Origin of the sequence: Albimonas donghaensis, from assembly GCF_900106695.1 — a bacterium.
In the GTDB taxonomy this organism is placed as follows: Bacteria; Pseudomonadota; Alphaproteobacteria; order Rhodobacterales; family Rhodobacteraceae; genus Albimonas; species Albimonas donghaensis.
Genome location: NZ_FNMZ01000012.1, coordinates 1 through 55,802, shown reverse-complemented (window position 1 = coordinate 55,802; position 55,802 = coordinate 1). Strand labels below are relative to the sequence as shown.

51 protein-coding genes, 1 pseudogene and 1 other annotated feature (1 of these 53 running past the window's edge) are annotated in these 55,802 nt (G+C 71.9%); of the genes and pseudogenes, 26 read left to right on the top strand and 26 right to left on the bottom strand.

What is annotated here, in order from left to right:
• A protein-coding gene (locus BLV24_RS20020; RefSeq protein ID WP_092685184.1) for a DMT family transporter crosses the window boundary here: on the top strand, nucleotides 1-750 show its 3' portion. It extends 258 nt beyond the left edge of the window; 750 of the gene's 1,008 nt are visible here — the last part of the coding sequence; the start codon falls outside the window, past its left edge; it ends in the stop codon at nucleotides 748-750.
• On the top strand, nucleotides 747-1,220 hold the full coding sequence (locus tag BLV24_RS20015; RefSeq protein WP_092685182.1) for a hypothetical protein: 474 nt from the start codon (nucleotides 747-749) through the stop codon (nucleotides 1,218-1,220). The genes BLV24_RS20020 and BLV24_RS20015 overlap by 4 nt, the downstream gene beginning before the upstream one ends.
• A 72-nt stretch (nucleotides 1,221-1,292) precedes the next feature.
• On the opposite strand, the gene BLV24_RS20010 is transcribed toward BLV24_RS20015, so the two are convergent.
• The 7 genes from BLV24_RS20010 to BLV24_RS19980 all read right to left on the bottom strand — a co-directional run bounded on the left by BLV24_RS20010 (nucleotide 1,293) and on the right by BLV24_RS19980 (nucleotide 9,795).
• Nucleotides 1,293-2,486: a YbfB/YjiJ family MFS transporter gene (locus BLV24_RS20010; RefSeq protein WP_092685180.1), complete on the bottom strand. Its 1,194-nt coding sequence runs from the start codon at nucleotides 2,484-2,486 to the stop codon at nucleotides 1,293-1,295.
• Nucleotides 2,487-2,775: 289 nt separating this feature from the next.
• On the bottom strand, nucleotides 2,776-4,437 hold the full coding sequence (locus BLV24_RS20005; RefSeq protein ID WP_092685178.1) for a thiamine pyrophosphate-dependent enzyme: 1,662 nt from the start codon (nucleotides 4,435-4,437) through the stop codon (nucleotides 2,776-2,778).
• A gap of 347 nt (nucleotides 4,438-4,784) precedes the next feature.
• The gene (locus BLV24_RS20000) at nucleotides 4,785-5,558 is read right to left on the bottom strand and encodes a class II aldolase/adducin family protein (RefSeq protein WP_092685176.1); all 774 of its coding nucleotides are present in this window, start codon (nucleotides 5,556-5,558) and stop codon (nucleotides 4,785-4,787) included.
• On the bottom strand, nucleotides 5,555-6,343 hold the full coding sequence (locus BLV24_RS19995) for a nitroreductase family protein (protein ID WP_092685174.1): 789 nt from the start codon (nucleotides 6,341-6,343) through the stop codon (nucleotides 5,555-5,557). The genes BLV24_RS20000 and BLV24_RS19995 overlap by 4 nt, the downstream gene beginning before the upstream one ends.
• Nucleotides 6,340-7,923 (bottom strand): zinc-binding metallopeptidase family protein, encoded by a 1,584-nt coding sequence (locus BLV24_RS19990; protein WP_092685172.1) that lies wholly within the window; start codon nucleotides 7,921-7,923, stop codon nucleotides 6,340-6,342. The genes BLV24_RS19995 and BLV24_RS19990 overlap by 4 nt, the downstream gene beginning before the upstream one ends.
• Nucleotides 7,924-7,925: 2 nt before the next feature.
• Nucleotides 7,926-8,930 (bottom strand): dimethylarginine dimethylaminohydrolase family protein, encoded by a 1,005-nt coding sequence (locus tag BLV24_RS19985; RefSeq protein ID WP_092685170.1) that lies wholly within the window; start codon nucleotides 8,928-8,930, stop codon nucleotides 7,926-7,928.
• Between the two features lie 229 nt (nucleotides 8,931-9,159).
• The gene (locus tag BLV24_RS19980) at nucleotides 9,160-9,795 is read right to left on the bottom strand and encodes a TetR/AcrR family transcriptional regulator (protein WP_092685168.1); all 636 of its coding nucleotides are present in this window, start codon (nucleotides 9,793-9,795) and stop codon (nucleotides 9,160-9,162) included.
• Nucleotides 9,796-10,071: 276 nt separating this feature from the next.
• Between BLV24_RS19980 and BLV24_RS19975 the strand changes: the two genes are divergently transcribed.
• The 4 genes from BLV24_RS19975 (at nucleotide 10,072) to BLV24_RS19960 (ending at nucleotide 13,674) form a co-directional block, all read left to right on the top strand.
• On the top strand, nucleotides 10,072-10,992 hold the full coding sequence (locus tag BLV24_RS19975) for a polysaccharide deacetylase family protein (protein ID WP_092685166.1): 921 nt from the start codon (nucleotides 10,072-10,074) through the stop codon (nucleotides 10,990-10,992).
• 119 nt (nucleotides 10,993-11,111) lie between these two features.
• Nucleotides 11,112-11,951, top strand: a complete 840-nt coding sequence (locus BLV24_RS19970) for an ABC transporter substrate-binding protein (RefSeq protein WP_092685164.1) — start codon at nucleotides 11,112-11,114, stop codon at nucleotides 11,949-11,951.
• Entirely contained in the window at nucleotides 11,948-12,859 is a 912-nt protein-coding gene (locus BLV24_RS19965; protein WP_218133484.1) for an amino acid ABC transporter permease, read from the top strand. Before BLV24_RS19970 ends, BLV24_RS19965 begins: the two co-directional genes overlap by 4 nt.
• Before the next feature lie 20 nt (nucleotides 12,860-12,879).
• Nucleotides 12,880-13,674 (top strand): amino acid ABC transporter ATP-binding protein, encoded by a 795-nt coding sequence (locus tag BLV24_RS19960; RefSeq protein WP_092685347.1) that lies wholly within the window; start codon nucleotides 12,880-12,882, stop codon nucleotides 13,672-13,674.
• A 427-nt stretch (nucleotides 13,675-14,101) separates the two neighbouring features.
• Here BLV24_RS19960 and BLV24_RS19955 read toward each other — a convergent pair whose 3' ends face one another.
• Nucleotides 14,102-14,668 (bottom strand): TetR/AcrR family transcriptional regulator, encoded by a 567-nt coding sequence (locus tag BLV24_RS19955; RefSeq protein ID WP_092685162.1) that lies wholly within the window; start codon nucleotides 14,666-14,668, stop codon nucleotides 14,102-14,104.
• 72 nt (nucleotides 14,669-14,740) lie between these two features.
• Here BLV24_RS19955 and BLV24_RS19950 point away from each other — a divergent pair, with 72 nt between their 5' ends.
• Nucleotides 14,741-15,148: a RidA family protein gene (locus tag BLV24_RS19950; protein ID WP_092685160.1), complete on the top strand. Its 408-nt coding sequence runs from the start codon at nucleotides 14,741-14,743 to the stop codon at nucleotides 15,146-15,148.
• Between the two features lie 58 nt (nucleotides 15,149-15,206).
• Here the strand turns inward: BLV24_RS19950 and BLV24_RS19945 are convergent, their stop codons facing one another.
• Nucleotides 15,207-16,199, bottom strand: a complete 993-nt coding sequence (locus tag BLV24_RS19945) for a hypothetical protein (RefSeq protein WP_092685158.1) — start codon at nucleotides 16,197-16,199, stop codon at nucleotides 15,207-15,209.
• 255 nt (nucleotides 16,200-16,454) lie between these two features.
• Nucleotides 16,455-17,771 carry a M20 family metallo-hydrolase gene (locus BLV24_RS19940; protein WP_092685156.1) on the bottom strand — a complete coding sequence of 439 codons (1,317 nt, stop codon included), beginning with the start codon at nucleotides 17,769-17,771 and terminating at the stop codon, nucleotides 16,455-16,457.
• Between the two features lie 177 nt (nucleotides 17,772-17,948).
• On the opposite strand from BLV24_RS19940, the gene BLV24_RS19935 reads away from it, so the two are divergent.
• Both BLV24_RS19935 and BLV24_RS19930 read left to right on the top strand, forming a co-directional pair.
• Nucleotides 17,949-19,448, top strand: a complete 1,500-nt coding sequence (locus BLV24_RS19935) for a flavin-containing monooxygenase (RefSeq protein ID WP_092685154.1) — start codon at nucleotides 17,949-17,951, stop codon at nucleotides 19,446-19,448.
• Between the two features lie 173 nt (nucleotides 19,449-19,621).
• Entirely contained in the window at nucleotides 19,622-19,801 is a 180-nt protein-coding gene (locus tag BLV24_RS19930; RefSeq protein ID WP_092685152.1) for a hypothetical protein, read from the top strand.
• Nucleotides 19,802-19,950: 149 nt separating this feature from the next.
• On the opposite strand, the gene putA is transcribed toward BLV24_RS19930, so the two are convergent.
• Nucleotides 19,951-23,712, bottom strand: a complete 3,762-nt coding sequence (gene putA / locus BLV24_RS19925) for a bifunctional proline dehydrogenase/L-glutamate gamma-semialdehyde dehydrogenase PutA (protein ID WP_092685150.1) — start codon at nucleotides 23,710-23,712, stop codon at nucleotides 19,951-19,953.
• Between the two features lie 170 nt (nucleotides 23,713-23,882).
• Here putA and BLV24_RS19920 point away from each other — a divergent pair, with 170 nt between their 5' ends.
• The 10 genes from BLV24_RS19920 to BLV24_RS19875 all read left to right on the top strand — a co-directional run bounded on the left by BLV24_RS19920 (nucleotide 23,883) and on the right by BLV24_RS19875 (nucleotide 34,468).
• A complete protein-coding gene (locus tag BLV24_RS19920) occupies nucleotides 23,883-24,353 on the top strand; it encodes an Lrp/AsnC family transcriptional regulator (RefSeq protein ID WP_092685148.1) in 471 nt (156 codons plus the stop codon).
• Between the two features lie 271 nt (nucleotides 24,354-24,624).
• Nucleotides 24,625-25,797, top strand: a complete 1,173-nt coding sequence (locus tag BLV24_RS19915) for an acyl-CoA dehydrogenase family protein (RefSeq protein ID WP_092685146.1) — start codon at nucleotides 24,625-24,627, stop codon at nucleotides 25,795-25,797.
• Between the two features lie 182 nt (nucleotides 25,798-25,979).
• Nucleotides 25,980-26,840, top strand: coding sequence for an enoyl-CoA hydratase (locus tag BLV24_RS19910; protein WP_245710678.1), 861 nt, complete (start codon nucleotides 25,980-25,982; stop codon nucleotides 26,838-26,840).
• A 116-nt stretch (nucleotides 26,841-26,956) separates the two neighbouring features.
• Nucleotides 26,957-28,642: a carboxylesterase/lipase family protein gene (locus BLV24_RS19905; protein ID WP_092685144.1), complete on the top strand. Its 1,686-nt coding sequence runs from the start codon at nucleotides 26,957-26,959 to the stop codon at nucleotides 28,640-28,642.
• 17 nt (nucleotides 28,643-28,659) lie between these two features.
• Nucleotides 28,660-29,469 carry an enoyl-CoA hydratase/isomerase family protein gene (locus BLV24_RS19900; protein WP_092685142.1) on the top strand — a complete coding sequence of 270 codons (810 nt, stop codon included), beginning with the start codon at nucleotides 28,660-28,662 and terminating at the stop codon, nucleotides 29,467-29,469.
• Nucleotides 29,470-29,769: 300 nt separating this feature from the next.
• Nucleotides 29,770-30,972 (top strand): acyl-CoA dehydrogenase family protein, encoded by a 1,203-nt coding sequence (locus BLV24_RS19895; protein WP_092685140.1) that lies wholly within the window; start codon nucleotides 29,770-29,772, stop codon nucleotides 30,970-30,972.
• 46 nt (nucleotides 30,973-31,018) lie between these two features.
• Entirely contained in the window at nucleotides 31,019-32,191 is a 1,173-nt protein-coding gene (locus tag BLV24_RS19890) for an acyl-CoA dehydrogenase family protein (RefSeq protein ID WP_092685138.1), read from the top strand.
• 47 nt (nucleotides 32,192-32,238) lie between these two features.
• On the top strand, nucleotides 32,239-33,075 hold the full coding sequence (locus tag BLV24_RS19885; protein ID WP_092685136.1) for an enoyl-CoA hydratase: 837 nt from the start codon (nucleotides 32,239-32,241) through the stop codon (nucleotides 33,073-33,075).
• A 47-nt stretch (nucleotides 33,076-33,122) separates the two neighbouring features.
• Entirely contained in the window at nucleotides 33,123-33,941 is an 819-nt protein-coding gene (locus BLV24_RS19880) for an enoyl-CoA hydratase-related protein (RefSeq protein WP_092685134.1), read from the top strand.
• A gap of 47 nt (nucleotides 33,942-33,988) precedes the next feature.
• Complete coding sequence (locus BLV24_RS19875; protein ID WP_176954852.1) at nucleotides 33,989-34,468, top strand: VOC family protein; 480 nt, start codon at nucleotides 33,989-33,991, stop codon at nucleotides 34,466-34,468.
• A gap of 28 nt (nucleotides 34,469-34,496) precedes the next feature.
• Here BLV24_RS19875 and BLV24_RS19870 read toward each other — a convergent pair whose 3' ends face one another.
• From BLV24_RS19870 to BLV24_RS19845, 6 genes are all read right to left on the bottom strand, one after another.
• Entirely contained in the window at nucleotides 34,497-34,652 is a 156-nt protein-coding gene (locus BLV24_RS19870; RefSeq protein WP_092685132.1) for a DUF3309 family protein, read from the bottom strand.
• Nucleotides 34,653-35,070: 418 nt separating this feature from the next.
• On the bottom strand, nucleotides 35,071-35,433 hold the full coding sequence (locus tag BLV24_RS19865) for an AtuA-related protein (RefSeq protein ID WP_092685130.1): 363 nt from the start codon (nucleotides 35,431-35,433) through the stop codon (nucleotides 35,071-35,073).
• 1 nt (nucleotide 35,434) lies between these two features.
• Complete coding sequence (locus BLV24_RS19860) at nucleotides 35,435-36,784, bottom strand: acyclic terpene utilization AtuA family protein (protein ID WP_092685340.1); 1,350 nt, start codon at nucleotides 36,782-36,784, stop codon at nucleotides 35,435-35,437.
• A gap of 234 nt (nucleotides 36,785-37,018) precedes the next feature.
• Complete coding sequence (locus BLV24_RS19855; RefSeq protein ID WP_092685128.1) at nucleotides 37,019-37,840, bottom strand: IclR family transcriptional regulator; 822 nt, start codon at nucleotides 37,838-37,840, stop codon at nucleotides 37,019-37,021.
• Nucleotides 37,837-38,682, bottom strand: coding sequence for an IclR family transcriptional regulator (locus BLV24_RS19850; protein ID WP_176954851.1), 846 nt, complete (start codon nucleotides 38,680-38,682; stop codon nucleotides 37,837-37,839). The genes BLV24_RS19855 and BLV24_RS19850 overlap by 4 nt, the downstream gene beginning before the upstream one ends.
• 196 nt (nucleotides 38,683-38,878) lie before the next feature.
• Nucleotides 38,879-39,826 (bottom strand): acetamidase/formamidase family protein, encoded by a 948-nt coding sequence (locus BLV24_RS19845; protein ID WP_092685124.1) that lies wholly within the window; start codon nucleotides 39,824-39,826, stop codon nucleotides 38,879-38,881.
• Nucleotides 39,827-39,958: 132 nt separating this feature from the next.
• On the opposite strand from BLV24_RS19845, the gene BLV24_RS19840 reads away from it, so the two are divergent.
• Entirely contained in the window at nucleotides 39,959-41,350 is a 1,392-nt protein-coding gene (locus tag BLV24_RS19840) for an amidase family protein (RefSeq protein WP_092685122.1), read from the top strand.
• A gap of 12 nt (nucleotides 41,351-41,362) precedes the next feature.
• Nucleotides 41,363-42,322, top strand: coding sequence for a Gfo/Idh/MocA family oxidoreductase (locus tag BLV24_RS22945; protein ID WP_092685120.1), 960 nt, complete (start codon nucleotides 41,363-41,365; stop codon nucleotides 42,320-42,322).
• 58 nt (nucleotides 42,323-42,380) lie between these two features.
• Here BLV24_RS22945 and BLV24_RS19830 read toward each other — a convergent pair whose 3' ends face one another.
• Together BLV24_RS19830 and BLV24_RS19825 are read right to left on the bottom strand one after the other, a co-directional pair.
• Complete coding sequence (locus BLV24_RS19830; protein WP_092685118.1) at nucleotides 42,381-43,136, bottom strand: CoA-transferase; 756 nt, start codon at nucleotides 43,134-43,136, stop codon at nucleotides 42,381-42,383.
• Nucleotides 43,133-43,966 carry a CoA transferase subunit A gene (locus tag BLV24_RS19825; protein ID WP_245710685.1) on the bottom strand — a complete coding sequence of 278 codons (834 nt, stop codon included), beginning with the start codon at nucleotides 43,964-43,966 and terminating at the stop codon, nucleotides 43,133-43,135. The genes BLV24_RS19830 and BLV24_RS19825 overlap by 4 nt, the downstream gene beginning before the upstream one ends.
• A 373-nt stretch (nucleotides 43,967-44,339) precedes the next feature.
• On the opposite strand from BLV24_RS19825, the gene BLV24_RS19820 reads away from it, so the two are divergent.
• Entirely contained in the window at nucleotides 44,340-46,253 is a 1,914-nt protein-coding gene (locus BLV24_RS19820; RefSeq protein WP_092685114.1) for a flavin-containing monooxygenase, read from the top strand.
• Between the two features lie 118 nt (nucleotides 46,254-46,371).
• A complete protein-coding gene (locus tag BLV24_RS19815; RefSeq protein ID WP_092685112.1) occupies nucleotides 46,372-47,070 on the top strand; it encodes a CDP-alcohol phosphatidyltransferase family protein in 699 nt (232 codons plus the stop codon).
• Nucleotides 47,071-47,095: 25 nt separating this feature from the next.
• Here BLV24_RS19815 and panC read toward each other — a convergent pair whose 3' ends face one another.
• The 5 genes from panC to BLV24_RS19795 form a co-directional block, all read right to left on the bottom strand.
• Nucleotides 47,096-47,953 carry a pantoate--beta-alanine ligase gene (panC, locus tag BLV24_RS19810; protein WP_092685110.1) on the bottom strand — a complete coding sequence of 286 codons (858 nt, stop codon included), beginning with the start codon at nucleotides 47,951-47,953 and terminating at the stop codon, nucleotides 47,096-47,098.
• Nucleotides 47,950-48,828, bottom strand: a complete 879-nt coding sequence (panB, locus tag BLV24_RS19805; protein WP_092685108.1) for a 3-methyl-2-oxobutanoate hydroxymethyltransferase — start codon at nucleotides 48,826-48,828, stop codon at nucleotides 47,950-47,952. The genes panC and panB overlap by 4 nt, the downstream gene beginning before the upstream one ends.
• A 189-nt stretch (nucleotides 48,829-49,017) precedes the next feature.
• Complete coding sequence (locus BLV24_RS22120; protein ID WP_176954850.1) at nucleotides 49,018-49,608, bottom strand: hypothetical protein; 591 nt, start codon at nucleotides 49,606-49,608, stop codon at nucleotides 49,018-49,020.
• Between the two features lie 72 nt (nucleotides 49,609-49,680).
• Complete coding sequence (locus BLV24_RS22115; RefSeq protein WP_245710677.1) at nucleotides 49,681-50,583, bottom strand: sugar phosphate isomerase/epimerase family protein; 903 nt, start codon at nucleotides 50,581-50,583, stop codon at nucleotides 49,681-49,683.
• On the bottom strand, nucleotides 50,555-50,923 hold the full coding sequence (locus tag BLV24_RS19795; RefSeq protein WP_092685106.1) for a hypothetical protein: 369 nt from the start codon (nucleotides 50,921-50,923) through the stop codon (nucleotides 50,555-50,557). Before BLV24_RS19795 ends, BLV24_RS22115 begins: the two co-directional genes overlap by 29 nt.
• Before the next feature lie 576 nt (nucleotides 50,924-51,499).
• Between BLV24_RS19795 and BLV24_RS21775 the strand changes: the two genes are divergently transcribed.
• Together BLV24_RS21775 and BLV24_RS19785 are read left to right on the top strand one after the other, a co-directional pair.
• Nucleotides 51,500-51,751: a hypothetical protein gene (locus tag BLV24_RS21775; protein ID WP_143040378.1), complete on the top strand. Its 252-nt coding sequence runs from the start codon at nucleotides 51,500-51,502 to the stop codon at nucleotides 51,749-51,751.
• 267 nt (nucleotides 51,752-52,018) lie between these two features.
• On the top strand, nucleotides 52,019-52,891 hold the full coding sequence (locus tag BLV24_RS19785) for a hypothetical protein (RefSeq protein ID WP_092685102.1): 873 nt from the start codon (nucleotides 52,019-52,021) through the stop codon (nucleotides 52,889-52,891).
• A gap of 263 nt (nucleotides 52,892-53,154) precedes the next feature.
• On the opposite strand, the gene BLV24_RS22940 is transcribed toward BLV24_RS19785, so the two are convergent.
• Complete coding sequence (locus tag BLV24_RS22940; RefSeq protein ID WP_281242953.1) at nucleotides 53,155-53,286, bottom strand: hypothetical protein; 132 nt, start codon at nucleotides 53,284-53,286, stop codon at nucleotides 53,155-53,157.
• Between the two features lie 210 nt (nucleotides 53,287-53,496).
• The gene (locus tag BLV24_RS19775; protein WP_092685098.1) at nucleotides 53,497-53,925 is read right to left on the bottom strand and encodes an FKBP-type peptidyl-prolyl cis-trans isomerase; all 429 of its coding nucleotides are present in this window, start codon (nucleotides 53,923-53,925) and stop codon (nucleotides 53,497-53,499) included.
• 512 nt (nucleotides 53,926-54,437) lie between these two features.
• On the opposite strand from BLV24_RS19775, the pseudogene BLV24_RS19770 reads away from it, so the two are divergent.
• A pseudogene (locus BLV24_RS19770) lies at nucleotides 54,438-55,633 on the top strand (IS3 family transposase).
• Nucleotides 54,719-54,835 (top strand) — a sequence feature (AL1L pseudoknot). It overlaps the preceding pseudogene by 117 nt.
• Nucleotides 55,634-55,802: the final 169 nt, after the last annotated feature.

The following is a 55,802-nucleotide window of genomic DNA, read 5'->3' as shown; positions in this document are numbered from 1 at the left end:
CTCGCGGCCTGGGGCTGCTTCTACCTCGCCCTGCGCGACATCCCGCTGGCGCAGGCGATCACGCTCTATTTCTTCTCGCCGATCCTGGTGGCGCTGATGGCCGGGCCGTTCCTGGGCGAGCGGGTCAGCCTCGGCCAATGGGCCGCCATCGCCGCGGGCTTCGGCGGCGTGGCGCTGGCCAGCGGGGCGGCGGCGTTCGAAATGTCCTCCGCCTCCGCCTTCGCCCTGCTCGCCGCCGCGCTCTGGGCCGGAACCATGCTGATGCTGCGCGCCTTTTCCGGGGAGGAAGGGGCGCTGGCGCAGGTGGTGGCGGCCAACGTGGTCTTCGTGCTCGCCACCGGGGCCTGCGCGCTGGTCTGGGGCTGGCAGGCGGATCTTTCGCAGACGCTCGGCATCGCGGCGGCCGGCGTGCTCGGCGGCGCCGGGCAATTCGCCATCTACGAGGCGGCGCGGCGCATCCCGGCCTCCACCCTGGCCGCGCTGGAATACGGCGCGCTGGTCTCGGGCTTCGGCCTCGGCTGGCTGATGTTCGACGAAATCCCCACCGCCGCCGTCTGGGGAGGCGCCGGGCTGGTGCTCGTCTCCGGCGTCGCGGTGGTGGGGCTGGAGCGGCTGCGCGCCCGCGCGGCGCCTCCTCTCCCGCTCGGCCCCTTCGCCCCCGCCGTGGCGCTGGCCGCCGAGGCGGAGGCGGAGGCGGACGCCTCCCTCAACCCAGAAACCAAACCCCACCGACAAGGAGATCCCCAATGACCCAGGCCATCCACGACACGGTCGCCAAATACATCTCGCTGACCCGCTACCCCTTCCCCGGTCAGCAGGACTGGCCCGAGGGCTATGTCGCCAAGTGCAACGCCGAGACCCCGGTGCGCGCCATCGAGGGGCCGGAGGGGACCTATTACCCCGACATCATCATCGTCTCCCCCTCCGACGAAGTGCGCGAGATCGGGGAGGTCGAGATGACCGTCGATCCCGCCCGCGTGCCCTGGCTGAAGGCCTGCTCGCTGGCCACCGACGACAACACGCCCACCAAGGTCCGCCACTTCTTCGTCTACGTCCCCGCGGGGCTGGAGGCGGAGGCCCAGGCGCTGCTGGAGGACAACGGCATCTCCTATGCCGGCGTGCGCGGCTTCACGGTGGACGGCGACTCGATCCGCGTGGTGCCCTTCGTGACCCGGGGCGACCAGTACGACCACCAGATCACCGAGCCCGGCACGGCCTGATCGCGCGGGCGGCGAGGGGACGCAGGGCGGGTTTCAACCCGCCTCCCCCCCTCGCCGCCCCTCCCTCGCCGGCTATGACAGCGGCTTTTGCAGCAGCGACACCCCGGCCCCCAGCGCCAGGATCGCGCCGGCCGAGGCGATGCCCGGCCCGATATCCCCGAACGCGTCGCCCAGCGCCCCCGCAGCCACCGGACCGATGGTCTGGCCGATGGCGAAGACCAGGGTGAACAGGCTCACCCCCGCGGTCCAGGCGGGCTCGGGCAGGTTGCGGCGGCTGAACGAGGTCACCGCCCCCGGCGCCATGAACACCGTCAGCCCGAACAGCAGCGCCGAAACCATGAGCCCGGCGAGCGAGCCGGTCAGCACCGGCAGCGCCGTTCCCAGCGTCATCACCCCCAGCACCATCGCCAGCGGCCGCCCCGAGGCGTGGCGCGCGAAGATCCCGCGCCAGGCGAAGGGCGAGACGGCGATGCCCACCCCGATCATCCCCCAGGTGGCGGCGACCAGCCCCGGGCCGCCATCGCGTGAGGCGATCAGGGCGACGATGAAGGTGACGTAGACGATGTATCCCAGTCCGAAGCAGCCATAGCCCGCGATCGCCGCCGCCATGGCGCGGATCGGCAGCCGGGCGCGCGCCGCCCGCGGGGCGCCGGGGGCGGCGCGGGGCGGGCGCAGGCTCTCGGACGCCCAGATGCACAGCGGCAGGAACGCCAGGCTCGCGCCCCCCAGCAGCAGCCAGGCCATGGGCCAGGCGCCGGGGCCGAGCCGCGCGAACAGGAACGGCAGGACCGCGCCGCTCAGCACCATGCCCAACCCACCGCCGAGCCCGAAATAAAGCGCGATGGCCATGGCGTTGCGCCGCGGGTCGTCGCGATGCATGGCGGCCGAAAGCGCCCCGCCCGCCACGAAGGCCGCGGCGCCGAACACCCCGGTCAGCACGCGCCAGGCGGTCTGGGCGGCGAAGTCCTCGGTCAGCCCGGTGGCGAGCAGGAAGCCCGCGCAGCCCGCCATGCCGACGCTGAACAGGCGCGAGGCCGGGACCCGCTGCGACAGGGCCAGCGTGACCAGCGCGCCGAAGACATAGCCGAAGGCGTTGGCGGCGTTGAGCCAGCCGGCCTCGGCATAGGTCCAGCCCAGGTCCTCGCGCATGGCGGGCAGGATCAGCCCGTAGGCGAAGCGGGCGAACCCGTTGGTCACGCAGACCCCCAGCGTCAGCCCCAGCAACGCCAGCCAGGCCGGCGCCCGAGGCGGGCGCGCGCCGCTCACGCCCGCGCCCGGCGGTCGCGGCCCGGCGGCGAAGGTCGCGACGGCGGGCCGGGGGAAAGGCGTCGGGGCATGGCGCGGGCTCCGTCCGGGGCGCGGCGCCGGAAGGGCGCCGCAGGGGCGCCCCGATCAACCCGGAGCACCGCCCCCCTGTCAATCGCCCGCATCGGTTGCGCCGCGCGCCTGGCGAAAAGGGCGCGCCCGACGAGGCGCGCCCTTTCATGGATCATGGATCATGGGGACCGGCCCGGCCCCGCCCCGCGAAGGAGCCGGCCGGCCTAGCCAGCCCGGCTCAGGCCGGTTCGAGCAGCGCCCAGGGGTCGGGCAGCACCGGCATGGTGACCTCGATGATCGTCGGGCCGGGGCGGGTGATGGCCCAGCGCAGGGCTTCCTCCAGCCCCTCGGGGCTGTCGACCCGGCGGGCCTCGGCGCCGAAGCTCTCGGCATAGGCGACGAAATCGGGGTTGCGCAGCTCGGTCGAGATCATCTTGCCGCCATGCAGGTTGGCCTGCATCCGGCGCACGTTGCCATAGGCCCCGTCGGCGAAGACCACGCCCACCGCGTTGATCCCGAACTGGACCGCCGTGGCGATCTCGTTGCCGGTGAACAGGAACCCGCCGTCCCCGCAGAGCCCCACCACCGGCGTGTCCGGCAGCGCCACCTTCACGCCCAGCGTGGTCGCGTAGCCGAAGCCCAGCGTGCCCTGGTAGCCCGGCGTGATCAGCCGGCGGGGCAGGTCCACGGGCAAGGCCCCGGTCGCGGCGTAGCCGATCTGGGTGTAGTCGCAGACCACCGCCGCGTCCTCGGGCAGCGCCGCGCGGATGGCGCGCAGGTAAGCCATCTGGGGGGCGAGCTTCTCCTCGAACTCCATGGCCTTGGCGGTCTTGAGCTCGGCCACATGGGCCTGGCGGGCCTCGACGCCCTCGGGCGCGGGTTCGGCCTGCACCGCGGCGACCAGCGCGGTCAGGGCGGCGCCGGCCTCGGCCTCGATGGCGAGCGTCGGGGCCTCGCCGCGGGCGAACTGGGCGGGGTCATGGTCGATGCGGATGATCTCGCGCCCCTCCACGCCCCAGCGCTTGCGCATGGAATGCAGGCGGGTGCCGACGGCGAGGATCACGTCCGCGTCGGCCCAGAGCTTGCGCCCCTCCCACATGCCGACCCCCCAGGGGTCGTCGGAGCGCATCACGCCGCGGCCCTGCAGGTGGCAGGCGACCGGCGCGCCCAGCCGGCGCGACAGCGCCACGAGCTGCTCGCGGCAGTCGAGCGCGCCCGAGCCGATCCAGATCAGCGGGGCCTTGGCGCCGGCCAGCATCCTGGCTGCGCGGGCGATCAGCTCCGGCTCTCCGGCGCTGGGGGCGGGGGCGACGGCGGCGGCGATCTCCACCCCTTCGGAGGCGCGGTTCTTCAGCACGTTGGCCGGAAGTTCCACCCCCGCGGGGGCCTTGCCCGAGGCCAGCGCCGCGAAGGCGCCGTCCATGACGCCGGCGACGGCGTCGGCCTCCATCGCGGCGCCGCTCCAGCGGGTCAGCCCGGCGATGATGGCGCCCTGGTCGGGAAGCTCGTGCAGCTCGCCCCCGCCCTGGCCGATGGCGCCGGTGACGATCTGGCCGACCACGGCCAGCACCGGCGCATGGGTGGCGTAGGCGGTGGACAGCGCCGCGCCGGTGTTCAGGAAGCCCGGCCCCGGCACCACCGCATAGGCGCCGACCTTCCCGGACGCCATCGCGTAGCCCAGCGCCATATAGGCCACCCCCTGCTCATGGCGCGAATGGATCACCCGCAGCCGGTCCTGGGCGCCGTGCAGCGCGTTGAACAGGTGGTCGAGCTGCACGCCCGGCAGCGCGAACAGCGTGTCGACGCCGTTGGCGATCAGCGCCTCGACGGCGATCTCGCCGCCCGTCGGGGGGTTGGCGCCGGCGGGCGCTTCGGGGGCGGTATTGGCTTGGGCGGTCATCTTCGGGATCTTCCCTCTGGTCTTCGAATGTCATGGCCCTGCGCGTGGAGCGGGGCGGGGCGCGCGGTTCCCTGCGTGCGAGGCGGGGCGGGGCGGGACGCGGCGGGGCGGGGCGGGGCGGGGCGGCCTGCCCCGCCCGCCCTGCGGATCGCGCCGGCCCGGGCCTCGCCCGGATCGGTCGGGGCCGGGCTTGCGAGACGTCCGACCCCGGACGCGCGGAACGCCCGCCGGGTCATTGCCATCGGCGGGCTTGCCCGAGCCGACCCGTCTTCGCAAGGCCGGATCGTCGCCGCCGATGCGCCGCGGACGCGCCGCCCGACCGGCCCGCGCCGGTCAGGCGGCGGCGATCAGGACCGGTAGTCCGGCTGCTCGCGGTCCAGCTTGCGCCTCAGCGCCTGCCAGGGCAGCCAGCCCTTGGCCGTGCCGGCGGAGAACTGCCTGGCGGTGCGCTCCACCACCTGGCCCGGCGGCATCGACAGCGCCACGCTCGTGGCCTGGGCCGAGACCTGGAGCCGGCAGGCCTGCTCCAGATAATACATGTAGTAAAAGGCCTCGGCCACGGTCCGGCCCACGGTCAGCAACCCGTGATTGCGCAGGATCAGCCCGCAGCCGTCGCCCAGATCGCGGACCAGCCGCTCGCGCTCCGACAGGTTGTCGTCGGCGGCGATGCCCTCGTATTCGTGGATGTTCACCCGGCCGTGGAACTCGATCGAGATCTGGTTGAGCGGCAGGAGCCCCCCCGCCTGCGCCGCCACCGTCATCCCCGCCTGGGTATGGGTGTGCATGACGCAGCCCGCATCCTCACGCTCCCGGTGGACGGCGGAGTGGATCACGAAGCCCGCCGGGTTGACCGGGAACGAGGTCTCCTGCGCGGGCTCCCCCTCCGCGTCCACCAGCACCAGCGAGGAAGCGGTGATCTCCTCGAACAGCAGGCCGTAGGGATTGACCAGGAACCGGTGCCCCTCGCCCGGGACCCGGACCGAGAGATGGGTGAACACCAGGTCGGTCATCCCGAAATGGGCGATCAGCCGGTAGGCGGCGGCGAGATCCTCGCGCAGCTCCTGCTCGGTCGCCACATGGTCGGGGGCGGGCCTGGGGGGGATCGAGGTCGGGGCGTTCATGCGAGGTCTCCGGGTCGCGGGGGGCCGGCGTCGGGGTCGCCGGAGAGCGGGTCGTCCCGCTCGGATCGATAGACATTCTCGGGCGCGTCGGGGTCAGCATGGCCCACGGCGATGCCGCAGACCAGCCGCCGGGAAGCCGGCGCGCCGAGATGGCGGGCGACGGCTTCGCCATGCATGGCCCAGTCGGCCTGCGGACAGGTCGCGAGACCGGCTTCCTCCAGCAACAGCAGGACCGATTGCAGGTAGATGCCGAGATCGAGCCATTGCCAGGGGTTCGCCTGCCGGTCGATCAGCAGGAACACGCCCAGCGGCGCGCCGAAAAAGCGGAAGTTCTCTTCGTTCCACGCCGCCCGGGCGGCGGCGTCGGACCGGTCGATGCCCAGCGCGCCGTAAAGCAGCTCGCCATTGCGGATCTTGCGGGCCCGGCCCTCGGGCGGGGGGCCGGCTGCGGGCAGGAAGGGCGGGTCCATGGGCTCGCCGCCCGGCAGCGCGGCGCGTTGGGCGGCGGTCATCGCCAGCAGCGCATCGAGGCGGGCGCCGGTGACGATCCGCGCCGACCAGGGCTGCATGTTGGAGCCCGAGGGCGCCCGCGCCGCCCGCCGCAACGCCCGCTCCGCCACCGCCGGGTCCACCGGATCGGGAAGAAAGGCGCGGACCGAGCGCCGTTGCGCAACGGCGGCGGCGACGGAGAGGCCGCGCCCCTCCGCCTCCGCCGCGCCGCCGGGATGGGCGCCGGCCCCGGTTCCGGCGCCTGTCCCGGGTCTCTCGAACCGGGTCGCGGTCATTCCGGCACGGTCCACTCGCGGCCGCGCGGGGTCTCCACGTATTCCGGCCAGCGATAGCCGATGGGCGCCTTGAAGTCGGAGGGCAGCAGCGGCGCCACCCATTCCGTCCCGCCCACGCCGCCGCCGGTGCGCTCTTCGAACTCGGCCCTGGCGCGGGCCAGCGCGTCGGCGTCGGTCAGCAGGTCGAGCACGGTGGTCGCGATCACCTCCGCCGCCTTCGACCACATCGGGTCGATGCAGGCCCGCATTCCGCCCATCGCGTGACGGGTCCAGTCCGGGTAGCGGTAGTTCCCCGCCGGCGGCTGCAAGGTCGGCTTGCCCACATAGAGCCGCACGGTCGGCGCGTGCCAGGTGTAGTCCACGTAATCGTCGGCCGCGTAGTTGAGCTGCCAGGCGGGAAGCTGCTCGCGGAACGCCTTCTCGGCCTCCCAGGGCGGGGTCAGTTCCTGGAGCTTGTCGACGAAGGGCTTCTCCATCGGCTCCAGCCCGAGGTTCTTCTGCATCTCGCGCGCGAAGGCCTTGGCCTCCTCGCCCCATTGGGGCGCGCCGAGCTTCTCGAAGTTGCGGAAGGTGATCTCGGCCATCGCCTTGTTGGGCAGACCGGCGCGGGTGCGCGCGACCCAGGCGGCCTCGACCGTGCAATGAGTCATGCCGGCGATCTGCTCGGCGTTGCGGTCGAGCACCGAGAACGCCGCGTCGCACATCGCGATGTTGGGGGCGCGGAGCGTGTACTGGATCTGGCCGATGGCCGGCGCCACGTTGTCGGCGGTGGCCTGCCCGGCGATGGGGATGAACTCGTTCATCGACCACGACCCGGCATGGGGCAGCATGGTCTCCTTCATCAGCTTGGAATTGGTGTACATCATGCACACCGCGTCCAGCGCGCCGGGCGCCCGCGCCGCGGCGTGGCCATGGGTGACGCCGCCGGCGTTGAGCCCGGACTGCCAGGTCTCCGGCTCCTCGCACTGGAAGGTGTAGATCCGGCTCCAGAGCGGGGCCGAGGTCGTCTCCCAGAAGCAGCCGTTGGTCAGCGCGGGGAAGGAATGCGGGTGGAAGCTGATCGCCGCGTCCAGCCCGTCATAGAACCCGTGGGCGGCGTGGATGGGTTTGGAGCCGCACATCTTCTCCGCCGGCTCGCCGAAGAAGACCAGCGTGCCGGTGACGCCCTTCGTCTCCATCGCCCGCTTGGCGGCGAGGAAGCCGGCGAAAGACCCGATGCCCAGCGCCGAATGCGGGTCGGTATGGCCCGCGGCGTGCTTGGACACGCCTTCGCGCGGCTTGCGGTAGGGCACGGCCTCCTGGCTCTGCCCCGGCACCGCGTCGTATTCGGCGTAGCCCGCGATCTTCGGCCCCGGCCCGTTGGTCCAGGTGGCGCGGAAGGCGGTGGGCATGCCGGCCGTGCCGCGCTCCACCGTGAAGCCCTCGGCCTCCAGCCGGTCCATGTACCAGGCGGAGGAGCGGTATTCCCGCCAGCTCGGCTCGTGCATGTCCCAGATGGTCATGTGGTCGTCCGACAGGGCGGCGTGGTTCGCCTCCAGCCAGGCCAGCGCCTCGGTCTGGGCTTCGGTCCAGTTGCTCATGATCAAACCTCGTCGCGGATCAGCGGCGAGGTCGAGCAGTGCAGCCCGCCGCCGCCCAGGATCACCTTGTCATAGGGAAGCTGGAGGATCTCGACGCCCGCCCGGGTCAGCTCGCGCTCGGTGCGGGTCGAGAGTCCGTCGGGCATGATCACCCGCCCCGGCCCGATGGCGAGGCTGTTGATGATCGAGCTGTCATCCTCCGGGCAGACTTCGATCAGTTTGATGCCCAGCTCGCCCAGCCGCTGGATGAACTCCCAGGGCAGCAGCGCGGAGTTGCACAGCGCGAGATCGGGGGCGAGCATCACGAAGACCCCGTCGATATGCAGCCGGTAGCCGGTCAGCCCGACGCGGATCAGCTCGACGCCCTGGGTGCGGAGCACCTCCTCCACCTGGCGCGCGCCTTCCTCGTTGACGCGGGACGACAGGCCGATGGCGACGGTTTTGGAGTTGAGCCAGCAGAACGACCCGCCCTCCATCACGCCGGTCCCCGAGATGGTGCGCAGGATCGGGCAGCCGATGCCGGCGAGCGTGCGGGTGACGGGCAGCTCCTCGCCCCGGCGGATCTTCGGGCCCAGCCGGGTGACGATGGCCCCGCCGCCGACGCCGATGACGGAATCGCGGGTGTAGCAGGTCTTCATCCGGCCCTCGGCGGCCTTGTCGACGAAGACGACCTCGACCCCCTCGGCGCGCAGCAGCGCCACATAGGCGTCGTGCTGGGCCTGCATGCCGGGCAGGTCCGGGGGCGTGTCGCCGCGCCAGTACCAGCCGGTCTGCTCATCGCCGAAGGCGTTGTTGTCCAGGCGCCGGGCGGTGTCGACCTGGTTCACCTCCTCCCCCGGACGATGCATCAGCACCACGCGGAGCCGGCCCACGTCGTTGGAGCAGCCCCAGTTGCGGCCCCACCAGCGCTCAAGCTGATCGGGCGCTTCGAAGGCCGGCTCGGGCTCGGACGGGAAGCGCTTGATCAGCTGGTTGTAGCGCCACTCGTTCTCCGTGATCGCGTTCAAGGGAGGCTCCTTCGATATCGACGGCGGAATGCCGGGATCGCCCGCGGGCCGCGACGCGCGGGCCTTTCGGCCGCGTCGGGGCGGAGGCGCGGGGCGGAGCCTAGCGCGGGCCGGCGCCGCGCCGCAACATCAAATTGGAGATGACTCCATGATTGGAGTGAGCGCCGGGACGGCCCCCGACTCCGGCCCCGACTCCAGCCCCGACCCCGGCCCGCGGCCCGCCCGACGCTCAGGCCGCGGCCTCCTCGGTCAGCAGTCCGGTCAGGATCAGCCGGACATGCGGCACGCCGGTGGCGAGCAGGTCCTCGATGGTGCCGCTCTGCGAGGCGACGAATCTTGAAAAGTCCTGGGTGGTGATGCCCACGATCAGGTTGGACAGCGCCATCACGTCCACGTCCGCGCGCAGCACGCCGCGGGCCTGGTAGGTGCGCAGCAGCCGCATGTAATGCCGCTTGATCAAGTTGTTGAGCCGCGCGCCGGTGCGGCTGGCCTTGCCCCCCGGCTCCAGGTGCTGGGCCGACAGGATCACCCGCCAGCTTTCCCGCGACAGGTGGCGCATGGCCTGCTCGGCCAGCAGACGCTCGAACCCCAGCACGCCGGCGAAGATGTCGTCGGGCAGGTCGCGCAGATAGGCCCGCCGTTCGGGCAGCGCCGCCTTCACATGGCGAAGCGCCAGTTCCATCAGCAGGTTCGGCTTGGTGGAGAAGTAGTTGTAGACCGTCGCCGGCGCCACCGAGGCGCTGTCGGCGATGGTCTCGATCCGCGTCGCCTCATAGCCGTGCTTGGTGAACAGCCGGTCCGCCGCGTCCAGCACCTGCTTCAGCCTGCGCTTCTTGTGTTTTTCCCTCAGGCCGCCTGCCGCCACCGATTCGCCTCCCTAGCGCTCGCCATTCGGGGCGATCCATAGCAGACGCCGCGCTCGCAGGGTAATTGTATGCGACTACAAAAATAGAGTTGACATTAGACTTGTCAGGTCCAGACAATGCCGCATCGCAGCATGACCGGCTGCGCGCCCAGTCCCGGGCCAGTCCCGGAGCCCCCCCGGACCGCACCGCGGACCGCCCTCGCACCGCCACGGAGGCCCTGCGCCGATGACCCTCGCCTTTTCCGCCCTCGGGACCATGCAAGTCGGGCGCCGGTCGTGCTGAGCCTGATCGACAATCCCCCGCCCTGGCCCAACGGCGCCAGATGCGCGGTCTGCTTCGCCTATGATTTCGATGCGGAGAGCCTGCTGCACCTCTACTACCCCTCGGCCGACGTCACCCGGCGCATGGGAGCCGCGGCCACGCTGCGCTACGGGGCCAGGGTGGCGATCCCGCGCATCGCGAAGATCTGGAAGCATTTCGGCATCCGGCAGACGGTCTTCGTCCCCGGCTGGTGCATCGAGCAGTATCCCGAGGCGATGGAGATCCTGATCTCCGGCGGCCACGAGATCGGCCATCACGGCTGGCTGCACGAGCGGGTCAACCAGTTCTCCCGCGAGGACGAGGAGAAGATCATGATCGCCGGCATAAGGGCGATCGAGAAGGCCACCGGCGCCCCGCCCGTGGGCTATCGCTGCCCGTCGGGCGCGTTTTCCGAGCACACGCTCGACCTGATGATCGAGCACGGGCTGCGCTACGACGCCTCGCTGGGCGGCCACGACATCCCCTATCTGCTGGAGCGGCCGGACGGGAAATCCATCGTCTGCCTGCCCCATGACAATTCGCTGGATGACTGGACCCAGTACGTGAACTTCAAGGCCGCGGACTGGTCCATGCCGGTGCAGTCCCCGGACCGGGCCATGGACGTGTTCCGCGCCGATTTCGACGCCGCCTGGAAGCATGGCGGCCTGTGGACCGCGGTCTGGCACCCGTTCGTCTCGGGCCGGCTGGCGCGCGCCGAGGCCCAGGTCGGCCTGATCGAGCACATGATGGAGAAAGGCGACGTCTGGTTCGCCACCTGCGCCGAGATCGCCGCCCATATCGACGGGCTGGTGGAGCGCGGCGAGTGGTCCCCGATGGTCGAGCGCCTGCCCATGTGGCCCGCGCCCGCCGAGCAGATCGCGCGCCCCAGCCGCTGAGCCGCGCGACGCCCCCCCCCGTTTCCAAACCCGGTCCGGGCGCCCCGCGGCGCCCGCGCCGACCCCCAGGGAACCGCGCCATCAAGGCGTGGCCCGCCAACAGGACAGAGGAGGCTTCGATGCCGAACTTCACCAAAGCCGCGGCCCTCGCCGTGGCGCTCGCCGCCGGGATGACCGGCGTCGCCGGGGCGCAGGAACTCCCCGCCGCCTACACGGAGGCCGGCGTCATCAAGTCGGCGCTCAACACCGGCTACGCGCCGCTGGAGATGATCGACCCGGCGACCAACGAGTTCATCGGCTTCGACATCGACCTCGCCGCCGCGATCGGTGAGAAGCTGGGCGTGACCATCGAATACTTCGACGGCTCGTTCGAGCAGATGACCCCCTCGCTCCAGTCGCGCCGCGTCGACTTCATCATGTCGGGCTTTTACGACACGCCCGCGCGCCGCGAGATCTTCGACTTCATCGACTATCTCAAGGCCGGCGCCCAGTTCTACGCCCCCACCGCCGAGGCCGACCTGACCGCCAACACCGATCTCTGCGGAAAGACCATCACCACCTCGCGCGGGACCTCCTACCCCAAGACCGTCGAGGCCTGGTCCGAGGCCAACTGCGTCGCCGCGGGCAAGGCGCCGATCGACATCATCGTGGACACCGACCGCGTGCAGCAGCTGACCAACCTGCGCACCGGCCGCGCCGTCGCCGCCGTGCAGGGGCTGGAGGCCGTGCCCGCGATCATCGACGCGCATCCGGGCGAGTTCCGCGCCCTGGGCGACCCGATCTCCTCGGCGCTGATGGGCATCGCCTTCAACAAGGATCAGCCCGAGCTGCGCGACGCCTTCTTCGCCGCGCTGACCGAGGTGATCGCGGACGGAACCTACGCGACCCTGATCGACAAGTGGAAGCTGGGTCTGAGCGCCTATCCGGACATCACCATCAACGAGGGCCCGCAGCCGTGAGCCTGACGTCCGGCGCGGCCGCCGCAATCGCCCCCAACCCGCACTCGGGCCCGGCGCGTCGCGAGGCCGCGCCGGAGGTCGATATCTCGAAGATGATCCAGGTGCGGCCCCGTCGATGGGGCCGCATGACCGCGGTGGCGCTGATCGTGCTGATCCTCGCCTGGCTGACCAAGGCCTTCGCGGAAGGCAACATCGCCTGGGACGTGACCGGCGACCACATGTTCTGGCCCACCATCCTCAAGGGGGTCTGGGGCACGATCTGGATGTCGATCGCCTGCATGATCATGGGCATCGTCATCGGCGTGGTCTGCGCGGTGATGCGCGGCTCGCCCAATCCGGTGCTGCGCTGGGTCGCCATCGGCTACCAGTGGTTCTTCCGCGGCACGCCGGTGGTGCTGCAATTGCTGATCTGGTTCAACCTGGCGCTGGTGTTTCCCTATATGGGCGTTCCCGGCATCGGCTCGGCCCGCACCGTCGACCTGATCACCCCCATCGTCGCCACCCTGCTGGGACTGGGCCTGAACCAGGGCGCCTACACGTCCGAGGTGGTGCGCGCGGGGCTGCTCTCGGTCGACCGCGGCCAGTTCGAGGCGGCGCAGGCCATCGGCATGGGCTACTGGACCTCGCTGCGCCGGATCATCCTGCCCCAGGCCATGCGCGTGGTGATCCCGCCGCTGGGCAACGAGTTCATCGGGCTGGTGAAGATGACGTCGCTGGCCTCGATCATCGGCTTTTCGGACCTGCTCCGGTCGGTGCAGGACGTCTATTATCTCAACGCCCGGGTCATCGAGCTGCTGATGGTCGCCGCCGCCTGGTATCTGGTGGTGGTCACGATCCTTTCCATCGGGCAGAGCGCGCTGGAACGCCGCTTCGGCCGCGGCTTCGCCTCGGGGGTGCGCACGGAATGAACGCCCGGGGAATGACCGCCATGACCGACGCCGCCGCGCCCGCCGCCGCCCCCATCGTCTCGGGCCGCAAAGTGGGAAAGCTGTTCGGGGATTTCCGGGCGCTGACCGACGTGTCCATCGACGTGGCCGAGGGGGAGGTGGTGTGCATCATCGGCCCCTCGGGCTCGGGCAAGACCACCTTCCTGCGCTGCATCAACCAGCTTGAGCGCATCGACAACGGCGCGCTCTGGCTGGACGGGGAGCTGGTGGGCTTCCGCCTGGAGGGGGAGCGGCTGCACCCCCTGCCCGACGGCGAGATCGCCCGCCAGCGGCGCAAGACCGGCATGGTCTTCCAGCGCTTCAACCTGTTCCCGCACATGACCGCCCTGCAGAACGTGTCCGAGGGCCCGGTGCAGGTGCTGGGCGAAAGCCGGGCCAAGGCGACCGAGCGCGCCCGCGCCCTGCTGACCCGCGTGGGGCTGGGGGACAAGACCGACAGCTTTCCCAAGGATCTCTCGGGCGGGCAGCAGCAGCGCACCGCCATCGCCCGCGCGCTGGCGATGAACCCCAAGGTGATGCTGTTCGACGAGCCGACCTCCGCCCTCGATCCCGAACTGGTGGGCGAGGTGCTGGCGGTGATGCGGGACCTGGCGCGCGAGGGGATGACCATGATCGTGGTCACCCATGAGCTCGGCTTCGCCCGCGAGGTCGCCGACCGCGTGGTGTTCATGGACCAGGGCCGCGTGGTCGAGACCGGCCCCGCCCATGCCCTGATGGACACCCCGCAGGAGAAGCGGACCCGCGATTTCCTGCGCTCGGTCACCCACAAGGACTGAGACGGCCGGCAGGACCGGGAGACAGGGGGAGGGGGGGCGAGCCGTCGCCCCCCCCCTTTCGCGTCCAGAACTTCCCGGCGCCGGTCAGCAGGAAACCGTCGCTCCCGAACCGGTTCGAGGCGTCGAGGCCGTGCATCCGCTCGCCCCGCCGCGTCAGCCGTCCCTGCGCCGCCGCAGGCGCCCGCACGAAGCAGACGCCCACGGATCCGGACCGGAACGCGCCCAGGCCCTTGGCGAAGCGGGACGAGACGAACCGGGTCGCGGCGGAGGCGCAGGGGTGCAGCGCGGCCAGCCCGGCCGGCGCCGCGCATCAGGCGAGGCGGTGCGGGGCGGGGTGGGGCGGGGGTGTCGCCGAGCCTGCGCCCGTCCCCTGCGTCCTGCCGAACGCCCGGAACTTCGCCCGCCGCCCGCTCCCGACGCGTGCGGATCAGAGCAGGGCGCGGAACACCGTCGCCATCTGCGCCGCATCGGGCCGAGGCCCCTGCCCGGTCGCATAGGCCAGCGCGATCCCGTCGATCAGGCCGGCGCAGGTCTCCACCGGCGCGTCCTCGCGCCCGCCGGAAATCAGCTTGAGGAAAAAGGCGATGGGACGGCGCGCGGCTTCGGTCAGCCGCGCGCCCAGGCCCTCGAACTCGGCGTGGCGGGCGGCGGCGAGCGTCAGCTCCATCCGCGCCAGGAACAGCGTGCGCGAGGCGTCGGCATAGCCGGCCAGCTCCTCACCCACATAGGCGATGGCGGCGTCCATGCCGGACTCCGCCACGCGCCGGGCGAACTCGGCCTGCATCGCGTCGCAATCCTCGGAGAGATGCCCCTCCAGCCGCGCGGCGGCGGCGAGGATCAGCCCGGTCTTGCGCGGGAAATGATAGCTGGTGGAGCCCTGCGGCAGCCCCGCCGCCCGGTCCACCGCCCGATGCGTGGTCCCCTCCAGCCCCAGCGTCGCGATCAGTCCGATCGCGGCGTCCAGGATCGCGTCCTTGCGGTCGGTCCTTGCCATCGCCTCTCCCACTACACATGTAGTGCTTTCCGAAACGCGCGACGTGTCGCGCTCGACATGCGAGAGGCATATATGCCCCAGACCATCACCCGTTTGAACCCTTCCACGCTGCCCGACCCCTCGGAGATGGGCTATTCCCAGATCTCGATCGTGGAACCGGGGCGCATGGCCTATGTCTCGGGCCAGGTCGCGTCGCGGCAGGGGGACGAGGCGCTGCCGGAGGATCTGGCCGCGCAATCCCGTCTCGCCGCCGCCAACGCCCGCGCCGCGCTGGACGCGCTGGGGGCGACGCCGGCGGATGTGGCGATGCTGCGCTGCTACGTGGTGGGGCTCACCTCCGAAACGCTGGAGCAGGTGTTCCCGCCGGTGCTGGAGATGCTGGACGGCGCCCGCCCCTCGGTCACCGGGATCGGGGTGGAAACGCTGGCGGCGGATACCCTCAAGGTCGAGCTCGAACTGATCGTGCGCCTGCCCGACTGAGCGGGCGCGGCGCCTCCCCCGAAACCACCGGGGGGGGCGCCGGACCGCACCGCTCAGGTCACGCCGGAACCGTGGGGGGCAGGATGGCCGGCATCCGCACCCGGCCCGCCTCGGTCACCTCATAGCCCCGCACCCCGGCGCAGGAGATGCCGGCGGCCTTGACCATCTCCCGCGCCGCGTCCTCGCGCCCCAGCGGGACGTAAAGCAGGAAATGCTTCGCGCCCTTGCCGTTGTCGGGATCGGTGTAATGCCCCTCGTAGACCGCGGTCTCCGACATGGCGCGCCAGGCGGGGATGCTGGCCTCGGAGACGTCGATCTCGACCATGCCGATCTTGCAGGGCCGTTCCGCGGCGTCGACCACCACCACCGAGGGCCACAGCGCCCCTCCCGGCCCGGGGATCGCACGGCGGGCGTGCAGGCGGGTGTTGGTGATCGGGTAGAGGTCCAGCCCCCATTGCGCCGTGCCCTCGCCCGGGAAGGGAAACCGCTCGGCCAGCAGGAAGCGCATCACCGCCTCGCGCTCATCCTCGCCCGGGGTCTCGACCACCGGGTCCTCCGCGACGGGCGGCGGGCTGTTGGGGCGGTGATCCTTGCCGTTGCCGATGGTGCGGTGGGGCAGCACATGCACCGAGCCGTCATCGTCCACCCGCACCCCGCGCAGGGCGTGGAAGGAGATGTCGTTCCCCTCCAGGATCGCCAGCGCCTCGTCCTCGCGGCCCTCAGGCACATAGACCAGCAGATGCCGCGCGCCGGTCTCCGTGGTGTCGTCGGCCGCCTCGGAGGCGGCCTTCCAGCGGGTCGCGATCCCGGGGCCGAAATCCATCTCGACCTCGCCGATCTCACGCGTCGCGTTCTCGCCGTCGACGATCATGATGTCGGGGAAATGGGGCCCGTCCGGGGTGTCGATGGACCGGCGCGGATGGGTCGCGGTGTTGACCCAGGTCCGGTAGTGCAGCGGCCAGGACGGGTGCGGCTGGTCCGGGAACGGGTAGCGGTTGGCGGCGATGAAGCGCACCGCCCGGTCATGCTGGTCCTGGGTGAGAGTGGTCACGCGCAAGGGCTCCTTGATGTCGGCGGGAGGTTCGGCGGGGAGGTTCAGGGGGGAAGTTCGGCGGGGAAGTTCGGCGGGGAAGTTCGGCGGGGAAGTTCGGCGGGGAAGTTCGACGGGTGGGGGTCGGGGAGCAGACCACCGCGCCCGGCCCTCACTGTCAATGGAGTCGACTTCAAATTTGGAGCAGGGTTCGCATTTGCCCATGGCGCGGGCGCCCTGCCCCGCCCGGCGCCTCCCGCGCGATCATCCCGCAGGTCAGGTCATCGCCAGTTCAAGCATCACGTCGGCCATCACCTGGGCGCCGGCGGCGGCATGGGCCGGGTCCACGTTCTCGGCCGGGTTGTGGCTGATCCCCGCTTCGCAGGGGATGAACAGCATCCCCGTCGGCCAGCGTCCGGGGAACCAGCGCGCATCATGCCCGCCGCCCGAGTCGATCCCCCGCCGCGCGTATCCCCGCCGGTCCGCCGCCCGCCCATAGGCCGCCTGCACCGAGGCCGAGAACCGCACCGGCGCATGCCAGCTCGTGTCCTCCACCCCCACGTCGCAGAGCTTCGCGAACCCGGCCGCCTCCGCCGCCACCAGGTCCCCGAGCCGGGTCAGCTCGTCCTGCGACGGGTGTCTCAGGTCCAGGATCATGTCCACACGCCCCGGCACGACCGAGACCGCATTGGGCGTCACCGTGAACCGCCCGAAGGTGAAGCGCAGCACGTCCGAGGGGTCGCGGCACAGATCCGCCAGCCCCCGGCAGACCTCGATCGCATCGACGAAGGCGTCCTTGCGCAGGCTCAGCGGCGCGCCGCCGGAATGGTCCTCCCGCCCGATCACCGAGATCGCGAGCCGCCGGTGCCCCTGCACCCGGTCGACCACGCCGATCAGCTCGCCGCCGGCCTCCAGCAGCGGCCCCTGCTCGATATGCGCCTCCAGCAGGGCGTGAAACGGCGTGCCCAGCGCCCGCGCGCCGGCCTCGGGCAGCGCCGCGCGCAGATCGGCCACGCCGTCGCCGAGGATCCCGCCGTCATCCCCCACCTTGGCCAGCGCCGCGTTCAGGCCGAGCAGACCCGCATAGACCTCCGAGCCCATGCAGCCGGGGCGAAAGCGCGAGCCCTCCTCGTTCACCCAGATCACGCATTCCAGGGGCCTGCGGGTGACGATCCCGCGATCCTCCGCCGTTTCCATGGCTTCCAGCGCGCAGAGCACGCCGTAGATGCCGTCGAAGCGTCCGCCCGTCGGCTGGCTGTCGCAATGCGAGCCGGAGACCACCGGGGCGGCGCCGGGGTCGGCGCCTTCGCGGCGCAGGAACATGTTGCCCACCGGGTCGAGCGCCACCGAAAAGCCCCGCGCCAGCGCCCAGTCCGCAAGCTGGCGATGGGCGGCGATGTCGTCCGCATCCAGCGCCAGGCGATGCACGCCGCCAACGGGTCGCGCGCCGATCTTCGCCATCGCCATGTGGCGATCCCACAGGCGGGCGGCGTCGATCTCCGGCAGGGCGTCGGCGGGAAGTTCGGGGATCTCGATCTCGGCGGCGGGGCGGGCATCGGGGAGGGCGTCGGGGAGGGCGTCGGGGTCGCGCATCGGGCGGGCTCCTGCGGTTGGGGGCGATGGGAACACCATGCGGGTTTCGCGCCAACCGAGGGCGACCTTGCGTCTCCCCAAACGACATTCTCTGGAGTATGCTGGCCCGGATCAACGAGACGCGACCGCCCCACGGGGCCGAGTCGCCCGCCCCGAGACTCCAGGGAGGAGCCCCGCATGAACGCCCCGCTCGAGAAGATCGACGCTTCCCAGGCCACCGCCCATTTCGACGTGCTGATCGTGGGCGCCGGCATCTCCGGCATCGACGCCGCCCATCACCTGGCCGAGACCCATCCCGAACGCTCCTTCGCCCTGCTGGAGCGGCAGGCGGCCTTCGGCGGCACCTGGCGCACGCATCGCTATCCCGGCATCCGGTCGGACAGCGACCTGCACACGTTCGGCTTCAAGTGGAAGCCCTGGACCGGCCCGACGCTGGCCACGGCGGAGGAGATCCTCGCCTATCTCGACGAGGCCATCGCGGAGGAGGGCCTCGCCCCCCGCATCCATTACGGGCACGAGGTGCTGTCGGCGGCGTGGGATTCCTCCGAAGCCCGCTGGACCCTGGTGATCCGCCGGCTGGAGGATGACGCCCAGATCGCGATGACCTGCAACTTCCTGTGGATGTGCCAGGGCTATTATCGCCACCAGCAGGGCTACACGCCCGAATGGCCGGGGATGGAGGATTTCGCCGGCGACATCGTGCATCCCCAGACCTGGCCCGAGGAGTTCGAAACCGAGGGCAAGCGGATCGTGGTCATCGGCTCCGGCGCCACGGCGGCGACGCTGGTGCCGGCGGTGGCGGGGAAATGCGCGCATGTCACCATGCTCCAGCGCTCGCCCACCTGGTTCTACCCGCGCCCCACCCGGGACGAGTTCGCGGAGGTGCTCAAGGGCCTCGACCTGCCGCAGGAACAGTATCACGACATCATGCGCCGCAAGATCCTCAAGGACGGCGCCACGACCATCCGGCGCAGCTTCTCCGAGCCGGAGGCGCTGGGGGCGGAGCTTCTGGCCGGGGTGCGCGCGCATCTGGGCGAGGATTTCGACGTCGAGACCCATTTCAAGCCGGATTACCGCCCCTGGCGGCAGCGGCTGGCCGTGGTGCCGGACGGGGACATGTTCAAGGCGATGAAGCGGGGCGAGGCCTCGGTGGTCACCGACCGCATCGCGCGGTTCGAGACGGGCGGGATCCGGCTGGAGTCGGGCGACCTGCTGGAGGCCGACATCATCGTCACCGCCACCGGCTTCGACCTCTGCGCCATGGGCGACATCGCCATGGCGGTGGACGGACGGGCGCTGGAGCTGTCGAAGACCTGGACCCATCGCGGGATCCTGTTCTCGGGCGTGCCGAACCTGGCCTGGACCTTCGGCTACCTGCGCACGTCCTGGACGATGCGGGCCAATCTGGTCTCTGAATTCGTGTGCCGGCTGCTGGGGCGGATGGACGAGGGCGGCGCGAGGATGGTCACGCCCGCGCTGCGCGAGCAGGACCGGCAGATGGAGCCGAAGCCCTTCATCACCGACGACAATTTCAACGCCGGCTACATCATGCGCGGGGTCGGGATCATGCCGATGCAGGGCGACGAGCTGCCCTGGGTGATGACGCAGGACTACACCATCGACAAGGACGAGATCCCGGGCGCCGATCTCGACGACGGCACGCTCGTCTACGCCTGAGCCCGCCCCCCCCTTGCGGGGGGCGCCGCGACCGCCGCCGCGCGGGCGTCGCGGCCCCGCCCGCGGCGCGGCCCGGCCGGGCGCCCGGCGGCGCCGGGGCGGGTCGCGGGCCGGAACGCAAGCAGGCGGGACGCGCGCCGGGCGGGGCCGCCCCGCCTGCAGCCGGCCCCGCGATGGTGGAGACCGCCAGCCGGCTGCGGACGCGCGAGGGGGCGCATATCGAGGCGGCGTTGCGCACGGCGGGCGGCCGGGTCTCCGGCGCCGGCGGGGCGGCGGAGCTGCCGGGGCTCAAGCCCATGACGCTGTGTTCCCGCATCCGCCGCCACGGCCTCGACCGCGGCCGCAACACCTGACCCCGGCGCCGCCTGAGCCGGGGGAGCCGCGCGACGGCCCGGACGAGGACCGCCGACGGGGCGCCCGCGCGGCGCGGCGACGGGGACGCCCGGCGGAACCGTCTCTCCGCTCGTGGGATCGGAGGCGACGCTGAGGCGGGCGCTCCCCCCTACCCGATCGCCATCAGGCTGGCATTGCCCCCGGCGGCGGCGGTGTTGATGGAGGTCGAGACCTCCTCCAGCACCCAGGCCGGGGCGATGGCGGAGGAGTCGGTCTCCAGCGCCGCGGTCGGAACCGTGTTGAGGGTCACGATGGCGCCCGGCAGCGCCGCCAGCGCCTCGGCCGCGGCGCGGATCGCAGCGGCGCCCGGCGCGTCCGGCGCGCGCTCGGCCAGCGCCGCGTCGCAGGGGCCGGCCTCGGCCGGAGCGGCGGCGAAGCCGACCCGCGCCGCGGCCTCCGCCGGCAGTCCGTCCAGCGCCGCGCGCAGCGCCGCACCCGCGCCGACCACGCAGACCGCGTTCCCGCCCGCCAGCCCGGCGCCGACCAGCCGCAGGAGCCCGGCCTCGCCCTGCGCCATCACCATCACCCGGCCGCGGGGATGCAGGGCGTAGAGGTTGCGCTCCCCCACCGGGCCCGGCAGCTCCACCTCCCGGCCCGGCGACAGCCGCCCGATATCCGCCCGCGCCAGCGCCGAGACCCGCGGCGCCCGCCCTTCCAGCCAGCTCGCATAGGCCAGCGCGGCGGGGTCGAGCCGCAGGGCCTGGGTCCGAACCCCCGCCGTCTCGCCCGAGCCCGCCCCCCCGGCGCCGCCGCCCTGCAGGAGGCGAGGCAGATACATCGGCCCGCCCGCCTTGGGCCCGGTGCCCGACAGGCCGCGCCCGCCGAAGGGCTGCACGCCGACCACCGCGCCGATGGTGTTGCGGTTCACGTAGACATTGCCGATGCGCACCCGCGACCGCACCTGCGCCACCATCCCGTCAAGCCGCGTGTGCAGGCCGAAGGTGAGCCCGTAGCCCAGCCCCTCCAGCCCCGCCAGCAGGTCGTTCAGCCCCGCCCGGCGGAAGCGCATGACATGCAGGACCGGGCCGAAGACCTCGGCGCCCATCTCCTCCAGGCCGCCGATCTCGATCAGCGCGGGGGGGACGTAGGACCCGTGCGCCGCGTCCCCCGAGGGCGCGATCCGCGTGACCGCGCGCCCCTGCCCGGCCATGCGCGCCACATGCGCCTCGATCCCGGCGCGGGCGTCTTCGGAGATCACCGGGCCGACATCGGTGCGCAGGAAATCGGCGCGCCCGACCCGCAGCTCCTCCATCGCGCCGCGCAGCATGCGCAGGGTGCGGTCCGCGGTCTCCTCCTGCAGGCACAGCACCCGAAGGGCCGAACAGCGCTGACCGGCGCTGTCGAAGGCCGAGGCCAGCACATCCGCCACCACCTGTTCGGGCAGCGCGGTGGAATCGACGATCATGGCGTTCTGCCCGCCGGTCTCCGCGATCAGCGGGATCGGGGCGCCGTCGGCCCCGAGCCGTCCCGCGAGGCCCCGCTGGATCAGCCGCGCCACTTCGGTCGAGCCGGTGAACATCACCGCCGCCACGCCCTCGCCCGCCGTCAGCGCCGCGCCCACACGCCCGTCGCCGGGCAGAAGCTGAAGCGCCGCGGGCGGGACGCCGGCCGCGTGCAGAAGGCGCACCGCCTCGGCGGCGACGAGGGGCGTTTCCTCGGCCGGCTTGGCGATGACGGGGTTGCCCGCGGCCAGCGCCGCGCAGACCTGCCCGGTGAAGATCGCCAGCGGGAAATTCCACGGGCTGATGCAGACCACCGGACCCAGCGGAGCGGTTCCGGGGCCGGCCTTGGCGCGGGCCTCGTCGGCGTAGAAGCGCAGGAAGTCGATGGCCTCGCGCACTTCGGCGATGCCGTTGGACATGGTCTTGCCGGCCTCGCGCGCCAGCAGACCCAGCAGCGAGGGCATGGCGGCCTGCATGGCGTCCGCCGCCCGATCCAGCGCCGCGGCGCGGGGCTCCGGGCCCTGCCCGGCCCAGTCGCCGGCGCCCTGCGCGGCGAGCGCCAGCGCGCGGGCGGCCTCCGCCTCCGTCGCCTCGATCACTTCGCCCACCACGTCGCGCCGGTCGCCCGGGTTTTCGCAGGCGCGGGGCGTTCCCTGCGGGGCGGCGCCATCGGCCAGCAGCGGGGCGGCGGTCCAGACACGGGCGCCCTCGGCCGCCAGCGCCTCCGACAGGTCCGCCAGCCGCGCCGGACAGGCGAGGTCCCAGCCCTCGGAATTCGCCCGCGCGCCCAGGATCGCGCCCGGCGCCGCGATCTTCTGATGCGGGGCGCCGGGGTCCGCCATCGCCCGCACGGTCTCCACCGGGTCGGCGGCCAGTTCCTCCAGCGGCACGTCCTCGTCGGTGATGCGGTTCACGAAGGAGGAGTTCGCCCCGTTCTCCAGCAGCCGCCGCACCAGGTAGGCGAGCAGCGTCTCATGGCTGCCCACCGGCGCGTAGATGCGGCAGGGCCGGTCCAGCTTCGCCGCCCCGACCACCTCGTCGTAAAGCGGCTCGCACATGCCGTGCAGGCCCTGGAATTCGTAGCTGTCCCGCGCCCGGTCCGTCCCCGCCATGTGCAGGATCGCGGCCAGCGTCTGGGCGTTATGCGTCGCGAATTGCGGATAGACCGCGTCCCCCGCCTCCAGCAGGCGCCGCGCGCAGGCGAGGTAGGAGACATCCGTATGCGCCTTGCGGGTGAAGACCGGGTAGTCCTCCAGCCCGTCGAGCTGCGCGCGCTTGATCTCCGCGTCCCAGTAGGCGCCCTTGACCAGCCGCACCATGATCCGCCGCCCCGACCGGCGCGCAAGGTCGATGATCCAGTCGATCACCTCAGGGCAGCGCCGCCCATAGGCCTGCACCACGAAGCCGAGCCCGTCCCAGCCGGCGAGGGCGGGGTCGAAGGCCAGCCGCTCCAGCAGGTCGAGCGACAGGTCCAGGCGGTCCGCCTCCTCCGCGTCGATGTTCAGGCCGATGTCATGCGCGGCCGCCCGCGCGGCCAGCGCGTGCAGGCGGGGGGCCAGCTCCGCCTCCACCCGCCCGGCCTGGGCGCGGAAATAGCGCGGATGCAGGGCCGAGAGCTTGATCGACACCCCCGGCCCCGCCACCGGCCCCTGCCCGCGCGCGGCCTTGCCGATGGCGTCGATGGCGGTCTCGTAGTCCTCCAGGTAGCGGGCGGCGTCGGCGGCGGTCATCGCGGCCTCGCCCAGCATGTCGTAGGAATGGCGGTAGCCGCGGGCCTCGGGGGCGCGGGCGCGCTTCAGCGCCTCCTGGATGGTCTGGCCGGCGACGAACCGCTCGCCCATCATCCGCATGGCGAGGTCGACGCCGGCGCGGATCACGGGTTCCCCGCAGCGCCCGATCAGGCGGGTGAGGCTGTCGGCCAGCCCGCCGTCATTGACGGTGGAGACGAGCCGCCCGGTGATCACCAGTCCCCAGGTGGCGGCGTTGACGAAGGCGGAGCGGCCGGGCCCCAGATGGGCGCGCCAGTCGCCCTCTGCGATCTTGTCCCGGATCAGGGCGTCGCGGGTGGCGGCGTCGGGGACGCGCAGCAGGGATTCGGCCAGGCACATCAGCGCCACGCCCTCCTGGCTCGACAGCGCGTATTCATGCACCAGCCCGTCGACGCCGGAGCCGCCGCCCTTGGCCCGCATCGCGCCCACCAGCTTCAGCGCGGTCGCCCGGATGGCGGGGGAGAGGGGGCCGGCGTCGGCCTCCGCCAGCAGCGCCGTGACGCAGGCGCGCTCGTCCCGCCGGGTGGCGGCGCGGATCGCCGCGCGCCGGGCCCCGGCGCCGGCGGTTTCCGCGAACGGATCGGGGGCGAGATCGGCCAGCATGGGCGGCTCGGGGGCGATGACGGTCTGCGAATGCGAGCGGGACGGATGCGCGGTCATGCCGGGTCTCCCATGGGTTCGGGCGAATGCGTCGGGGGCGGCGGGGCGGCGCGCGGCCGGCCCTTCGCCGTCGCGGGCAGGATAACATGACCGCCCCGGCGACCTGAGACTTGATTCCCGCCGCTGGGCAGGCGATCAGACTTCAATCAGGCCGAAAGGGAGGCGAAACGATGCCCGACAGCGACGCGGACAGGGAACTCGACCCCTTCGACCGGCGCATCGCCGAGACCCTGTCCGAAGAGGGCCGCCTGACCGTCACCGAGCTCGCCGCCCGCGTGGGCCTGTCGAAAACCCCCACCCAGACCCGCCTGAAACGGCTGCTGGATCGGGGCTACATCACCGGTTTCCGGGCGATGCTGGCGCCGGGGAAGTTCGGGCTCGACCATGTGGCCTTCGCCGAGGTGAAGCTGACCGACACGCGCGAGGCGGCGCTGGACGCGTTCAACGCCGCCGTGGCCCGCATCCGCGAAGTCGAGGAATGCCACATGATCGCCGGGCGTTTCGACTACCTGCTCAAGGTGCGGACGCGGGATATCGGGCGCTATCGGCGGGTGCTGGGGGAACGGATCTCCGCCCTGCCCCATGTCGCCAGCACCTCGACTTTCGTGGTCATGCAGTCGGTGAAGGACCGCGGGCTCTGAGCGCGGCCGGGGCCCCCAGCCGTCCCCCCGACCTCGGGAAACGGCGCCCCCGGGCGCTCACCGCGCCGTGCCGCGCGGGCGCCCGGACGAAACCCTCAGTCGGGCGGGCGCGCGGCTCCCGGTCTCCGCGCCCCGCGCCGCCGCCCGCCCCCTGATCGCCGCCCCGCCGGCCCCGAACCGCCCCGGACATTTGAAACTTCTCCGCAAACGCGTATTGCTTCGGGAAAACCCGCGCGAAACTCGGCGCGAAGGCCTTGGGGAGGATACCGGCATGACGAGCACCAACGGCGGGAGCGAGGATCTCCAGGCGATCCGCGAAGGCGTGGCCGCGGTCTGCGCGCGCTTCGGCGACGATTACTGGGGGCGCTGCGACGACGAAGCGACCTTCCCCCGCGACTTCCACCGCGCCATGGCCGAGGGCGGCTGGCTCGGCGTCACCATGCCCGAGGCCTATGGCGGCGCCGGTCTCGGCGTGCGCGCCGCGGGGACGGTGATGCACGAAGTGGCCCGCCATGGCGGCGGCATGGCCGCGGCCTCCTCGATCCATATCAACATGTTCGGCCCGCATCCGCTGGTGGTTCACGGCACCGAGGACCAGAAGTCCCGCTGGATCCCCCGCCTCGTCTCGGGCGAGGATCAGGTCTGCTTCGGCGTGACCGAGCCCGACGCCGGGCTCGACACCACCAACATCAAGACCTTCGCCACCAAGGTCGATGGCGGCTACTCGATCACCGGCCGCAAGATCTGGACCTCCACCGCCCAGGTGGCCAACAAGATCCTGATCCTCACCCGCACCACCAGGCGCGAGGACTGCAGGAAGCCGACCGAGGGCATCACCGTCTTCTACACAGACCTCGACCGCAGCAAGGTCGAGGTCAAGCGCATCCCCAAGCATGGCCGCGCGGCGGTGGATTCCAACCTCACTTATTACGACGAACTCTTCGTGCCCGACGACCATCGCATCGGCGAGGAAGGCCGCGGCTTTTATTACCTCCTCGACAGCCTCAACCCCGAGCGCATCCTGATCGCGCTGGAGGCCATCGGCATGGGCGAGGACGCGCTGGACCGCGCCGCCAGATACGCCCGTGAGCGCGTGGTCTTCGGCCGGCCCATCGGCCAGAACCAGGCCATCCAGCACCCGCTGGCGGAATGCTGGGCCAAGCTGGAGGCCGCCAGGCTGATGGCCGAGCGGGCCGCGGATCTCTACGATTCCGGCCAGCCCTGCGGGGCGGAGGCCAACGGCGCCAAGCTGCTCGGCGCGCGGGCGGGCTACGACGCCTGCCTTCAGGCCGTGATGACCCATGGCGGCATGGGCTACGCCAAGGAATACGTGGTCGAGCGCCTGCTGCGCGAAGTGATGATCAACCGCATCGCCCCGGTTTCGGAGCAGATGATCCTGTCCTTCATCGGAGAGCGCGTGCTGGGCCTGCCCAAGTCCTATTGACCCGAGGGCCGGCGGCGCGGGCGCATGATCCGCCCCGCGCCGCCGGCCCGCCCCGCCATCACGAACCTGCCGACCGTCAGGCGCCCGGCCATGGGGACTGGATTCCCGCGCGCGGCCTGTGGTCTGATCCTTTGCAACGGGTCCCGCGCGCCGCAGCCGGACCCCTCCGCCGGAGCCGCCGCATGACGTCCATGACCCTCCCCGCCGCGCTTTCCGCCCGGCTCGACGCCGCCATCCCCGCGCCCGAGGCCGACGGCTACGCCCCGCGCATCGTGGCGACGGTGGAGGACGGGATCGGCTGGATGACCTTCTCCAACCCCCGCCGCCGCAATGCGGTGACGCTGGGCATGTGGAAGCAGATCCCGCTGGTCTGCGAGGCCTTCGAGGCCGCCCCCGAAGTGCGCGTCGTGGCCCTGCGGGGCGAGGGCGAGGCCTCCTTCGTCTCGGGCGCCGACATCTCGGAATTCGACCGGGTGCGCTCCACGCCCGCGGATGTGGCCAGCTACGACGTGGCGGGCAAGGTGGCCGGCGCCGCGATCCTGGGCCTGAAGAAACCCACGGTGGCGGTGATCCGGACCTGGTGCATCGGCGGCGGGCTCGCCACCGCGCTGAACTGCGACCTGCGCTTCGCCGCCGAGAACACGCGCTTCGCCGTGCCCGCGGCCCGGCTGGGGCTGGGCTATCGCTATGCCGGCATCCGCACGCTGGTGGACATCGTCGGCGCCGCCGCGGCCCGCGAGATCTTCTTCACCGCCCGCCAGTACGACGCCGAGGAGGCGCTGCGCATGGGCCTGATCTCCCGCACCGCGCCGGTCGAGGGGTTCGAGGCGGCGGCGAAAGAGTATCTCGCCCAGATCGCCGGCAACGCGCCGCTGACCGTGGCCGCGGCCAAGATGGCGATCAACGTGGCGCTGGAGGACAAGGCCGAACGGGACCTGTCCGACGTCGAAGCCGCCGTCGCCGCCTGCTTCGCCTCCGAGGATTACGAGGAAGGCCGCCGCGCCTTCCGCGAAAAGCGCAAACCGCAGTTCAAGGGGCGCTGACGGGGGCGGCGCGCCGCCCCTTCCCCCCTCTCCCGGCCGCGGGGAGGGCGCGACATGACCAACAGACCGGAGGCCGGCCCCGCCGGACCGCCCGGCGCACAGGGAGGAACGGCGCGATGGCGCAGGATGGCGCGGGCCCAAGCCCAGGCGCGGGCGCGGGCGCGGGCGCGGGCGCGGGCGCGGACAATGCCGGCAAGCCCGCGGGCAGGAAGGCCGAGCCGCCGGTCTCCCCCGGCATGGTCCCTACCGGCACGATCGAGGCCGAGACCCCGCATGGCCGGGTCCTGGGCCAGGTGCGGGGCGAGGGGCTGGCCTTTCTCGGCCTGCCCTACGGGGCGGATACCGGCGGCGCCCGCCGCTTTCTGCCCCCCGCCCCGGTCGAGCCGTGGTCCGGCCTGCGCGACGCGACCCGGCTGGGCGACGCGGCGCCCCAGGCGATCCGGCCGCGGTCGCCGCTGTTCGATTATCTCGGGCTGCGGGGCGCGGTCTCCGAGGATTGCCTGAGGCTCAACGTCCACACGCCGGGCCTCGACGGCGAGCGGCCGGTGATGGTCTGGCTGCATGGCGGCGCCTTCGCCTTCGGGACCGGCAATTCGCCGGGCTATGACGGGGGCGCGCTGGCGGCGCGGGGCGACGTGGTGGTGGTCACCGTGAACCACCGGCTCAACGCCTTCGGATACCTGACGCCCGAAACCTGCGACCCGCGCTTCGCCGCCTCCGGCATGGCGGGGATGCTGGACCTCTGCCAGGCGCTGGAATGGGTGCGCGACGCCATCGCGGGCTTCGGCGGCGATCCGGACAACGTCACGATCTTCGGCCAGTCCGGCGGCGGCGCCAAGGTGGCGATCCTGATGGCGATGGAGCGGGCGAAGGGCCTGTTCCACCGGGCGATCATCCAGTCGCCCTCCTCCGGCTTCCGCGTGCAGGAACCCGAGGAGACCCGCCCCTACGCCGCCGACCTGGCCCGCGAACTGGGGCTGGCGCCCGGCGACATGGCGGGGCTGCAGGCCGCGCCGATGGAGGACGTGCTCGACGCCATGGGCCGGGTGCTGGCGGCCCGCGGCATGGCGGACCGTTTCCGGCCGACGCTCGACGGGATCAGCCTCGCCGCCCATCCGTTCCACCCCGAGGCGCCGGCGATCTCCGCCGACATCCCGGTGATGATCGGCTACGCGGAGCATGAGGCGACCTTCCACCTCGCCGCCGACCGCGCCCGGCGCGAGGGGATGACGGACGAGGACCTGCTCGCCCGCGTCGCCCGCTTCATGCAGGTGGACGAGGACGAGGCGGCGGGCGTCATCGCCGCCTACGCCCGCAACCATGCGGGGGCGTCGAACATCGACTTGCTGGCGGATATCGCCGGGGATCATCTCTACCGCCTGACCACCATCGAGGGCGGGCTGGCCAAGGCCCGGCAGGGGGGCGCGCCGGTCTGGCTCTACGCCTTCCGGTGGGAGAGCCCGGCGGCGGGCGGCATCCTGCGATCGCCCCACACCGCCGAGCTGCCTTTCGTCTTCGGGCGCACCGATCTGGCCGCGCGCTTCGCGGACGACGGCCCGCGGGCGCGGGCCTACGCGGAAACGACCATGGACACGTGGCTGCGCTTCGCCCGCCATGGCGACCCGAACGGCGGCGACCTGCCCCCCTGGACGCCGCTGAGCGGGGACGAACGCCCCGACACCATGGTCTTCTCCCCCGACGGCTGCGCCATGGTCCCCGATCCCGCCGGCGAGGACCGGGCCGAGATGACCCGCCATCGCCGGTTCCGCCCCGGCTCCGCCTTCAATTTCCTCCGCCTGTGACCGTCTCGAAGGACCCCATGCCCGAACCTGACTCCGCCGCGCCGGTTTCCGCCGAGCCCTCTCCCGCGCCCCACCCTGTTCCCGGCCCGCCGACCCTCGAGGTCTCGGGCCGCGTCGCCACCATCACCCTGCGGCGCCCCGACCGGGCCAACGTGCTGCAACCCGAGGACCTGGCCGCCCTCGACGACCATGTGCAGGCCGTGGACGCGATGCCCGAGGTGCTGGCGCTGGTGCTGCGGGCCGAGGGGCGGTTCTTCTGCTCGGGCTTCGACATCGGGGCGATCGGCAATGCCCGGCGGGTGGATTTCGGGGCCATGGTCGACCGGGTCGCCGCCGCGCGGCCCGTGACCATCGCCGCCATCCAGGGCGGCGTCTACGGCGGCGCCACGGACCTGGCGCTCGCCTGCGACTTCCGGGTGGGGGCGGAGGGGGTGGACATGTTCCTCCCCGCTTCCCGGCTCGGGCTGGTCTTCTACCGCGGCGGGCTGGAGCGTTATGTCCGCCGGCTGGGCCTGGACGCGGCCAAGCGGATCTTCCTGACCTGCGAGCGGCTCGACGCGGCCGAGATGAAGCGCATCGGCTTCCTCACCGACCTGGTTCCGGCGGAGGCGCTGGAGGCGCGGGTGGAAGCGCTGGCCGCCACGCTGGGCGCGCTGGCCCCGATCGCGGTGATCGCCATGAAGAAGCACCTCAACGCCATCGCCGACGGGGTTTTCGACGCGGAGGCCCACGCGGTCGATGCGGCCCTGGCCGGCGGCTCCGCCGACCTGCGCGAAGGTCAGCGCGCGTGGAAGGAAAAGCGCCCGCCCCGCTTCACCGGCGCCTGAGACGCCGGAGACGGCGCCGCCCGGCGCCCGGCCTCCCCGCGCCGCGGGCGGGCGGGCGCGGCCGGGGGAGAGACCTCGACGCGGCGCCTTCCCTCCCCCGCCCCCTCCCGCCTTCCCCTCCCCCCTCCCACTCCCCCCTCCCACTCCCCCCTCCCGCTCCCCCCTCCCGCTCCGGCGGTCCGCGCAAGTTGCGCGCCCGCCCGCGGGTCTAGGGTGGCGAGAGCCTTTCCGCGTCGCCGCTCGTCCACGAGCCGTCGCGCGCCCCCGTCCGTCCCGGCCCGCGCCAAGGGAGACCCGATCATGTTCATCAACGCCGCCGCCCCCCGCGACCCCAACCTGGAGAAATTCCGGATGGAGGTCCGCGAGTTCTGCCAGACCGAGATCGGGCCCGAGATGCGCCGCATCCTCGACCTCGGCCAGCATCTGCCCAAGGACATGCATGACGGCTGGCTCAAGGCGCTCGGCCGCAAGGGCTGGCTGACCGGCCATTGGGCCAAGGAGCATGGCGGGCTGGGCTGGACGCCCGAGGAGTCCGCCATCTTCCGCGATGAGACCGACGGCGCCGCCGCCCCCTGGCTCGCCCCCTTCGGCGTCACCATGGTCGGGCCGGTGATCTACACCTTCGGCACGCCCGAACAGAAAGCCCGCCACCTGCCCGGCATCCGGAAGAACGACGTCTGGTGGTGCCAGGGCTATTCGGAGCCGGGCTCGGGCTCGGACCTCGCCAGCCTCAAGACCCGCGCGGTGCGCGACGGCGACGACTACGTGGTGAACGGCCAGAAGATCTGGACCACGCTCGCCCATTGGGCCGACTGGATCTTCTGCCTGGTGCGCACCGACCCGGACGCGCCCAAGAAGCAGCAGGGCATCTCCTTCCTGCTGATCGACATGAAGACGCCCGGCATCACCGTGCGCCCGCTGATCACGCTCGACCTCGGCCATCACCTCAACGAGGTGTTCTTCGAGGACGTGCGCGTGCCGGCCGAGAACCTCATCGGCGAGGAGAACAAGGGCTGGGACTACGCCAAGTTCCTGCTGGCCCATGAGCGGGTCGGCGTGGCCGAAATCGGCAAGTTCGGCCGCTACCTCGCGCAGCTTCGCAAGCTGCTGGGCGAGACCCGCGAAGGCGGCCGCCCGCTGAGCGAGGACCCCGGCTTCCGCCGCCGGCTGGCGGAGCTGGAGATGAACCTCTCCACCCTCAAGGCCATGCATGCGGACGCGCTGGCGCAGGGGACGCCGGGGCTGATCTCGGCCGCGGCGCTCAAGATCCGCGGCTCGGAGCTTCAGCAGGCCATTCTCCAGACCATGACCGACGTGCTCGGCCGCCACGGGCTCGCCTATCAGGCCGACGCGCTGATGGCGGGCTGGAACGGCGAGCTGGTCGGACCGGAGGAAAGCGCCGGCATCCTGGCCGAACATCTGCATCGCCGGGCCGCGACCATCTACGGCGGGTCGTCCGAGATCCAGCGCAACATCATCGCCAAGGGCGCGCTGGGGCTCTGAGCCCCCGCCTGCGCGACCACGAGAGCGACCCGAGAGAGGAGAGACCATGCCCGCCTTTTCGTCCGAGGAGCGCCAGCTCCTGCATGACAGCGCCACCGAGTATTTCGCCGACCGCTACGGGCCGGAGCGCGCCCTGGCGCTGACCCGCGACGACGGCCCCGACGGGTTCGGCCGCGCCGAGTGGAAAAGCTACGCCGAACTGGGCTGGCTGGGGCTGATGCTGCCCGAGGACGCCGGCGGCTCCGAGGGCGGGCTGACCGAGGCCGCGATCCTCTTCGCCGCCGCCGGGGCGGAACTGGCGGCCGAGCCGCTGATCCCCTGCCTGGTGCTGGGCGCGGGCGCGGTGACGGGCCTGGGGACGGAGGCCCAGCAGGCCGCGCTGGAAGGCGTGGCCGAGGGCGAGAAGATCCTGGGCTTCCTGCATTACGAGCCCGGCTCGGGCTTCGCCCGCGACCATGTCGAGACCATCGCCCGCCCCACCGCGGACGGCTACGCGCTGACCGGGGACAAGGCGTTCTCGGCCGGCGCCCATGCCGCGGACCTGCTGGTGGTGTCGGCGCGCATCGGCGGGCCGGACGGGCCGGTGGGCCTGTTCCTCGTGCCCGGCGACGCGGGCGGGCTGCACCGCGTGCCCGCCCCGGCCCTGGACGGGCGGCGCGGCGCGGCGGCGACGCTCGACGGCGTGGCGGTGTCGGCCGACGCGCTGCTGGGCGGGACCACGGACGACCGGCTCGCCGCCATCGACCGGCTGCTGGACCGGGCCGCGCTGGCGGTCTGCGCCGACATGCTGGGGGCGATGACCAAGGCGTCCGAGATCACCACCGACTACCTCAAGACCCGCGAGCAGTTCGGCCAGAAGCTCTCGTCCTTCCAGGTGCTCCAGCATCGGCTGGTGGACATGCGCATCTGCTGCGAGGAGAGCCGCGCCGCCATCCACGCCGCCCTCACCGCCCAGGACGAGAACGCGCCCGACGCCGCCATCGCCGCCTGGCGCGCCAAGGCCGAGACCGCCCGCGCCGCCCGCTTCGTCGGCGGCCAGGGGGTGCAGCTTCACGGCGGCATGGGCATGACCGACGATCTCGGCATCGGCCACTACTACAAGCGCCTGTCGGTCAACGAGGCGCTTTTCGGCGACGCAGCCTGGCATATCGACCGGCTGGCGGCGCGGGAGGACGCGCGCGCCGCCCAGCCCGCGGCGCCGGAGATGGCGGGGGCCTGAGCGCCCCCCCTTTCCCCCCTCCCCCCTTCTCCGCCGAGGCCCGCCCCATGACCGAACAGACCATCCGCACCGACGCCCCCGCCGAGGGCGTCGCCCGCATCACGCTGGCCCGACCGGAGATGCGCAACGCCCAGAACCTCGCGATGCTCTACGCGCTGAACGACGCCTTCGACGCGGCGGCGCATGATCCGGGCGTGAAGGTCATCGTGCTGGCCGCCGACGGCCCGCATTTCTCCTCCGGCCACGACCTCGCCGCCGACCGGACCATGCCCGACGCGCCGACCGTCACCCCCTGGGGCGGCTTCGACGCGCCGGGCGCCGAAGGCCGGCAGGCGCGCGAGGAGGAATACTATCTCGGCTTCTGCCAGCGCTGGCGGGACCTTCCCAAGCCGACCATCGCGCAGGTCCACGGCAAGGCCATCGCCGGCGGGCTGATGCTGGCGGCGGTCTGCGACCTGATCGTGGCCTCCGAGGACGCCACCTTCTCCGACCCGACCGTGGCCTTCGGGGTCAACGGGGTGGAGTGGTTCTCCCACCCCTGGGATTTCGGGCTGCGCAAGGCCAAGGAGCTGCTGTTCACCGGCGGGATGCTGGGCGCGGCGGAGGCGCGCGCCATCGGCTTCGTCAACCATGTCGTGGCGCGAGACGAGCTGGAGGGCTTCACGCTGGGCCTGGCGAAGCGCATCGCCTCGCGCCCCGCGATGGGGCTGCGGCTGGCCAAGCAGTCGGTGAACGCCGCGCAGGACGCGCAGGGGTTCCGGACCGCCATGACCACCGCCATGGCGTTGCACCATGTGGGCCACTCCAACAACGTCGAGGTGCACGGCAAGATCGTGGACCCCGCCGGCATGGAGGTGATCCGCCGCGAGGCCAAGGGGGGCTGAGGCCCCCGCCTCTCCCCCTCCCCCCTGTCGCTCAAGGAACCTGCGCCATGTCCGACGACATCCTGCTGATCGATGCCCCCCGCCCCATGGTCCGCCGCCTGACCCTGAACCGGCCGGAAAAGCGCAACGCCATGTCCAACGCCCTGTGCGCCCGCCTGTTCAAGGCGCTGGAGGACGCGGACCTGGACCCGGACGTGCGGGTCACGGTGATCCGGGGCGCGGGGCCGTCCTTCTGCTCGGGCTACGACCTCTCGGCGGACCTGGAGGCCGACCGGCCCTATCACACCGCGCGGGGCCACCAGAGCTGGAGCCGGCATGTGGTGGAGGGCTGGTTCCGCATGTGGGATCTGGCCAAGCCCGTGGTGGCGCAGGTGCATGGCCATTGCCTGGCCGGCGGGTCGGAGCTGGCGACCGCCTGCGACGTGGTCTACGTGGCCGAGGACGCGCAGATCGGCTACCCGCCCACCCGGCTGATGAGCCCGCCGGACATGCAGTTTCATCCCTGGCTGATGGGCATGCGGCGGGCGATGGAGATGTATCTGACGGGCGACTCGATCTCCGGCGCCCAGGCCGCCGCCGACGGTTTCGCCACCCGCGCCTTCCCCGCCGACCGGCTGGAGGACGAGGTGCTGGATTTCGCCGAACGCGCCGCCAAGGTCCCCTCCGACCTCCAGCAGATCAACAAGCGCTCCGTCCATCGGGCGATGGAGATCATGGGGATGCGCGACGGGCTGCGGGCGGGGACGGAGATCCAGTCGCTCGCCTTCACCACCGATCCCAGCCGCGAATACCGCGAGCGGTTCAAGCGTGACGGCGGCAGCGTGAAGGGCCTGTTGACCGAGCGCGACAAGCCGTTCGAAGGTTGAGGGGTCGGACTCGATCGGGGGCCCGCCAAGGACAGGGAGACCACATCGTGACCATCGCCAGGAACACCGTTTGCCTGTGGTTTGATGGCGAGGCCGAAGCCGCAGCGCGCTTCTACGCCGAAACCTTCCCCGACAGCGCGGTGACCGCGGTGTTCCGGGCGCCGACGGACTTCCCCCAGGGCAAGGCGGGCGACGTGCTGACGGTGACGTTCACCGTGCTCGGCCTGCCCTGCCTCGGGCTCAACGGCGGGCCGGCCTTCCCGCAGACCGAGGCCTTCTCCTTCCAGGTCGCCACCGACGACCAGGCGGAAACCGACCGCTGCTGGAACGCCATCGTCGGCAATGGCGGGGCCGAAAGCGCCTGCGGATGGTGCAAGGACCGCTGGGGGCTGAACTGGCAGATCACCCCGCGCACCCTGACCGAGGCGCTGGCGGCGGGCGGCGACGAAGCCGCCCGCGCCTTCCAGGCGATGTTGACCATGACGAAGATCGACGTGGCGGCCATCGACGCCGCGCGCCGGGGCTGAGTCTCAGCCGCCGCGGCGGGTCGGGGGGTCAGATATGGCCCAGCAAGACCAGGATCAGCACGATCACCAGCACCAGGCCGAGACCGCCGCTGGGCCCGTAGCCCCAGTTGGCGCTGTGCCCCCAGCGCGGCAGGGCGCCGATGAGAACGAGAATGAGAACGATGACCAGAATCGTGCCGAGCATGAGTTTCTCCTTTGGGCGTCAAGGCGACCGTGACCTGGGCGCGCGGCTCCGTCGCCGGCGCGGACCGGCGTGGCGGAGGCGTCCGCCTCGGGGTCGTCTCGGTGTTGCGATCGTCGCGAGGCGATCGGCGCGGATCGGGCGCCGGGCCGCCAGGGGCGACGGCGTTCGAAGGACGCGGCCGGCGCGGTCGGCGGCGATGCGTCCGTAAGGTTCATTTAGCGCATTTGAGAAATAGTCACGGAAACGCGACCGATTTCGCCTCCGTCGCGCGCCCGATCAGGCGGCCGCCCGCCCCCGAAACGCCAGGGGGCGCGCTTTTCAGCGCGCCCCCCCCCCCGGTCCTTCGCCGCGTCTCCGCGCGGCCTGGCCTTCGCCGCGTCCCCGCGCGGCCTGGCCGCGGCCGCCCCCCGCGCGGCGCTCAGCCCGCCGCCGGTTCCGCGAGGTTCACCAACAGGTTGCGCATCCGGTCCGGCGCCTCGACCTCGAAGCCCAGCACCGCCGAACACAGGGCCTTGCCGAAATTGTCCATGGCGAGGCTGCGCGACACGCCGCCCCCCAGCGCCCCCTCGCACACGAATTGCAGGGCGCCGAGATTGTCGAGCCGGTGGCGCGTGACCTCGCCGGTGATGGCGCCGCGGTAATGCGCCTTGAACGCCTCGGGCGTGAGCTGCTCGCACAGGATCTCGAACAGCGGATCGGAATAGGCGATGACCGAGATCAGCGCGGTGTTGCCCTTGTCGCCGGAACGGACATGGGCGAGGTGGCGTAGCTGAACCCGCATCTCAGACCTCCAGCATGGTGATTTCGGGGGCGACCGCGTCGCGGTCGATCATCGCGGACCACACGCCCACGACCTCGCGCACCCGCTGGCGGTGACCGCCGCGCTTGCCGGTCATCGCCACGCCGGACACCGCCATGCCGTCGACCTCGCGCCCCACCTTGAAGGCCTCGGCATAGGTCTGCGTGCGGGCGGCGACGCGGACGGCGACCTCGTAGGGCTCGGGCGCGTCGGCGGGGGTGGCGGCGCCGTGGACGGAGTTGTAGCCCACGAAATCGATGCGCACCTCGTCCGCCTTCAGGCCGACGATCCTGAACCGTTCCTCCAGGATCCGCTTGGCGAGCCTGGCGCGGTCCAGCGCCCCCGGCCCGGCATAGAGGAACATGTCCTCGCCGATATACCCCTCCCGGCAGCCGATGGAGACCTTGAGCCGCTCGGGACGCGGCTTGCCGGTCACGCCCTCGATGCGCACGCGGCCGTCGTTCAGCTCGGTCAGCTTCGCGGTGGAGAAATCCACCACCACGTCGGGGGTGACATAGGCGCGGGGGTCGTGGACCTCGTAGAGCATCTGCTCCTTCACCGAGCCCAGCGAGATGCGCCCGCCGGTCCCCTCCAGCTTGCCCAGCACGCAGGCGCCGTCCTCGGTCACGTCGGCGATGGGAAAGCCGAGGTTCCACGGCTCGGGCACGTCCTTGAAACCGGGATCGGAGAAGTAGCCGCCGGTGATCTGGGCGGCGCATTCCATCAGGTGCCCGATGGCGGCGCCGGCGCCGAGCCGGTCGAGATCGTCCGGCGTCCAGCCGAATTCATGCAGCATCGGGCCGAGGAACAAGGCCGGGTCGGCGCAGCGGCCGGTGATGACGATGTCCGCGCCCATGCCCAGCGCCCGGGCGATGGGTTCGGCCCCCAGATAGGCCTCGGCCGAGAGCAGGGCGTCCCCGAAACCCGTCGGATCGGCGCCCGTCTCCAGGATCGGGCCGCAGCGGTCCATGCGGTCGGTGACGACGCCGCCGGTGACGCAGGCGACCTTCTTGCCGGTCGCGCCCAGCTTGCGCAGATGCCAGCGCACCCGGTCCGCGGCCCCCTCCGGATCCACCCAGCCCTGGTTGGACACGATGCGCGTGCCGGCCTTCAGGCAGCCGGGCAGCACCGCCTCCATCCGGTCGTCCAGGTAGGGATCCCAGCCGATGGCGTTGGGGTCCTCGGCCTTGCGGACCTGGGCCATGGAGATGGTGACCTCGGCCATGGTCTCGAAGCACATGTAGTCGAGGGCGCCGCGGTCGGCGCTCCAGCGCGCGGGTTCGACGCGGTCGCCCATCCAGGCGGAGCCGGAGCCGATGCGGATGGATTTCATCGCGGCGCCCTCGCGCACGGACGAGGGGTGTAGGGGTCGGTCATGGCATCCTCCCGGAAACGGTCGCGCCCTTCGGAACGGGGCGTCTGCGGGGGGCATCATGGCGCGCGGGGGCCGGTGCGGGACAGGCCGTCCGCCTGATATTTCGTGAGATGGAATTTTTGAAAGGCTACTCAGCCCCTTATTTTCCGCGGTTTTCGCGTTTTCGACACAGGTTGCGTCTGAAAGATTTCGTCAGATGGAATTTTGCAAACCGCAATTCGCCAGCAGACGTTCGCGGATCAGGGCGGCCTCCTCGCGCAGCATGGCGGCCAGCTCCGCCTCCCGCGCCAGGATCCGGTCGGTGGGGCCGACCACGCTGACCGCCCCGGTCAGGCCCGCTTCCGGCGCCCGGATCGCCACCGCCACGCCGCCGCCGCCGGGGGTGATGAGATCCGCGACCAGCGCATGACCGCGGGTCCGGGCCCGCTCGGCCTCCCGCTCCAGCAACCCGCGCGAGAGCAGGGGGAAGCGGGCCAGCGCCGGCTCGACCCGATCCAGCGCCGCTTTCGCCTCACCCTGCGGCAGGGCCGCCAGCAGCGCCAGCGCCCCCACGCCGACCCCCAGCGGGCGCCGCCGGCCGATGCCCAGCGTGTCGACCCGGATCGGGTGGCGGCCGAATTCATGCGCGATATACAGCGCCTCGTCCCCGCAGCGCACCGACAGCATCGCGGTGTCGTCGCTCAGCACCGAGAGCCGCAGCATCGAGGCATGAGCCGCCTCGCGCAGGATCCCGGCCCGGCCGGCCTGCCCCAGCCGCCCGGCCAGGGGCGACAGCGCGTAGAGCCGGCGGCGGCCGTGGCGGCGCACCAGGCCGTTCTCGGCCAGGGTTTCGAGGACGCGCGCGGCGGTGGCCTGATGCAGGTCGGCGGCGGCGGCGATGTCGATCAGCCGAAGCGGCGCGTCGAAGCCCGCCAGCGCGCGCAGGACCGCGCAGGCTTTCTCGATCGAATTGGTGCCGCCCCCCGCAGCGGCGGGCGGGCCGGGCGATCGCGCGGCGTCGGGCGGCGGGCTCATCCGCGCCCGCCCCGCCCATGACGGCGCGGAGCCCCGGCCGCGACCGCTTCCGGCCCCCCGGGGCCGGCCCAGGGACCGGAGGCGCCGGCGGCGGCCTCGGTCCGGCCCAGGCGCTCGGCCTCCTCCGCCAGGGCGAGCGCGATCTCCCCGCGCCGCGACAACAGCCGGTCGGTCAGCGAGACCACGCTGAGCGCGGCCACCGTCACCCCGTCGGCATTGCGCACCGGGACGCCGATGGCGCTCACCCGGTCATGCGAATGCTCCTGCGCCAGGGCGTGCCCGTCGCGGCGGGCGGCGGCGACGTCCTCGCGGATGCGCTCCAGCGTCAGGCGCGGGTGATCGGCCAGGCGCAGGGGGATCACCTCCAGGCAGGCCTCGGCGCGCGCAGGCGGCGCGAAGGCCAGCAGGGCGAGCCCGCCGCCCCCCACCCCCAGCATCCGCCGGGCGCCGGGCTGCAGGCTGACCGGCCCCACCGGAAAGGCCCCCTGCGCCCGGTCGAGGCACAGCGCGTCCAGCCCGCTGGCCACCGACAGCAGCGCCGTGTCGCCCAGCAGGCGGGCCAGCCGGGCCAGCCCCGGCGCCGCGGCGACGCGCAGTTCCTCGGGCGAGGCGCGCCGGGCGAAGGCGACGGTCTCCGGCCCGGAGGCATAGGTCTTGCCGGGATTGATCCGCTCCACGAAGCGTTCGCGGGTCAGCGCGTCGAGCACGCGCAGCGCGGTGCCCCACGGCAGGCCGGTGTCCCTGGCGATCTCGGTCAGACGGTCGCCGGGCTGCTCGCCCACGCGTCGCAACACGCGGCACACCTTGTCGATGGCGCTGGTATCAGAGGTCTTGCGGGGCATGTCGGCTCCCGTTGCGGACGAACCCATGAAACCTTCGGCAAGCCGATGGCGAGCGGAAGGGGCTCGCCGAGGTGGCGGCGCGCAGGTCGTTCATCTTAGCATGAATCCGCGGAGTCCAAAGGATATTGGCGGCGCGGGCCGAACGCCGCCCCCCCCAACGCCGCCCCCCCCCCGCAAGCCGGCCATCGGCCGCCGGTCAGTCCGGGCGCGGCGGCAACGCGGCCCGCGGGATCATGCAATGCACGCCCCGCGTCTGGTTCACCACCTGGGTGATGCGCAGGTCCGCGGCCAGCGAACACAGGGAATAGGCGTCCTGCGGCGCCATCCCCGCGACCTCGCCCAGCCAGCGGATCATCACCCGCAGCGCCTTCTCCATCGCCTGGTCCAGATCGGGATCGAGACCGAGCGCGATCAGGTGGGTTCCGGTCTCGGCCCGCGGCGCCTCCAGCCGCAGATCCTTGCGCAGGATGAATTCGAAGGTCCCGGTCAGCGACGTCTCGATGGCGGTCACGCAGACCTCGCCGTCGCCCTGCACCGCATGCCCGTCCCCGCAGAAGAAGTTCCCCCCCGGCACGAAGCAGGGCAGGAACAGCGCCGCGCCGGGGACCAGCTCCTTCAGGTCGAGATTGCCGCCGAAGGCGCGGGGCACCAGGCTCGTCACCCGGCCCCAGTTCGGCGGCGGCGCCGTGCCCATGACCCCGAAGAAGGGGGCGAGCGGCAGCTCCCCGCCCCAGGGCAGCGGCGCGGTGCGGCTCTCCAGGTCCAGGGGCATGTTCAGCACCCGGCCGTGCTGGAAATCGTCGGGCAGCGCCCCGGCGAGCGGCCGGATCATGTTCCAGCCCCAGTCGGTGCGCAGCGCGATGTCCCGGATGCGGATTTCGAGCACGTCGCCGGGCTCGGCCCCCTCCACCGCCACCGGGCCGGTGAGGATATGGCCGGGCAGCATGCGTTCGGCCCGGGCATGGATATCGTGCATCTCGGGCGGCACGAAGAAGCCCTCGGGCGGCAGGTGGTCGGGGCCGCCGGACACGGTCTCGATCACCACCACATCGCCCGACGCCACGGTCAGCGCCGGCGGCGTGGCGGCGTCGAGGAACCCCCAGCGCACGGTTTCGGGCGTGGCGGTGAGGCGATGTTCGGCCATGGGGAGGCTCCGGCAAGGGGGAAGACGCCGCCATCAGGCCCCGCCCCCGGCCTGCGGTCAAGGCGCGCGGTTGACCAATTCCGCGGCCGGGGAAAGGGTATGCGCGAAACATCAGCAGAGGGGGTGTCCGGCATGGCGGAGCTTTGGCAGGCGTCGGCCGCGGTGATCGCGGCGCGGGTGCGGTCGCGGGAGACCAGCGCGCGCGAGGAATGCGAGGCCGCCATCGCGCGGATGCAGGCGGTGAACCCCGCGATCAACGCCGTGGTGGACGAGACCGCCGAAGCCGCGCTGGCCGAGGCCGACGCCGTGGACGCCAAGCTCGCCCGCGGGGAGGAGCCGGGACCGCTCGCCGGCGTGCCCTGCACGGTGAAGATCAACATCGACTATGCCGGCCGGCCCACCACCAACGGGCTGAAGCTGCAAAAGGACCTGACGGCGCCCGAGGACAGCCCGATCGTGTCCAACCTGCGCGCCGCGGGCGGCGTCGTGATCGGGCGGACCAACACCCCGGCCTTCTCGCTGCGCTGGTTCGCGCGCAATTCGCTGCACGGGACCACGCTGAACCCCCATGACCGGACGCTGACGCCGGGCGGGTCCTCCGGCGGCGCGGGGTCCGCCGTGGCGGCGGGGATCGGGGCGGTGGCGCATGGCACGGATATCGCGGGATCGATCCGCTATCCCGCCTATGCCTGCGGGGTCCACGGGCTGCGGCCGACCCTGGGGCGTGTGCCGGCGGCGAACCTCTCGGGCGCCGACCGGTCCATCGGGGCGCAGCTCACCGCCGTCTCCGGACCGCTGGCGCGCACCATCGACGACCTGCGCATCTCGCTCGCCGCCATGTCGGCGGAAGACCTGCGCGACCCCTGGCGGATGCCCGCGCCCCTGACCGGGCCGGCGGTTCCCCGCCGCGTCGCGCTCTGCCTCGCGCCCGACGGGATGAAGGTGGACCCGGAAGTGACCGAGGCGCTGAAGGGCGCCGCCGCCGCGCTGTCGGATGCGGGCTGGGAGGTCGACGAGATCGCCCCCCCCTCCATCGCCGAGGCGCAGCGCATCAACATCGCCCTGTGGATGCTGGATTTCTCGGTCAACGGCACGCCGAAACTGGCGCCTGAAGGCGACCCGGACGCCATCTTCTGCGCCGCGCAGATGATGAAGATCGCCGAGGGCTCGGACCCGGTGAAGGCGCTTCAGGACCGCATCCCCCTGCTGCGCGCCTGGCAGATGTTCCTGGAGGACTGGCCGGTGCTGCTCTGCCCCATGTCCGGGGAGGCGCCGTTCGAGAACAACTCCGATGTGCGCTCGGAGGCCGATTTCGCCCGCATCTACGCGGCCCAGATGACCCAGGTCGGGTTGCCGGCGCTGGGGCTGCCGGCGCTCTCGGTCTCCACCGGGCGGCCGGGCAGGCCGATGGGGGTGCAGCTTGTGGGGCGGAAGTTCCGCGAGGACGTGCTGCTGGAGGCCGGCGCCGCCATCGAGGCCGCGCATCCGCCGATCCGCCCCGTCGATCCGTTCGCAGCCGGCTGAGGGGGCGCCGACATGACCACGAAAACCGCGATCATCGGGCTGGGCATCATGGGACGGCGGATGCTGGAGCACATGCTGCGCCATCCCGACTACGCCCCGGATTTCCTCTGGGATCCGTCCGAGGCGGCCCGCGCCGAGGCCCTCGCGATCCATCCCGGCGCCGTGATGGCCGAGAGCGCCGAGGCGGCGATGGCGACGGCGGATCTCGTCTACCTCGCCTGCCCGCCGGTCCCCCGCAAGGCGCTGGCGCTGGCCGCGGCCGGGGCCGGGCGGGCGGTGTTCCTCGAAAAACCGCTGGGCGTCGATGTGGCCGAAAGCGAGGAACTCGTGGCCCGGCTCGACGCCATGGGCGCGCGGGCGGCGGTGAACTTCACCCAGGCCGCGGGCGGGGCGCTGACCGGCACGGTCGCGGCGGCGCAGGCGGGCGAGATGGGGCGGCTGGAAGGCGTCGACATCGTCGTCACCTATCCGGCCTGGCCCCGCGCCTGGCAGGTCGCCGCGGACTGGCTGCGCTTCCGCGAGGAAGGCGGCTATGTGCGCGAAGTCATCTCCCACTTCCTGTTCTTCTCGGAACGGGTGCTGGGGCCGCTGACCCTGGAAGCCGCCCTGCCGACCTATCCCGACGACCCGGCGCTGTGCGAGACCCACATGCTCGCCCGCCTGCGCTCGGAGGCCGGGGCGGTGGTGTCGGTGCTGGGCGCGGTCGGAGGGGCGCAGCCGGACCGCCAGCAGGTGACGGTGAAGGGGACGAAATCCTCCCGCCGGATCGAGGATTTCTACCGGGACTTCATCTCGGACGGCGGGGCCTTCGCGCGGATCGGCGAGGAGCCCGCCGATCCGCGGGCCGAAAGCCTGAAAGCGCAGCTCGACGACCTGTCGAAGCTGATGCGGGGCGAGCCCAACCGGCTCGCCACCCCGGCCGAGGCGCTGCGGGTGCAGAAGCTGGTCGAGGCGATGCTGGCGGGCAGGTGAGCGCGCAACCCATAGGGCGGGCGGCGGGTTCGCACCCGCCCTACGGGGGGCTGAGAGGTCAGGCCGCGGCGGGCTCGATCCCGAACACCTGCCGGGCGAAGACCGGGTAGACGTCGGCGATGCGCCGGGCCACCGGCCCCCGGATCAGGGACAGCGTGTCGGCGTCCGGCGTCGGCGTTTCCGCGAGATGCTCGGGAAGGTCGAAGTCGAACCCGGTATTGTCCCGCACCTCCTCCAGCGTCACGCCGGGATGGAGGGATTTCAGCCGGAACCGCCCCGCCTCGCGCTGGAAGTCGAAGAGGCAAAGGTTGGTGATCAGCGCGATCGGCCCGCCGGGGCGATGCACGCCGGGCTCCGACGTGCCGGGGGCGGAGACGAAATCCACCTTCTCCACCAGGGTCCGGCGGGTGTGCTCCCAGCGGAACAGGATCACCCGCGGCACCACGAAATAGAGATAGGCGGAGCCGAAGGACCCCGACCAGCGGACCTTCGCCTCCGGATAGTCGCCGACGCCGACCAGGTTCACATTGGCCCCGCCGTCGATCTGCCCGCCGGACAGGAAGAAGGCGTCGAGCCGCCCGCGACCCGCGAGGTCGAACAGCTCCGACCCGCCATTGGTCCAGAAGGTCGTCTTCTTGCTGCCGAGGATCGAGACGCGGGTTCCCCCGCCCGACCGCTCATTGGCCAGCAGCGCCCCCGTGCCGGGAATGGGCGAGACCATGCCCACGGCGACGTGGCGGGCGCCTTCCAGCAGGCCGGCGATGGCGGCGGCCTGGATCTCCTCGGGGCGGACGTCGGTTTCGCCGGCGCTCATTCCGCCGCCTCCGGACGGGCGAAGACATGGGCGGCGAGCCAGTCGCGGAAGCCTTCCTCGGTCCGCGCGGCGGACATGTAGGCGCGCACGGCGTCGAGATCGGTGGTCCCGTCCGCCTGCTGCGGCCAGCACGCGCCCGGCGCCTCGGCCAGCGCGGTGACGTAGAAATTGGGGATCACGGCGGGGGCGAGGGTCTCGTCCTCCATCAGGTCGCCGTCCACGATCCTCTCCACCGTCACGAGGGTCATGTCGGAGGCATGGGCGAGCGTCAGCAGGTCCCGGTTGCGGCCGATCCAGACATTGCCGTGGCGGTCGGCCATGGGCGCGTGGAACAGCGTCACGTCCGGGTTGATCGCCTTGAGCAGCGCCACCGGGTCGTCGGCCTCGAACGGGTTCGCCACCACCGCCCAGTCGTCGCGATGCGCCATGAGGTCGGAGCCGATCAGCCCGCGCAGCGCCGTGAAGGGCTGGCCCTTGGCCCCGGCCTGAAGCGCCGCGTAGACCGCCGGGCAGGTCGCGTCGACCACCTTCAGCGTCCCCGCCTTCACCGCCGCCGAGAACCGCGGCGCGGCGCCCAGTTCGGACATCGAGACGCCCGACGTCTCCACCGACCGCACGCAGCCGGCGCCGACCAGGATGTCGAGCATCATGCCCGAGGCCGGGAAGGCGCAGGTCGGGATGGTCACCAGGTCGAGATCCGTCACGCCGCGGCGCACCAGTTCCAGCGCCATGGCCATGGGGACGTCGGTCTGCTCGCCCTTGGTGACGCCGATCCGCGCGCCCGAAGGCACGAGGGCGGCGAGCGAGGCGGCGTCGGCGAGATGCTGCACGGTCAAGGCGAATCCTCCGGACTGGTTTCGCGGCTGCGTTTTTTGGGCGGGGCGCGCCGGGGGGCGCGGCCCGTTCGGCGCGCAGTATAGCGCGTGTCGCGCCCGGGCGCAGCGGAAACCGCGCGGACCCGGCGCGCGGGCGCATCGCATATGCGATTTCGGGCGCCCCGACCGGGGGCCGAAAACCCCGGCGGGGACGAGGTTTGCCCCGGTCCTCGCCCTGCCCCGCGCGCCCCCCGGCCCGGCCGCGCCCCGCGGCGCCGGCTTGATCCCGGCGCGCGGCTGCGCTCTGCTTCCCGGCAAAACGAGGCCGGACGCAAGACGGACGACGGGGCCGACCCCGCGCCGCCCGGCCCGATGGGGAGGAGCCCGCATGACATCCTACGACGCCCGAATGGCGGAGGCCGTGGCCGACGCCAATATCCCCAGCCTGCTCGCGATGCTGGTGCAGATGACCGGCGACACGGGCTGGATGGAGGCGCCCTACACCGTTTCGCGCGGCTACGGCATCGACGAGAACGACGGCGGCGGGCTGGCCCCGGAGGCCGCGGCGGAGGTTCGCGCGGCGGCGGTCGAGGCGATCCTGGCCTGGAAGGCGGGCCGACCGCTGGCCCTGCCCGATCCGGACGAGGCCATGCTGGTTCGCATTCTCTCGGCCTCGCTGGGCGACGCGGCGCCGGCGGAGTATGGGCCGATGCTGGCCTACGACCTCGACATGGTGACCCGCTGCGCAGTCAGCCCCGAGCCGATGCGCCTGTCCCCGCCCGAGGGCTTCCGGGTGCTGGTCATCGGCGCCGGCGCCGGGGGGATCTGCGCCGCGGTCCGGCTCAAGGATGCCGGCGTGCCTTACCTGCAGGTCGAACAGGCCGGGCGCGTCGGCGGGGTCTGGGCCGCCAACCGCTATCCCGGCGTGGGGGTCGACACGCCCAACCACCTCTATTCCTTCACCTTCGCCGACCATGACTGGGACCGCTGGTTCGTCTCCGGCGCCGAATTGCAGGGCTATCTGGAAGGGGTGGTCGAACGCTTCGACCTAGGCCCCGACCTGCGCCTGAACACCCGCGTGCGGCGCGCCGAATGGGACGAGGCCGCGCAGCTATGGCAGGTCGAGGTCGAGGGTCCGGACGGTGTCGAGACCCTGACCGCCAACGTGGTCATCGCCGGCTCGGGCCTGTTCAACCCCCCGAAAACCCCGGCGATCCCGGGGCTGGAGAGCTTCGGGGGCCCGTGTTTCCACACCGCCGAATGGCCCGAGGACATCGACCTCGGGGGCAAGCGGATCGGGGTGGTCGGCACCGGCGCCTCGGCGATGCAGAGCGTGCCGGCGCTGGCCCCCGAGGCCGCGCATCTCACGGTCTTCCAGCGTTCGCCCACCTGGGCGGTTCCGTTCGAAAAGCTGGGCGAGGCGGTGCCGGATTCCCAGCGGTTTCTCTTCGCCGAGGTCCCGCTCTACCGCGCCTGGTATCGGCTGCGGCTGAACTGGATCTGGTCCGACCGGCTGCTGCCCACCCTGCATATCGACCCCGGCTGGCCGCACCCGGAGCGCAGCCTCAACCGGACCAACGATCGCTATCGCCAGTTTTTCACCGACTACATCAAGCGCCAGGTGGGCGACCGCACCGACCTGCTTCCCAAACTGGTGCCGACCTATCCGCCCTATGGAAAACGCATCCTGCTCGACAACGGCTGGTATCGCACCGCGACCCGCGAGAACGTGTCCATCGAGGACACCCCCATCGCCGCCGTCGAACCCGCGGGCGTGCGCACCGCCGACGGGGTTTTGCATGAGCTCGACGCCCTGATCCTCGCCACCGGGTTCGACGTGCAGCGGTTCCTCTCGACCTTCGAGACGGTCGGACGCGGCGGCGTCGCCCTGCGCGACGTCTGGGGCGAGGACGAGGCCCGCGCCTATCTGGGCATGGCCGTGCCGGGATTCCCGAATTTCTTCTGCCTCTACGGGCCGAACTCGCAGACCGGGGCCGGGGGCTCGATCATCGCGCTGCTGGAGAACCAGGTGCATTACGTCATGGAGGTGATCGCGGGGATGCTGGAAACAGGCGCCGGCGCGGTGGACTGCCGGGCCGAGGTGCATGACCGCTACAACGCCATGCTGGACGAGACCCTGCGCGACATGGTGTGGACCCATCCCGGCGTCAGCACCTATTACCGCAACCGCAAGGGCCGCGTGACGGTGAATTCGGGGATCCGCAAGCTGGACTACTGGGCGATGACCCGGCGCGCCGATCTGCGGGACTACCACGTCGCGCCGCGCGCCGAGGCGGGATGAGACCGGCGTGAAATCCCCGCGCGGGCGCGGGAAGGCCGGCGCGGTTTCACGAACACGCGACCGCGCCTTCTCAGCGCCCCGCCTTACATTCCGCGCGGCTTGCGATTATAAATCCCGGATGACAGCCACGTCTCTGCGCGCCTTTTCGGTCCATCTGCTCACCGCCACCGGGGCGGTGTTCGCCATGCTGGCGCTGCTCGCGGCGGTGGATGGGGAATGGAACCGGATGTTCCTGTGGCTGGTCGTGGCCTTCGCCGTCGATGGAATCGACGGCCCCCTGGCCCGGCGTTTCGACGTGCGCACCCATGCGCCGCATATCGACGGCGCGGTGCTCGACCTGATCATCGACTATCTGACCTATGTGTTCATCCCGGCCTACGCGCTGTTCCAGTCCGGGATCCTGCCCGGGGTCTGGGCCTGGCTGGCGCTGCTGGGAATCACCTTCTCCAGCGGGCTGTATTTCGCGGGCTGCTGGATGAAGACCGGGGACAAGAGCTTTCTCGGCTTTCCGGGCTGCTGGAACATGGTGGTGCTGGCGCTGTTCGCGCTGACGCCCTCGACCGGGGTGATCATGGCGCTGATCACGGTGCTGGCCGCGGCCATGTTCGCGCCGCTGAAGTTCATCCATCCCGTGCGCACCAAGCGCTGGCGGCCGCTGTCGCTGTCGGTGGCGGTGCTGTGGACCGTCTTCGCCTCCTGGGCGGCGCTGGCGGATTTCGAGCCGGGCGTCTTCGTCCAGGTCGGGATCCTGGTGACCAGCTTCTACCTGCTGGGCGCCGGCATCGTGCAGCAGACGCTGGACCGTCTCCGCCGCTGAACCGTTGGCGGCGCCCGGCGCGCGCTCAGCCCGCCGCCCGCACCTCCACATTGTCGATCAGCCGAACCCCGTCCAGCCAGGCCGCGACCAGCAGCCGGGCGGGCCGGTCCGCCGTATCGAGCGGCGCGAGATCCGCGGCGGAGCGCAGTTCGAGATACTCCACCCGCTCGAACCCGGCCGCGAGGATCGCGCGGGTCGCCGCCGCGATCTCCCCCGACGCCGGCGCCCCGGCCGAGAGCCGCCCCGCGGCGGTGTTCAGCGCGCGGGCCAGCGCCGGGGCGCAGGCGCGCCCGGCCTCCGACAGGCGGACATTGCGCGAGGACAGGGCCAGCCCGTCGGCTTCCCGCACCGTGGCGCAGGGCACGATCTCCACCGGCAGGTTCAGGTCTTGCGCCACGCGCCGCACCACCTGAAGCTGCTGGTAGTCCTTTTCCCCGAACATCGCCGCATCGGCGCCCGAGATCAGCAGCAGCTTGGTCACCACCGTCGCCACGCCGTCGAAATGCCCGGGCCGGCCGGCGCCGCAGAGCCCCTCGCCGACCCCGGTCACGGTCACGCCGGTGGAGAAGCCCGGCGGATACATCTCGTCCCCGTCCGGCGCGAACAGGACCATGGTCCCGCCCAGGCTCTCCAGCCTGGCGGCGTCCGAAACCTCGGTCCGCGGATAGGCGGCGAGGTCGGCGGCGCTGTTGAACTGCTTGGGGTTCACGAAAAGCGTGACGATCACCCGCCCGGCCCGCGCCATCGCTTCGCGCACAAGGCTCAGATGGCCCTCATGCAGGGCGCCCATGGTGGGCACCACGGCGACGCGCTCGCCCTCTTCCTTCCAGCCGGCGACGAGGGCGCGCAGCTCGGCGACCGTCCTGACGATGCGGACGCTCATCGCCCCGTGGTCTCCGGGGCGGGTTCCGGGGCGGGTTCCGGGGCGGGTTCCGGGGCGGGGGCGGTCAGACCGAACAGGTGCTCGGGGCCGGGAAAGCGGCGGGCGCGCACGTCGGCGGCATAGGCGGCGACGGCCTCGCGCCCGGCGGCGTCGAGCTCGGCGTAGCGCTTCACGAACTTCGGCTTGAAGTCGGCGAAGAGCCCCAGCATGTCGTCCACCACGAGGATCTGGCCGTCGCAGCCCGGCGAGGCCCCGATGCCGATGGTGGGGACCGGGATCTCGGCCGTGACCCGGCGGGCGAGGGGGTCGGGGATCTTCTCCAGCACCACCGCGAAGGCCCCGGCCTCGGCGATGGCCATGGCGTCGCGCGCCACGCGATCGCCGTCGGCGCCCTTGCCCTGGACCGCATAGCCGCCCAGCGCGTTGACCGATTGCGGGGTCAGGCCGACATGGCCCATCACCGGGATGCCGCGGGCGGTGAGAAAGCGGATGGTCTCGGCCATCTCCACCCCGCCTTCCAGCTTCACCGCCGCGCAGCCGGTCTCCGCCATCAGGCGGGCGGCGTTGCGCAGGGCCTGGGCGGGGGATTCCTCGTAGGATCCGAAGGGCATGTCGACGACCATCAGCGCGCGGCTCAGCCCGCGGCGCACCGCCTGGCCGTGCAGGACCATCATCTCCATCGTCACGCCGAGCGTCGAGGGCAGGCCGTGCAGCACCATGCCGACGCTGTCACCGACCAGCGCCACGTCGCAATCGGCATCGATCATGCGCGCCACCGGCGTGGTGTAGGCCGTCAGGCAGACCAGCGGCTCGCCGCCCTTGCGCGCCTTGATGTCCAGCGGAGTGAGAGATCCGCCCGATCCCGTCACGCTCATGACCCCATCCTCCCATGTCGCTTCTTGTTTGGCGGGACTGACTGTCACATCCGCCCGGGAAAGCAAAGTAGGAATCGCCGGCCCACGCCGAGACGGCGGCGGCGGGGCGACCTACGTCGAGAACTTCCGCCCGCCGGCGCGCCCGATCCTGCGACAAGCATCGTTTGCAGGCGAACGTGTTCTTATGATTTACGGACGAATTATTTGGCGACGCAAGGGCGCCCGGCACGGCGCCGGCATGGTTGCTGTCGCGATCTTGCCCCCGATTTGCACGCGCCGCGGGTTTCGCTTGACGCGCGCGTCGCCCGCCCCCCGCCCGGCAGGCGGACGCCCCGTCGCCCCGGACCGGGCTGGCCCCCCTGACCCCTTCGGGTGATACGCCCCGAAAGCCGCGCCGAAGGTCTGCTTGAGCACGTCGAACCTGCCGCCGAACCCGGTGATCCTGGTCGGCGTGGCCGCGTTCGCCGAATAGCGGCGCTGCACCGGCACATGGCCGGCCTTCATGCCGATCCGCCCCGCGCGCGCCGTCAGGTGGAACAGCAGCTCATCGCGCATGAACACGTCGCGGAACGGCTGCGCCCGCGGGTCCGGCAGGTAGCGCGAGCCCTGCACATAGTCGAACCCCGCCTCCAGCTTCGCCGCCATGTCCGCCACCGCCTCGCCCCCGTCCTTGCCGTTGCCGTCGATGGTCACGATCCCCGCATAGCCCTGCCGCAGGCGCCAGGCGCAGCCCATGCGCAACTGCGCGCTCAGCTTGCCCGGGCCGGTCCTGGTCAGCACCGCGCGCACCCCGGCGGGGGCGGTGAAATCGGGGGGCGAGCGAGCCGTCGGCGGAGCCGCCGTCGGCCACGATCACATCCACCGGCGGATCGGCGTCGGGATCCGCTCCAGCTGGCCGCGGATCCGCTCGCCCTCGTTGATCACCGGGATCACCAGGGCGTGGGCGCGGCGCTGTTCGTGGAACACGGCCTCGTCGAAGGCGGGGACCTGCCAGCCGGCGTCGCCGAGCGCGGAGGCGTCGGTCCAGCTGTCATGGGGCGTGTAGCGCACATGGGTCAGCGCCGGGCCGAGCCGGGCGACCCGGCCGGGCGCGTCGGCATAGGCGCCGTTGATATGCATCGCGCCCAGATCGAGGATCGGCGCGACGGCGGGATGGTCGACCGCGGCGACGAAATCCGCCGCCTCTTCCAGCGTGTTGAGGAAACTGGCGCCGTAGACCTCCGGGTTCGCCCCCATGGCGAAGCGCGCGCCGGCCGCCTGCGCGCGCATCGCCGAGCCGAGCGAAGACGGCGGCGGCGAGGTCCTGCGCCTCCGCCCGGTCCGTCCCCTCGGGGACCGGCGCTGACCGGGCGATCCGAACAGCAGGTTGGGGATGCCGAAGCGGCCGGCGAGGTCGATGGCGCGGACCATCCCCGTCTGCAGCCGCGCCCGCGTGTCGTCGCCCTCGAACAGCGCCGCGCCCGACACGCCGAACAGCAGCGACGGCATGGAGACCCGCGACAGCCCCTGCGCCGCGATCTCCGCCAGCGCGCGCTCCGCCGTCGCCGCGTCGGGGGCGCACGGGTCGGCGGCGGCGTGGAAGAACAGGCCCGGGACGATCTCCAGCCCCCGCACGCCATGTTCGGCCATGGCGGCGCAGGCCTCCAGCCGCTCTTCCGGCGCCCAGGCGACATTCGACATCGACAACCGCATGACCGCCTCAGCCCCCGAAGAAGGCGGCGAGGCGTCATAGGCCGCCCGGTTCAGCTTCGGCATGCCGGTGGCCGCGTCGGGCGCGTAGAAGCCGGCCGGGGCCGCGGCGAGGTCGGGTCCGAGCCGGTCGCCCAGGTCCGAGCCCGTCGCATAGGTCCGCGAGCTTCGCTTCGGGCAACATGCTGGGCATGGGGTTCATCGGGTCGAAGATGAAGTTCTTGCGCAGCCCCGGGCCGAACAGCGCCGGCAGGCGCACGATCGAGCAGCGCGGGAACCGTTCGGCGCAGAACGTCTCCAGCATCCGACGGCGGCGTCCATAGGCCAGCGCCTGCTGGAACCGCTCGCTCCCTTCGTCGTCCCGGCCCGCGAAATCCTCCAGCACCGCGATGGAGGAGATCTGCACGAAACGCTCGGCCGAGAGACCCCGCGCAGCTGGTCGCAGAGCGCCTCGACCTTCTCCCGGTCGCGGTCGGGGAACGTGTTGGCCTCGAACATCGAGCCGGGCGCGGCGGCGCAGACCACGGCGTCGCAGGCGCGGCCGGCGATCCCGCCGATGTCCCGGCTGTTGTAGCGGTCGGCGAAAGCGCGTTGGCGCAGCAGGGCGCCGCCGACGAATCCGGTTCTGCCGATCAGGCGATCATTCGCGGCAGGGGATGAGATCTTGCGAAGGCCGCTCGCAGGTTCTGGGATTCGCGCATCGCGGCCGGGGCCCGGCGGACGCCGCGAGTTCAGGGAAACGAATCGACCGGCGTCACCGGCGCATCCATTCCTCCACCTTCGGAATCGCCGCGCCCTCGCAGGATCGGGAGAGCCGGCGCGCCCTCCTCCCGCCCGTTCAGGAAGGCGTCTTGATGAGCTTGAAGTAACGGCCGGAGATCGACGGGTTGCGGATGATCTCCGTGGGCGCGGTCCTGATCTATCATGCACGTTCACGCTCGCGGGGCGGGAACGGCTGCCTTCGGGCTATCTCGGCGTCGAGGTGTTCTTCGTGATCTCGGGCTTCCTGATCATCTCGCTGATCGCGCGGGAGAAAGCCGCGACCGGGCGGTTCCCGATCGCCGATTTCCACGAACGGCGCGCCCGGCGGCTGCTGCCGGCGCTGTTCGTGGTGATCTTCGCCAGCCTGCCCTTCGCCTGGACGCTGCGCTGCCGAGCCAGATGCTCGACCATGCCGCATCGCTTCCGGCCTCGGTGTTCTTCGTCTCGAACATGTACTGGTTTGGCTCGCTGACCCAGTATGGCGCGGATTCCGGGCTGGTGAAGCCGTTTCCGCACACCGGGTCGCTGGCGGTGGAGGAGCAGTTCCGCATCGTCTTCCCCCTGGTCCATGTCGGGCCGCTGGACGTCGCGCGGCGCGCCAAGCCCTGGCTGCTGGCGGGCGCGGCCGCGGGCGGGCTGATCTTCGCCGACTGGATGACGATCCAGGATCGGGACCTGTCCTTCTACCGGCTTCTCAGCCGGTTGTGGGAGCCGGGGGGCCGGAGCCTGGCTGGCGCACATGCGGCACGTCCGGCCCGAGTTCCTGCGCCTGCCGATCCTGCGCCGGACCATGCCCGCGCTGGGGCTTGCGCTGATCGTCACGCCGATGTTCCCGCCCCAGGTCGAATGGCGCCATCCGCGCCTGACGACCGCGCCGACGGTGCTGGGCGCGGCGCTGGACGATCTCGCCGCCGCGCAGGGGATGGGCCCGTCCGAGGCGAAGGCCCCTTCGGACTACGAGGCGACGCGGCTGTGGTTCGACATGGACGCCCCGTCCGAGAAGGCGCCGGTGCTCGGCAACTCGATGGGCCGGGACATGTGGAAGACGCTGGCGCTCGATCCCGACCTGTTCCGGGGGTCTCGGTTCGCCCGTTTCGGGATGCGGGCGACTTTCCCGAAGGCGCAGCTGCGCGCCCTGCTGCGCGCGCCCAGTTTCGAGGCGGCGGACACGGTCCTGCTCGCCTTCGCCTCCCCCCCGCTCGGTGGCGCGGATGGGGCCGCGGCTCGACGCGCTCGACGCCTCGGGCAAGCGGATCATCCTCGGCCTCCCCCCCCCGTCTTCAAGGACCGGGAGGGCCGGCGCCTGTTCGACTGTTATGTGCGCGAGCACGGCGGGCTCGACGATCCGGAGGCGCTGGAGCGGCTGACCTGGAAGATGATCGACGGGCAGGAGACCCGCGCGGTCGACGCGGCGCTGGAGGCGGAGGCCGCGCGGCGCGGCTGGCCGGTGTTCCGCCGGCTCGACAGCGTCTGCGACGCGGCGGCGAAGACCTGCGGCTTCGTCTCCGAGGACGGGCGCAAGATGATCCACGACCATCACCACCATTCCATGACCGCCGCCACCGCCTATGGCCGCCGGATCCGGGACCAGGGGCCGCCGCCCTTCGACTGAGCGCGCGCGACCGGATCACCGCCCGCCTCCCCCGGCGCGGCGCGGCGCGGCGCGCGGAACAGCGCGATGTCCAGCATAAGGACCGCCGCCACGAACATCGCCGAGAACGAGAAGAACGACAGCGCCAGCGCCAGCATCCCGCCGGCGGCGGCGCGCCGCCCGGGATGCGGCGTGCAGCAGCAGCAACGCGGCCGGAAGCTCGAACCCGCAATGCTTGAGTTCGATGGCGTGGCGCGGCGTCTCCGGCGCCGTCATCAGCAGCGTCAGCCCCCCAGCATCACCGCGTCACGCCGCCGGGCGGCGGCGAGGCCGACGAGCCCGAACACCACGCAGGTCAGCGCGAGCGAAGCGAGGCGCATGATCCGCACGCCCCCGCCCGCCAGCCGCAGGAACATGTCCTGAACGATCAGCGCCAGCGGCGGGCCGGCCCGCGATGCCTCCCGGAGCCTGCGGCCTCCGGCTGCGCAGGCTCGACCTCCCGCACGCTCAGAGCAGGGCTCGGCGGCGGGTTGGCGGCGCGGCCGATATCGCAGGGCTGGCCGGCGGCGCGATGGGCGCAGGGGCGCCGGCGCCCCCTGCCCTCGCGCGCTCGCCGACCGCCGGGATCAGGCGATCTCGACCAGTTCCACGTCGAAGGTCAGCGCCTTGCCGGCCAGCGGGTGGTTGGCGTCGAGGATCAGCTCCTCCTCGGTCACCTCGGCGACCACGACGTTCACCGCCTGCCCGTCCTGCATCTGCACCTGCAGCTGCGTGCCCGGCTCGGTCGGGATGTGGTCGGGCACGCCGGCGCGGTCCACGGCCTGCACGCGGGACGGATCATGCTCGCCATAGCCGTCGGCGGGCTCCACGCGCACGGTGCGCTTCTCGCCCACTTCCATGCCGGCCAGACCGGCCTCGAGCCCCGGAATGATCTGCCCCGAGCCGAGCTCGAAGGTCAGCGGATCGCGCCCTTCGGAACTGTCGAAAACGGTGCCGTCGTCCAGCGAGCCCTTGTAGTGAAGATGCAGGGTATCGCCCGGCTTCGCCTGGGTCATGTCAGGTATCCTTTCGGGGGGGGAGGGTGAATTTGCCGAGGCCGCGCGCGGCGCGGGTGGCTCGGTCGTTCACGCGACAGGCTCGCAACTGTGGGCCGCGATGTAAACCGGTTCGCCGCGAATCCGCCCGAAAACCGGTCCGAAAGCACGATTTTCCGGCTGTTCGGCCTGTTTGCGGGCGCCCCTGACGATCCTCCGCGCGCCCACAGTGCGGAGCTCCCTCCGACAGGCGGGACGACGCAGGCGACCGAGAAGGCGAGCTGGCGCCCCTGCCTGTCCGCGGCCCCGCGATCGGGTTCCCCTTCGCCAATCTGGCGAAGCCCGGAGGCGGAGTGGATCGCCATCGGGACACGCTCCCGATCGGCCGCAGCGGCGGAGATGCGGCTTCTCTTGCGCAGGGAAACGCCGGACGCGCTTACGGTTCAGACCCCGCCTTCCGCCGCGCCAGCGCGACCATGTGAACCGCGCCGGGTCTGCCGGAGGCTCCAACTCTTGAGTAGACTGGAGCCATCATGAGCAAGACGACGAACAAGTTCTCCCCTGAGGTCCGCGAGCGTGCGGTCGGGATGGTCCTCGACAATCCGGGTCAGCATGGATCGCGCTGGCAGGCGATCGCCTCGGTGGCAGCGAAGATCGGTTGTTCAGCGAACACGTTGAACAGCTGGGTCAAGAAGGCCGAGGTGGACAGCGGGCAGCGCGCCGGGATCTCAAGCGACATGACCGAGAAGATGAAGGCGCTCGAGCGGGAAAACCGGGAGCTGCGCCAGGCAAACGAGATCCTCCGCAAGGCGTCAGCATATTTTGCCATGGCGGAGCTCGACCGCCGGTCGAAGTGAGGGTGTCGTTCATCGATGCTCATCCTGCGGAGCACGGGGTCGAGCCGATCTGCCGGATGCTGCCGATCGCCCCTTCCACCTACTGCGATCACCTGTCGAAGCGGGCCGATCCGGGGCGACGGTCGGCGCGGGTCCGACGGGATGCTGTCCTGCGCCCCGAGATCCGCCGCGTGTTCGAAGAGAACTGGCAGGTCTACGGTGTCCGCAAGGTCTGGCGGCAACTCGGGCGCGTGGGGATCACTGTCGCCCGCTGCACCGTGGCCAGGCTGATGAAGGATATGGGCCTTCAGGGCATCATTCGCGGCAAGCCGCATCGCACGACGGCGCCGGACAGGAAGGCGCCATGTCCGCTCGACCAGGTGAACCGGCCGTTCCGCGTCTCCGCGCCGAACAGGCTTTGGGTCAGCGACTTCACCTACGTGGGCACCTGGAGGGGCTTCGTCTAAGTCGCCTTCGTCATCGATGCTTACGCCAGACGGATTGTGGGCTGGAGGGTGAGCACCTCGGCCCACGCGGGCTTTGTTCTCGATGCGCTGGAGCAGGCTGTCCACGAGCGTCGGCCGGCGAAGGGCATGGGACGGGCCCACCACTCGGATCGCGGGTCCCAATACCTGTCCATCAAGTATTCCGAGCGCCTCGGCGAGGCTGGCATCGAGCCATCTGCAGGGAGCGTCGGTGACAGCTATGACAATGCTCTGGCCGAGACGATCAACGGCCAGTTCAAGGCGGAGGTCATTCACCGCCGCGGCCCTTGGCGCAGTTGCGAGGCCGTCGAACACGCGACGCTCGAAGGGGTCGATTGGTTCAATACCCGCCGCCTGCTCGAGCCCATCGGGAACATCCCGCCCGCCGAAGCCGAAGAAGAATACTAAGCGGCTCTGGAAGCCGATGCCGTCGCCGCGTAACTAACGAAAATCAGCCTCCGGCAGACCCGGCGCGGTTCACTGCGAGGGACCAGATGAGGTTGGAGAGCTCGCTTTGGTCGGCATGGGACACGGGGGAAATCTCCTGGAGTTCGGACCGACCGGATAACCGGGGCAC

Excerpts from the sequence above, each read along its gene's own strand:
- BLV24_RS19940 (WP_092685156.1), bottom strand. The coding sequence starts at position 17,771 with ATGCGCGACCCCGACGCCCTCCCCGACGCCCTCCCCGATGCCCGCCCC.
- BLV24_RS22945 (WP_092685120.1), top strand. The coding sequence starts at position 41,363 with ATGACCACGAAAACCGCGATCATCGGGCTGGGCATCATGGGACGGCGG.
- BLV24_RS19910 (WP_245710678.1), top strand. The coding sequence starts at position 25,980 with ATGACGTCCATGACCCTCCCCGCCGCGCTTTCCGCCCGGCTCGACGCC.
- BLV24_RS19955 (WP_092685162.1), bottom strand. The coding sequence starts at position 14,668 with ATGGCAAGGACCGACCGCAAGGACGCGATCCTGGACGCCGCGATCGGA.
- BLV24_RS19905 (WP_092685144.1), top strand. The coding sequence starts at position 26,957 with ATGGCGCAGGATGGCGCGGGCCCAAGCCCAGGCGCGGGCGCGGGCGCG.
- BLV24_RS19865 (WP_092685130.1), bottom strand. The coding sequence starts at position 35,433 with ATGCGGGTTCAGCTACGCCACCTCGCCCATGTCCGTTCCGGCGACAAG.
- BLV24_RS19850 (WP_176954851.1), bottom strand. The coding sequence starts at position 38,682 with ATGCCCCGCAAGACCTCTGATACCAGCGCCATCGACAAGGTGTGCCGC.
- BLV24_RS20000 (WP_092685176.1), bottom strand. The coding sequence starts at position 5,558 with ATGAACGCCCCGACCTCGATCCCCCCCAGGCCCGCCCCCGACCATGTG.
- BLV24_RS19815 (WP_092685112.1), top strand. The coding sequence starts at position 46,372 with ATGACAGCCACGTCTCTGCGCGCCTTTTCGGTCCATCTGCTCACCGCC.
- BLV24_RS19880 (WP_092685134.1), top strand. The coding sequence starts at position 33,123 with ATGTCCGACGACATCCTGCTGATCGATGCCCCCCGCCCCATGGTCCGC.
- BLV24_RS19900 (WP_092685142.1), top strand. The coding sequence starts at position 28,660 with ATGCCCGAACCTGACTCCGCCGCGCCGGTTTCCGCCGAGCCCTCTCCC.
- BLV24_RS19775 (WP_092685098.1), bottom strand. The coding sequence starts at position 53,925 with ATGACCCAGGCGAAGCCGGGCGATACCCTGCATCTTCACTACAAGGGC.
- BLV24_RS22115 (WP_245710677.1), bottom strand. The coding sequence starts at position 50,583 with ATGCCGAAGCTGAACCGGGCGGCCTATGACGCCTCGCCGCCTTCTTCG.
- BLV24_RS19830 (WP_092685118.1), bottom strand. The coding sequence starts at position 43,136 with ATGAGCGCCGGCGAAACCGACGTCCGCCCCGAGGAGATCCAGGCCGCC.
- BLV24_RS19870 (WP_092685132.1), bottom strand. The coding sequence starts at position 34,652 with ATGCTCGGCACGATTCTGGTCATCGTTCTCATTCTCGTTCTCATCGGC.
- BLV24_RS19915 (WP_092685146.1), top strand. The coding sequence starts at position 24,625 with ATGACGAGCACCAACGGCGGGAGCGAGGATCTCCAGGCGATCCGCGAA.
- BLV24_RS19840 (WP_092685122.1), top strand. The coding sequence starts at position 39,959 with ATGGCGGAGCTTTGGCAGGCGTCGGCCGCGGTGATCGCGGCGCGGGTG.
- BLV24_RS19820 (WP_092685114.1), top strand. The coding sequence starts at position 44,340 with ATGACATCCTACGACGCCCGAATGGCGGAGGCCGTGGCCGACGCCAAT.
- BLV24_RS19995 (WP_092685174.1), bottom strand. The coding sequence starts at position 6,343 with ATGACCGCGACCCGGTTCGAGAGACCCGGGACAGGCGCCGGAACCGGG.
- BLV24_RS19970 (WP_092685164.1), top strand. The coding sequence starts at position 11,112 with ATGCCGAACTTCACCAAAGCCGCGGCCCTCGCCGTGGCGCTCGCCGCC.
- BLV24_RS19885 (WP_092685136.1), top strand. The coding sequence starts at position 32,239 with ATGACCGAACAGACCATCCGCACCGACGCCCCCGCCGAGGGCGTCGCC.
- BLV24_RS19990 (WP_092685172.1), bottom strand. The coding sequence starts at position 7,923 with ATGAGCAACTGGACCGAAGCCCAGACCGAGGCGCTGGCCTGGCTGGAG.
- BLV24_RS20005 (WP_092685178.1), bottom strand. The coding sequence starts at position 4,437 with ATGACCGCCCAAGCCAATACCGCCCCCGAAGCGCCCGCCGGCGCCAAC.
- BLV24_RS19895 (WP_092685140.1), top strand. The coding sequence starts at position 29,770 with ATGTTCATCAACGCCGCCGCCCCCCGCGACCCCAACCTGGAGAAATTC.
- BLV24_RS19950 (WP_092685160.1), top strand. The coding sequence starts at position 14,741 with ATGCCCCAGACCATCACCCGTTTGAACCCTTCCACGCTGCCCGACCCC.
- BLV24_RS19960 (WP_092685347.1), top strand. The coding sequence starts at position 12,880 with ATGACCGACGCCGCCGCGCCCGCCGCCGCCCCCATCGTCTCGGGCCGC.
- BLV24_RS19930 (WP_092685152.1), top strand. The coding sequence starts at position 19,622 with ATGGTGGAGACCGCCAGCCGGCTGCGGACGCGCGAGGGGGCGCATATC.
- BLV24_RS19860 (WP_092685340.1), bottom strand. The coding sequence starts at position 36,784 with ATGAAATCCATCCGCATCGGCTCCGGCTCCGCCTGGATGGGCGACCGC.
- BLV24_RS22940 (WP_281242953.1), bottom strand. The coding sequence starts at position 53,286 with ATGTTCCTGCGGCTGGCGGGCGGGGGCGTGCGGATCATGCGCCTCGCT.
- BLV24_RS19785 (WP_092685102.1), top strand. The coding sequence starts at position 52,019 with ATGCGGCACGTCCGGCCCGAGTTCCTGCGCCTGCCGATCCTGCGCCGG.
- BLV24_RS19935 (WP_092685154.1), top strand. The coding sequence starts at position 17,949 with ATGAACGCCCCGCTCGAGAAGATCGACGCTTCCCAGGCCACCGCCCAT.
- BLV24_RS19890 (WP_092685138.1), top strand. The coding sequence starts at position 31,019 with ATGCCCGCCTTTTCGTCCGAGGAGCGCCAGCTCCTGCATGACAGCGCC.
- BLV24_RS19855 (WP_092685128.1), bottom strand. The coding sequence starts at position 37,840 with ATGAGCCCGCCGCCCGACGCCGCGCGATCGCCCGGCCCGCCCGCCGCT.
- panC (WP_092685110.1), bottom strand. The coding sequence starts at position 47,953 with ATGAGCGTCCGCATCGTCAGGACGGTCGCCGAGCTGCGCGCCCTCGTC.
- panB (WP_092685108.1), bottom strand. The coding sequence starts at position 48,828 with ATGAGCGTGACGGGATCGGGCGGATCTCTCACTCCGCTGGACATCAAG.
- BLV24_RS19920 (WP_092685148.1), top strand. The coding sequence starts at position 23,883 with ATGCCCGACAGCGACGCGGACAGGGAACTCGACCCCTTCGACCGGCGC.
- BLV24_RS19845 (WP_092685124.1), bottom strand. The coding sequence starts at position 39,826 with ATGGCCGAACATCGCCTCACCGCCACGCCCGAAACCGTGCGCTGGGGG.
- BLV24_RS20015 (WP_092685182.1), top strand. The coding sequence starts at position 747 with ATGACCCAGGCCATCCACGACACGGTCGCCAAATACATCTCGCTGACC.
- putA (WP_092685150.1), bottom strand. The coding sequence starts at position 23,712 with ATGACCGCGCATCCGTCCCGCTCGCATTCGCAGACCGTCATCGCCCCC.